This window comes from Anaeromassilibacillus sp. D41t1_190614_C2 (assembly GCF_015558525.1).
GTDB classification, from domain to species: domain Bacteria; phylum Bacillota; class Clostridia; order Oscillospirales; family Acutalibacteraceae; genus Anaeromassilibacillus; species Anaeromassilibacillus stercoravium.
In genome coordinates this window covers 2,930-45,843 of record NZ_JADMOD010000021.1, presented here as the reverse complement: position 1 = coordinate 45,843, position 42,914 = coordinate 2,930, and the positions used below count along the sequence as shown (strand labels likewise).

At 58.0% G+C, this 42,914-nt stretch carries 27 protein-coding genes and 1 tRNA gene; 20 read left to right on the top strand and 8 right to left on the bottom strand.

What is annotated here, in order from left to right; genetic code table 11:
• On the top strand, positions 1–630 hold a 630-nt coding region (locus I2G69_RS13315), incomplete at its 5' end, for a hypothetical protein (RefSeq protein WP_207740599.1).
• A 479-nt stretch (positions 631–1,109) separates the two neighbouring features.
• Here the strand turns inward: I2G69_RS13315 and I2G69_RS13310 are convergent.
• The 4 genes from I2G69_RS13310 to I2G69_RS13295 form a co-directional block, all read right to left on the bottom strand.
• The gene (locus I2G69_RS13310; RefSeq protein WP_087235087.1) at positions 1,110–1,526 is read right to left on the bottom strand and encodes a winged helix-turn-helix transcriptional regulator; all 417 of its coding nucleotides are present in this window, start codon (positions 1,524–1,526) and stop codon (positions 1,110–1,112) included.
• A gap of 60 nt (positions 1,527–1,586) precedes the next feature.
• The gene (locus I2G69_RS13305) at positions 1,587–2,750 is read right to left on the bottom strand and encodes an MFS transporter (RefSeq protein WP_195560932.1); all 1,164 of its coding nucleotides are present in this window, start codon (positions 2,748–2,750) and stop codon (positions 1,587–1,589) included.
• A gap of 135 nt (positions 2,751–2,885) precedes the next feature.
• Positions 2,886–3,518 carry an epoxyqueuosine reductase QueH gene (locus I2G69_RS13300; protein ID WP_195560931.1) on the bottom strand — a complete coding sequence of 211 codons (633 nt, stop codon included), beginning with the start codon at positions 3,516–3,518 and terminating at the stop codon, positions 2,886–2,888.
• Positions 3,515–4,243, bottom strand: a complete 729-nt coding sequence (locus I2G69_RS13295) for a metallophosphoesterase (protein WP_087235089.1) — start codon at positions 4,241–4,243, stop codon at positions 3,515–3,517. Before I2G69_RS13295 ends, I2G69_RS13300 begins: the two co-directional genes overlap by 4 nt.
• 149 nt (positions 4,244–4,392) lie before the next feature.
• Between I2G69_RS13295 and I2G69_RS13290 the strand changes: the two genes are divergently transcribed.
• From I2G69_RS13290 to I2G69_RS13280, 3 genes are all read left to right on the top strand, one after another.
• Positions 4,393–4,917 (top strand): hypothetical protein, encoded by a 525-nt coding sequence (locus I2G69_RS13290; protein WP_195560930.1) that lies wholly within the window; start codon positions 4,393–4,395, stop codon positions 4,915–4,917.
• A 323-nt stretch (positions 4,918–5,240) separates the two neighbouring features.
• Complete coding sequence (locus I2G69_RS13285; protein WP_195560929.1) at positions 5,241–6,578, top strand: MATE family efflux transporter; 1,338 nt, start codon at positions 5,241–5,243, stop codon at positions 6,576–6,578.
• Positions 6,579–6,648: 70 nt separating this feature from the next.
• The gene (locus I2G69_RS13280; protein WP_195560928.1) at positions 6,649–6,939 is read left to right on the top strand and encodes a hypothetical protein; all 291 of its coding nucleotides are present in this window, start codon (positions 6,649–6,651) and stop codon (positions 6,937–6,939) included.
• A gap of 166 nt (positions 6,940–7,105) precedes the next feature.
• On the opposite strand, the gene I2G69_RS13275 is transcribed toward I2G69_RS13280, so the two are convergent.
• From I2G69_RS13275 to I2G69_RS13260, 4 genes are all read right to left on the bottom strand, one after another.
• On the bottom strand, positions 7,106–14,818 hold the full coding sequence (locus tag I2G69_RS13275; protein ID WP_195560927.1) for a glycoside hydrolase family 2 TIM barrel-domain containing protein: 7,713 nt from the start codon (positions 14,816–14,818) through the stop codon (positions 7,106–7,108).
• An 822-nt stretch (positions 14,819–15,640) separates the two neighbouring features.
• Positions 15,641–15,717, bottom strand: a tRNA-Arg gene (locus tag I2G69_RS13270).
• 103 nt (positions 15,718–15,820) lie between these two features.
• A complete protein-coding gene (locus tag I2G69_RS13265; RefSeq protein ID WP_195560926.1) occupies positions 15,821–17,728 on the bottom strand; it encodes a glycoside hydrolase family 13 protein in 1,908 nt (635 codons plus the stop codon).
• Between the two features lie 341 nt (positions 17,729–18,069).
• Positions 18,070–20,541: a glycogen/starch/alpha-glucan phosphorylase gene (locus I2G69_RS13260; protein WP_195560925.1), complete on the bottom strand. Its 2,472-nt coding sequence runs from the start codon at positions 20,539–20,541 to the stop codon at positions 18,070–18,072.
• A 407-nt stretch (positions 20,542–20,948) separates the two neighbouring features.
• Between I2G69_RS13260 and zapA the strand changes: the two genes are divergently transcribed.
• The 16 genes from zapA to I2G69_RS13180 form a co-directional block, all read left to right on the top strand.
• Positions 20,949–21,506: a cell division protein ZapA gene (gene zapA, locus I2G69_RS13255; protein ID WP_195560924.1), complete on the top strand. Its 558-nt coding sequence runs from the start codon at positions 20,949–20,951 to the stop codon at positions 21,504–21,506.
• Positions 21,496–23,598, top strand: a complete 2,103-nt coding sequence (locus I2G69_RS13250) for a peptidase U32 family protein (RefSeq protein ID WP_195560923.1) — start codon at positions 21,496–21,498, stop codon at positions 23,596–23,598. The genes zapA and I2G69_RS13250 overlap by 11 nt, the downstream gene beginning before the upstream one ends.
• A 99-nt stretch (positions 23,599–23,697) precedes the next feature.
• Positions 23,698–24,138, top strand: a complete 441-nt coding sequence (dut, locus tag I2G69_RS13245; protein WP_087235099.1) for a dUTP diphosphatase — start codon at positions 23,698–23,700, stop codon at positions 24,136–24,138.
• Between the two features lie 12 nt (positions 24,139–24,150).
• Entirely contained in the window at positions 24,151–24,417 is a 267-nt protein-coding gene (locus I2G69_RS13240; protein ID WP_087235100.1) for a DUF4321 domain-containing protein, read from the top strand.
• 4 nt (positions 24,418–24,421) lie between these two features.
• A complete protein-coding gene (locus tag I2G69_RS13235; RefSeq protein ID WP_087235101.1) occupies positions 24,422–24,976 on the top strand; it encodes a Maf family protein in 555 nt (184 codons plus the stop codon).
• A gap of 221 nt (positions 24,977–25,197) precedes the next feature.
• A complete protein-coding gene (locus I2G69_RS13230; RefSeq protein WP_087235102.1) occupies positions 25,198–26,211 on the top strand; it encodes a rod shape-determining protein in 1,014 nt (337 codons plus the stop codon).
• Between the two features lie 257 nt (positions 26,212–26,468).
• Entirely contained in the window at positions 26,469–27,425 is a 957-nt protein-coding gene (gene mreC, locus I2G69_RS13225) for a rod shape-determining protein MreC (RefSeq protein ID WP_087235103.1), read from the top strand.
• Entirely contained in the window at positions 27,425–27,937 is a 513-nt protein-coding gene (gene mreD, locus I2G69_RS13220; protein WP_207738232.1) for a rod shape-determining protein MreD, read from the top strand. Before mreC ends, mreD begins: the two co-directional genes overlap by 1 nt.
• A 269-nt stretch (positions 27,938–28,206) precedes the next feature.
• Positions 28,207–30,372, top strand: coding sequence for a penicillin-binding transpeptidase domain-containing protein (locus tag I2G69_RS13215; RefSeq protein ID WP_087235105.1), 2,166 nt, complete (start codon positions 28,207–28,209; stop codon positions 30,370–30,372).
• Between the two features lie 132 nt (positions 30,373–30,504).
• On the top strand, positions 30,505–31,245 hold the full coding sequence (locus I2G69_RS13210; RefSeq protein WP_087235106.1) for a P-loop NTPase: 741 nt from the start codon (positions 30,505–30,507) through the stop codon (positions 31,243–31,245).
• Positions 31,246–31,280: 35 nt separating this feature from the next.
• Complete coding sequence (locus tag I2G69_RS13205; protein WP_054324610.1) at positions 31,281–31,685, top strand: methylglyoxal synthase; 405 nt, start codon at positions 31,281–31,283, stop codon at positions 31,683–31,685.
• Positions 31,686–32,143: 458 nt separating this feature from the next.
• Positions 32,144–33,433, top strand: coding sequence for a histidine--tRNA ligase (gene hisS, locus I2G69_RS13200; protein ID WP_191521515.1), 1,290 nt, complete (start codon positions 32,144–32,146; stop codon positions 33,431–33,433).
• Between the two features lie 134 nt (positions 33,434–33,567).
• Positions 33,568–35,358, top strand: coding sequence for an aspartate--tRNA ligase (aspS, locus tag I2G69_RS13195; RefSeq protein WP_195560922.1), 1,791 nt, complete (start codon positions 33,568–33,570; stop codon positions 35,356–35,358).
• A gap of 83 nt (positions 35,359–35,441) precedes the next feature.
• Positions 35,442–35,612 carry a hypothetical protein gene (locus tag I2G69_RS13190; RefSeq protein ID WP_195560921.1) on the top strand — a complete coding sequence of 57 codons (171 nt, stop codon included), beginning with the start codon at positions 35,442–35,444 and terminating at the stop codon, positions 35,610–35,612.
• Between the two features lie 433 nt (positions 35,613–36,045).
• Positions 36,046–39,306 (top strand): lectin like domain-containing protein, encoded by a 3,261-nt coding sequence (locus I2G69_RS13185; RefSeq protein ID WP_195560920.1) that lies wholly within the window; start codon positions 36,046–36,048, stop codon positions 39,304–39,306.
• A 412-nt stretch (positions 39,307–39,718) separates the two neighbouring features.
• The coding region (locus I2G69_RS13180; protein ID WP_243254971.1) for a lectin like domain-containing protein at positions 39,719–42,914 on the top strand (3,196 nt) is incomplete at its 3' end.

The following is a 42,914-nucleotide window of genomic DNA, read 5'->3' as shown; positions in this document are numbered from 1 at the left end:
AAGGCAGTGGAGCTGTCCAATGCAATGGCAGCCCTGCGGAAGATCCCGAACAAGGATGAGCTGAACAAGCTGATCGCCGAGATGGAGCAGAAGGATCTGGACGGCTACACCGACCGCAGCGTGGCAGCCTTTAAGGCGGCATTGAGCGTTGCGAAGACGGTTGCTGCGGATGCAAATGCAGACGAGCAGGCGGTCGCAAAGGCATATACCAACCTGGAAGCTGCCGCGAATAACCTGGTCAAGGCGGAGAAGCCGAGCACGGGTAACAACAGCGGCAAGGGCAGCACGTCTGCCAACGTTGGCAACGCATATGGCGCAGCGGGCGTTGTATCCGCAGCCCAGGGCGTGGCCAGCCAGAAGGCGTATGTGGTTTCCGACACGACGGTCAACTTCAATCTGAAGAGAGGCAGCGCATACTGCTTCAAGATGACGGTGGTCAACGGCAACGCCATGACGCCGAGCTTCACGGTCGGCAACGGCGATGTGCTGAAGACGCAGTTCGTGGCGAAGATCGGCAACGACTATTATTACAGAGTCTATGCCACCGGCACGCCGGGCCAGAGCACGGGCGTTTACACCACCCTGCCGGGCCAGAACGCGGTCAAGCATTGCACAGTTACGATTGCGTAATCGTGGACGAGACATCGAGATAAGAGGGAAGGCTTTTCCCTAATAAACAGCAAGGACCCAATCCTGAGAATCCTCAGGATTGGGGCCTTCTGTGTTTTATTCGTCTATTTTTTGCATGTGGTGGGATGGTGATTTTTGCTTGCTTCCATAGAGCTTCCAATATGGAGCAGAAAGCAAACTCTTTTCCGTTTGCTTTCGTAGGGGACGCCGTAGGCGCGGAAGGCACTGTGTGCCCGCCGTAGGCGCGGAAGGCACTGTGTGCCCGCCGTAGGCGCGGAAGGCACTGTGTGCCCGCGTCCCGACCGGAGGTCAGCCGTAGGCGAGAGAGGCACTGTGTGCCCGCGAAAAGACGCTGTGCGTCCCCTGTAAACAGCAAGGTCCCTGTCCTGAGAAAATTTCCGGGACAGGGACCTTCCTGTTTTCGTATTTTTCTTACGTATATGCCAAGAGGAGCAGTATTGGTACGTTCATTTTCCTAGTTATGAATGGTTGGAAAGTTCCATTTGGCGTTCCCACTCGCACAAAGCGTTCAACGCGGGCAAAAGTGTTTTCCCAGAGGGGGTCAGGCTGTATTCCACCTTTGGGGGAATCTCCTGATACTGCTGCCGGTGCAGCAACCCGTCCGCGCAGAGGTCCTTGAGGCTTTGGCTGAGCATCATATCCGTGATGCCGGATACCGCACTTTTGATCTCCCCATAGCGGTGGCATTTCCCATCCTGTAACGCCCATAAAATCCGGGTTTTCCATTTGCCGCCCGCCACGCGCAGAAAATAGACGAGGGGCGCTTCCGGCGCAGCCAGTTGGACGCTTTCCCCGGCAGACACAACCTCCACGGGCGCGGGGGAGGGGGAAGCCCGCTTTAACCGCTTCTTCTTTTTTTCCTTATCCTTTTTCATACCGCCGCTCCTTTCTATATTCACTCATGAATATAGAGTCAATCTATAAAACCGATGATATCATATTCCCGGATGTTTGGCAAGCACTTTTCCCCGGAAACATAGAAATAGACCGAAAAAACAAAACGCGGCCCCCAGGAAAAGGGCAGGAATCACCGAATGATCGGCCAGGGCGCCAAAGGCCAAATTTGTGCCGGTGGCCGTCAGGTTCATCACAAAGGAATGCACGGACAACGCTGTCGCGCGGTTGGCGACGGAGATATGCCGGTTTTGAATGTCCATACGCAAAGGGATAAATAGGGCGCCCGCCGCGCTCAACGCCATCATCCCGGCAACTGAAAGGATGGGTTGCGCAAAGAGCGCCATGAGGATGCAGGCCATCCCTCCCGTGCCAAACAGCAGGATAGCCGAACAGCGCTCCCCGAGGCGGCCAGCCAAGCGGTGCGATTGCGCGGCCAAAAGGCTCGACAAGGTCACCAGGATGGTGCAAATGCCCATTGCAACGGGCGGGATGCCGCTGCGCAGATATTGGAGTTGATTTAAGAACACCGTGATGGTCTGTTTGCTTTCCGCCAAGAGCGCGGCGCCTAGGAGAAAGAGCAGGAACCGCCGGTCTTGGAAGAGCGTGGCCCAAAATGCGCGCAGTTTGGGCCGGGCGGCGGCAGCTTCCAAGGGGACGGATGGCAAAAACAGGGAGAGCAGAAAGGCCGCCCCGTATGTATAGGCGGAAAACAGCGCCGCCAAGCGGTAGTTCTCCCCGATGAAGAGGGAAAAGGCCATGCAGGCGAGCACCAGCCCCGCGGTGTTCAGCGCTTCCCACAGGCCAAAGATGCGGCGGGACTCCCGCTCCGGGCAGTTGTTCCCGCCCATGGAGAGGAAGAGATAGGCGCTGTCACATCCGGATAGGCCGGACAAAACAATGGAGAGCAGCAGCCGTTCCGTGAGAAACCAGCCGAACCCTTCCGCGCGCCAAAAGACGATTTTGGAGATAAAATAGAGAAAATGGCAGATCACCAGCGTGTTGCGGTAGCCGATACGGTCGGCGATCCAGCCCCAGGGGAGCTCCATCGCGAGGCTGGCCGCCAGGGAGATGCTTTCGATCACCGTGATTTGAAAAACGCCCACGCCGTTCGCCTGCCGGTACAGCGTGGCGACCGGCGCATAAAAGATAAGGCCCTGCAAAAATGCGATCGCATAGCAGAGCCGAATGTTTCGTTTCTGCATCGTGAATTTCCTTTCCGTGAAAAATGGCAACACAAATCAAAGCCCGCCGGGCATTATCCTACGGGCCTGTTTTGTCGAAACAGGAAAAGACAAATCAATGCAGAGGATTCATAGAGAACGTCCCTTTCGTCCGTTTTATTTGGCGTCCAGCGCCAGGGCTGCCGCGCGGGAATAGACGCATCCGCAATAGTTCTGGCGGTAAAGGTGGTATTCCCGGCTCAACTCGATGGAGCGCTTGTATCCGTTCCGCTTTTTGAAGTCGGAGAATAGATAGGGGACGCCGTACTCTTTCGCCAGCTCCGCGCCGATGGTATTCAATTTCTCGGCGTTTTTGTAGGGGCTGATGGAAAGGGTGGTGGTAAAATAGTCGCATGCCAGATCCTTTGCAGCCTGTGCTGCTTCCGTCAGGCGCAGGCGGTAACAGAGGGTGCAGCGGTCTCCCCCCTCGGGTTCCGCTTCGTGGCCCTTTGCCAGGTCGAAAAAGCGCTCGGGTTCGTAATCGCCCAGCGTCAATGTAACGGGGCCCGCAAGCGGCATTTCCTGCAAGAGGCGGCGTACCTCCGCCACGCGCTTTTCGTATTCCTCCTGCGGGGAGATGTTTGGATTATAGTAAAACAGGACGATGGAAAAATAGCGGGAGAGGTATTCCAGTACATAGCTGCTGCAAGGCGCGCAGCAGGCGTGCAGCAGCAGCTTGGGCCGCAGCGTTTCCTGCTCCAAATGCGCCAAAACCACATCCAGTTCTTTCTGATAGTTTCGCTTGTTCATATTTTCCACCATCCGTCCTCTTTCGGTTGAAAATCCACCTGGCCTTGCCCCAGGGGGAGAAGGTTTTGGTACACCGCCGTGTGGCGTTCATCCACGTCGAGATCCTTATGCACATGGCCGAAATACCAGCGCTTATAGTGAAGCCGCGCGTCAATCCCCTCTAAAAAACGGTTGAAGGGTTCTTCTCTCGGCCGCTTGCGGAATTGGTTGACGATCTGAAGCGGCGCCGTATGCGTGACGACGTAATCTACCGCAAACTGTGCGTCCATCAGGGTGCGCATCGCCTCCCCGTATTCGACCGCATTCGGCATTTCCTCCGGCCACCAGGAGACGCCCTCGGTCCGGAATTCCACATCCCCGGAGGCGCCGCCGCCCATGGTGAAGATTTTGCAGCCATCCAGCGTGAAAAGCTGGCCGCGCATCAGGTGGATGACGTGGTCCGTCACGCGGTGTACCTTGCCGCCGTTCCACAGCTCCACCGGATATTGGTTCAACAGGCTGAAATTCTCGTGGTTGCCATCGACAAACAGCGTGGTGAACCGTTTGCGTTTAAACCAGCGGAGCCAGAAGTCGTCCGAACCGCCTGGCCCGGTCCACACGCCGCCGAAGTCGCCGCAGATCAGCACATAATCGTTTTTGGTCAGCTTTTTCTGTTCGGGGAACGCCTTGGTCGTCAGTTTTGTCACGTCATAAGGAATATGCGTGTCGCCTGTGATATAGATCATGCGGTATCCCCCCTTTTGCATCTATTGTAACAAGCCGGTTTGGAAAAAGCAAATCCGGGGTGAAAAATCTGCCCCTTTTCTTGCATCGCCTATCCGGTTATGCTAAAATGGAATCAACGAAACCGGATGTACGCAGGAGGGGAACTGGTATGTTGGAGGAGAAGGACATCCAAGCGATTGCGCAGCTCATCTTGGCGAGTGAAGAGCGTTTGCGTGGAGAAATTGGCCAAGTCGAAGAGCGTTTGCGCGTGGAATTTCATTCGAAATTGGAAACCGAGATTCATGCCAGTGAAGAGCGGACGCGCACCGGAATACAGGAAGAAATTCGTGCCAGCGAAGACCGTTTGCGTGGGGAAATGGGCCAGGTAGAAGACCGTTTGCGCACGGAATTCCAATCGAAGCTGGAAACGGAGATCCGCGCGAGCGAGGAACGCCTGCGCACAGAATTCCATTCACAGATGAAAGAGGAAATCCACGCCAGCGAAACCCGCACCCATGCCTACATAGAGAGCGGCGTGATGAAGCCGATCCGCCTGTTGGCCGAAGGCCATGCCCAGATTTTGGAACGTCTGCCGGAGGCGGACGAATTGGATTCCCTGCGCGGACGTGTGCGCAATTTGGAGCGAATCGTCACAGAGCAGGGCCGCGAGATCGACGCCCTGAAGCGCGCATAAGCCCTTCCTAGCGCGGGAAAAGCTCCCGTTTTACATTCCTTCCGAATCCTTCATGGGATATCCATCCTGTTGAAAAACGATACCTGTGCCGGAGAACGTGTTCTCCGGCTTTTTTATGAAAGCGCAAGCTTTTGTATGGTAAGTCGCCTGCGGAACTATAGAGCTATTTTTCGGCATTATACTATTAATAATCAAATGATTTTGGGCGCGCGTTGTTTGGACGCGGGCCCACTTTTGACCTCAAAAGGGGAAGATCGCCGCCTGGTGGGGGAAAGGGGAGAATCCACACGAAAGACGCACAGAACGATTTTACCAAGGGAAGCATGGCTGGAAATATCATGAATATGGCCATGCCGATGATGCTGGCGCAGCTCATCAACCTGCTGTACAGCGTGGTGGACCGCGTCTATATCGGGCGCATCCCGGACGTGGGCACGTTGGCGCTGACGGGCCTGGGCGTGACCTTTCCCATCATCAATATTTTGAACGCCTTTGCGAACCTCTTTGGAATGGGCGGCGCGCCGCTCTGTTCCATTGCACGCGGGCGCGGGGAAAAGGAAGAGGCCGGGCGCATCATGCACTGTTCCTATACGCTGCTGCTCATCAGCGGGGTGGTGCTGACCGCCCTCGGCTATCTCTTTTTAAAGCCGCTTTTGTATCTGTTCGGTGCCAGCGACGCGACGTATCCCTACGCGCGGGACTACATGCTGATCTATCTGGCCGGCACCCTCTTTGTGATGGTCAGCCTGGGGATGAACAATTTCATCAATTCGCAGGGCTTCGGGCGCGTCGGCATGCTCAGCGTGTTGAGCGGTGCCGTGGCGAATTTGGTGCTCGACCCAATCTTTATCTTTGCCTTTGGGATGGGCGTCCGCGGCGCGGCGATTGCGACGGTGCTCTCGCAGGGGTTGTCCGCGGCATGGGTGCTCTGCTTTTTGAGCGGGAAAAAGGCGATCCTGCGCCTGAAGCCAACGAAATTCTTTTTGCAGGGCGGGATGTCCAAACAGATCACAGCCATGGGCTTTTCGGGTTTTACGATGTCGGCCACCAACAGCGCTGTGCAGATCCTCTGCAACGCGCAGATGCAGGCCTACGGCGGTGACCTCTATGTGGGTGTTATGACCATCCTCAACTCGGTGCGCGACATCCTCACCATGCCGGTCAACGGATTGACCAGCGGGGCGCAGCCGGTGCTGGGCTTTAACTACGGCGCGCAGGCATACCGGCGGGTGAAAAAGGGCATTGTGTTCATGACGCTGAGCTGCATGGCGTATACGCTGGTGGCGTGGCTGTTGGTGTTCCTGTTCCCGCAGTTCTTCATACAGATCTTTAATACCGACGATACCGCCCTGTTGCAGGCGAGCATTCCGGCGCTGCACATGTATTTCTTCGGGTTCTTCATGATGACCTTCCAATTTGCCGGGCAATCCACGTTTGTGGCGCTGGGCAAGGCAAAACATGCGATCTTTTTCTCGATCTTCCGCAAGGTGATTATCGTCATCCCGCTGACCATCCTGCTGCCGGGCCTATTCCAGATGGGCGTGAACGGCGTCTTCTGGGCGGAACCGATTTCCAACTTTGTGGGCGGCGCGGCAAGCTTTATCACCATGCTGTGTACGGTATGGCCCGCATTGAAAGAAGAAAAAGTGCTTGCGCATTAGGTCAAAATCCCCCTGACACGCCTTTAAAATCCTGTTATGATGAAAACAAGGATTTTAAGGGGGAAGAAACATGCAGGACAAAGTAACACGCGATTTGCTTCGAATGTGCCAGAATTTCCGGCGGCTCCGACAGGAAAGGGGAATCTCCCTTGAAGGGCTTTCGAAAAATACGTTGGTAGAGGAGTGCCTTTTACAGTGTTTAGAGGCGGATGACGTCCCCGATGCGTTTGATGTGGAGCAGTTTTGCCGGATGTGTGAATATTTCCAAATCCGGCCCTCGGAGGCTTTTCAGGAGCCGAAGGAGCAAAAAGTGATCAGAATGGATAATGATTGCTTGGGAATCCATGGCCGGCATGGATAGAAATGAATCGGAACGAAGTTTCTTACAAAAGAGAGAGCTCCCGCTCTGGAGAAATCCAGAGCGGGAGCTCTCTTGTTTACAGGGAAGAGTCTTCCCCTTTTCTGCTATTTCCGATTAGCCAATGGCTACCGTGCAATGGACGCGTAGCGTCCGTCTACGAAAGCACTTAGCCAATCGTCACGGTGCAATGCTTCACAGCGTTCTGGCCCGGCAGGGTCGTATAAACGCCCGTGCTCTGGCCCGGCGTGCCGGTCGCCCAAACCCTGTAATAATAATCGTTGCCGATCTGGGTCAGGAACTGCGTCTTGAGCACGCTGCCATTGCCAACCGTAAAGCTCGGCGCCATGCCGTTGCCATTGACGACGGTCATCTTAAAGCAATATGCCTGGCCGTGCAGCAGGGTGAAGTCCACGGTCGTGTCGCTGCGCACGCTCGCCGGTGTAGCGACGTTCTGTGCAGCTGTCACGACGGAGACGCCCGCCGCGCCGTATGCGTTGGACGCATTCGCCGAGGTGGAACCGCTGGAACCCTTCTGCGGCTGCTGGTTTTCGGCCTTCACAAGGCCGTCCCGCGCCGTCTGCACCGCGTTGTAGGCGGAGGCAAGCTCTTCCTTGCTCGCGTTGGCGTCTGCAACGACCGCCTTTGCGATGCGCAGGGCTGCTTGCAGGCTTGCCGCGCTCCGGCCGGTGTATTCGTCCAGGTCGATCTGCTCTGTCTCGTCGATGAGCTTTTGCAGCTCTTCGCGGGACGGGATCTTCCGCAGGGCGGCCATTGCGCGGTTCAGGGTTTCCGCCGCCTCGTCAACCTCTGCCTGCGTAGCGTCCAGGTTTTCCAGGACGTCCTTGGCCGCATCGAGGGCTTCCAGGAACGCATCCTGTCCATCCTCCAAATAGTCGGCCAGGTCGATGCTTTCCGCCTGGTTTACGACGGCCTGCAATTTGCTGGTATCCGCCACGAGGTCCAAATTGGTCAGGGCATCATAGAGGGCATCATATGCCTCTTCTACGTCCGCCTGGAGAGGCTCTTCGTCCGCAAGCACTTCCTGCGCCGCGTCCATTGCCTCTTGGAGCACGGACCAGCTGGAGGGGGTGTAGCCCGCTTCGTCGAGCATGCCTGCAATGGCGAGCAGCTCTTCCAGCTCGGTGGTGTCGCCCTCTGCAAAGCCCAGCAGATGGATGGCGTCGAGCAGGTCGCTCCATGCGCCGTTGATCGCGTCCTGCGTGGCCGCATGGTCCGCTTCAACGTCCTTCGCCGCCTGCAAAGCATTGTCAAAGATCTTTTGTACCGTCGGGATGGCTGCGTTGTATTCGTCGCCGCCGGCCAAGCCCTCTGCCGTTGCGATCACATTGCGGAGGATCTGCTTGTCCACGACGGTGAAGGTGAATTCCAGCGTCTGCGCCGCAGCCGCCATGCTGCCCTCATAGGTAAAGGTCGTGGTGTTGGTTTCTTCGTCGTAAACGATCTGATCGCTGCAATCCTCGCCGTTGGCCAGGACTGCGGAGAACTCCCTGCCGTCCACTCTGGGGGTAAAGACGAGCGTGTATGCGTCACCCGCCTTCAGGGAGGAGGTGTACTTGCCAATCAGGTTTGCGATGGCATTGTCTTCACCGTTGACGGAAATTTCCGCATTCGTGGTGAAGTTCACGGTGAATCCATATTCCTGGTCGGGGTCCGTGGACTCGCCAACCGTCACCGTACATTGTGCCTGTGCGCCGAAGCCGGCTGCATAGCCGTAGACGGTGAAGCTGCCTTCCTGCTGGTAGGCATCCTCTGGGATGGTATCCCAAACGATCGGAAGCGTCCCCTGCGTCCCGTCCACATAGGTGACGGAAGCGGTCTCCGGAAGGACCGGTGCAACGCCTACCGTAGTCTCTGCGGCGCTGGATGCGATGGCGGAGACCAGGTTGATCTCGCTGTACACATACAGGCGGCAGACCGCTGGACGCTCAGTGCCCTCCACGGTGCCGGTGAGGACGTGTTGGCCCAAAACGCTGGAAGCGCCACTGAGGTCACCCCAGGTGACATTCCGGACTTCCTGCGAACCGTCCGCTATGGTGACGTTCACCTGCTGCGGCAGGGAAACATCCCCTTCATACGGGACAGATGTGTGGATCTCTTCTACGGTGGAGACGGTGTTGGTCCTGCTGACTTCTACCGTGCAAATCGCCTTGATGGAGGTGCCTTCGACCGTGCCTTCGACCGTGAAGGAACCCTCCTGCGCATAGTCGCTAGCGTCGATGTCCGCCCACTTCAGGCCGATCATGCCGCTGGTGTTGTCCGAATAGAAGACCCGGACTTCTTCCGGCATATTTGGCGCATGCCCCACCAGCGTGGAAAGGGCTTCTTCCTGGATCGCGACGATGGCCGGTTCTTCTGCATAAATGCTGACTGGGATGGAGAGATACTGGGTTTCAAAGCCCTCTTTGGTGAGGGAAACCAGCATCTCGGAATGTCCGGCCTGCTCGCCGGTGATCTGGTTGTTCTGAATGGAGAGCGCGCCGTCCGTGGACGCTACGCCATAGGCGATGGATACATCCGCGGGGTCGGTCTCGAGGTTCAGCGTATAGGTGGAACCCTCTTTGAGCTGAATCTGCTCCGGAATGCCGGTGACTTCGATCTGCTCAAAGTCGCCCTCGCCCCTCGGCAGGAAGCGGGCGTTTGCCCAGTCGCTGTGGTCGTGCGCGTTGGTTCCCATGGAATCGACGACCAGCTTGAGCTCCTTCGCGCCGATGATGTTCAGGCGGACGTGTTCCGCCTCGGTATCCTGGGTCATGACCGGGGAGGTGTAGACCTGCTCGTTGTCCACCCAGATCTCAAACCGGGCTTCGCCGCGGGATTCGGAACCGTCGCTGGCGATGCTGCCCAGCCAGTCGAGGCCGAGATACGTCTCAAAGATGTCGTAGCCGAGGCCCTCGATGTCATAGACGATTTCGGAGGAAGCATGGACGCCCAGGCCGCTGTTGAACTGCGTGCGTTCGCCGTTGACCGTCAGCTCCATCGGGCCGCCTTCGAGGTTGGTGCCGAAGCAAATGTCTTCCCAGCCCGTGGTGGCGGACTTCCATGTCACGTCCTCCAGCGGGATTTCATCCATCTGGGTGAAGTGGATGGTATACACCTGCGGGTTGCCGTCCAGGTCGTCGATGCGGATCTCCGCCGTGTCGTCAAAGGACGTGGGCTGTTTCACTTCGGCCTGGATGGAGGAATGCGCGGTGATCGCTTCCACATGCGGGAGTTCCGTGCGGGTGCTCAGATAGGGGATGGTGTACTCGTGCTTGTCCAGCGAGAAATCGGGCAGGGCGCGGCCGTCCACCTCGATGCCGTTGAGCGTCTGGGTGATGATCGCCTTTTGTGCCTGCTCCATCTTCTGTTCGACGGTGTTCGTCTCACTGGTGACCGGACGCATCCGGTAGGTGAAGGAATACTGCCGGTTGGACAGGACCTTGTATTTTTCCAACATGGTCGGGCCGCAGCTGCCGTTGCCAAGGCCGGTCTGCATGTAGTCCAGGGTCAGATAGACCTGGTCTGCCCGGGTGAGCTGGTATGGATGCGCCTTGCTGTTCAGCTCGGAAGCGGAATAGTGCAGCGCGCCGAACTCCATCGGGGTGTCGGTGGAGAACAGGATGCCGTCGCCCGCCTCGTCCGTCAGGGAGACCCAGCGGACGTCCGTGCGGTTGCCGTTCTCCTGCGGCTTGAGGTACGGCACAAACATGCCGTCCACGGTGTTGTCATACACGCCGATCGGGGAACCGGTCTTGCGGTCCACATAGTTTTCTTCCGGCCCTCTGCCGTAGTAGGTGATGTTCTCATAGCCTGCGGGCAATTCCATCTTCATACCCACGCGGCCCAGCATTTCGGACGCCTTGGAGTCGAATTCGCTGTTGACCACGATGTCGCCCGAGGGGTACACGGTGTAGGTGATGACATTGGTGGAATTGTTCAGGGTGGAATAGGAGAGCGGCACGGTGATGACGATCTTATGCTCGTCCTTCTCCACTGTTACCTCGCCGACGGTGGTTGCCGGGTCGCGGTACTTGGTGTTGATGGTGCCGTTGTCGATCCTTGCGCGCCAGTAGTTCGGCTCCGGCGCATTGTGGATCAGTTCCTTGCCGTTGTTCTTAAAGGAGGTCAGCTCGCCCTTGGCGGTGTCGAAGGTGACCTCAAAGCCCTCGCCCTTGGCCGTCAGCGTGTCGCCGCTTTCGGTGACCTCGGTGAACGTCGCGGAGGTGTCCAGTATGAGACCGGGCTCGTTTGCGTCAAAGCTCAGTTCGAACTGCTCGAACGCCATGGTGGTTCCCTTGTCCGCCCAGAGGGTATCCTCTTTCAGGCGGAACTCGATGTTGAGCAGGAATTCGCTGCCTTCGCGCACGGTTTCGGGCGTGTGATAGCCGATGGTCACCACTTTGGTCTCGCCGCCCGGGATGTCGAGCTGCTCGTCCGTCAGAACGCCGGACTGGATGACCTCATTGTTGTTGTACAGTGTCCAAACGCCCTCGTACTCGTTCAAATTGGTGAAGTCGAGGAGGTTTTCGATCTGGATCTCGCCGGTTTCGAGGTCTTTCGCCGTGAGCTTGACGCCCTGATAGGCCTTTTTGACCTCCTGATAGGCGGGATGCAGGGAGCGGTCGGGGAATACAACGCCGTTTCCGCAGAAGTTGCCGTCGTTGGTGTTGTCGCCCCAGTCGCCGCCGTAGCCGAAATACCACTGCTGGTTTTCGCCGGTATCGATCTCCTTGACAGAATCAAAGTCCATCCAGAGGACGACGCCGTCGTCTTCCGGCGTGCGGTTTTCGTTGTTGATCTCTTCGAGCGAGAGCGCACGGTCATAGATGCGCACATTGTCGATCTTTCCCTGGAATTCGCGGCCGGTACGCTCCGTATCGGTGCCGATGGCGACCGCGTAATCGTTGGAGGTGACCGTCTTCTGGGTGACCTCTTTGCTGGCGCAGAGCTCGCCGTCGATGTAGATGTTGATGGTGCCCGCGTCTGCGTCAAATGTAGAGACGACCTGATGCCAGTTCTCGAACCAGTCGTCCGGGACGGTCGCTTCAAGGCTGATCCAGGTGGCGCTGGTGCTGCCGGTCGCGTTTGCGTCGTAGATGAAGAATTCCACCACGCTCTTGCCGGTCGATGTGTTGCCGATGTACTTCATCGCATACTGGCTGTTGCCCTTTGTGACGATGGCGCCGTTGGTGCTGCCGGAGACCTTGTCCGGATAGACAAGCGCTTCCAGGGTCAGGCTGCCGGTCAGGTCCAGGGCCTCGCTCACGGGCAAGGTTGCGGTGCCTTCCAAAGCGGTGCCGTTGCCAATGCCGTCGCGGGCTTCCAACGAGCCTTCATAGGCGGCGTTCAGCCCCAAGGGCCCGTTGTCAACCAGCTTGTTTTCGGTATCCACTGCGCCGAAATCACACCAGAACAGGACGGATTCGTCGTTGGAAGGAACGCTCGCATCCGCGACCTCCTGCGCCGTCAGTGCGCGGTCATAAATGCGCACTTCGTCGATCAGGCCGGTGAATTCACGGCCGGGGCGCTCCAGGTTTTCACCCACCGTGACGGCATAGGTGTTGGTATTGCGCACATTCTTGCCGCCGGTGGATACGGATTTCAGTTCCACGCCGTCCACATAGATCTTCAAGGTGCCGTCCTCTGCGCTGAAGACGCCGGTGATCCGGTGCCAGTTGTCCAGCCAGTCCGCAGGTGCGGCGACCGTCGCAGAGACCCAGGAATTGCCGCTCTTGTAGCAGAATTCCAGGTTGCCCTTGGTGTATTGCAGCGTAAGCTGCTCGTTGCCCTTGGCAACGATGGTGTCGTAGCCTTCCGTATTTTTGCCCGTCTGACAGACAAGCGCTTCCACGGAGAAGCTGCCGGTTGTGTCGAAGGCCGGGTCGGCGGGCAGCTCTGCGGTGCCCTTGAGCGCGTTGTCCGCGTCCTTGCCTGCAACCAGGGAGCCGGTGAATTCGGCCTGGAATTGGTTGTGGCTGCTGTCGGTCAGGACGTTCTTCTTATCGCCGCCCAGATCGACGCGGATGGACTGGTCTACCCAGTCCCAAATGCAGCCGCCAATCAGCTTGTCGTATTTTTCAAAGACATCCACATATTCCTGGAGGTTGCCGGTGCTGTTGCCCATGGAGTGTGCATATTCATGCGCAAAGTAGGGCTTGGGGTTGTCGTCCGTCCCGACGGCCGGCAGGCTGATGCGCCCGGAGAAGGAGCCGTCCACGGACGGATAGGTGGAGGAACGGGTGTCCGAATAGGTGGAATCGCCGTCGCCTCTGGAATTGAAGTAGTGGACCGGGCGCGTGTTGTCGCGCGCTTTGATCCAGTCGTACAAGATCTGGAACACCGAACCCGCGCCGGACTCATTGCCCATGGACCACATGATCACGCTGGGGTGGTTCTTGTCGCGCTCGACCATGCTCTTCACGCGGTCGAGATGGACGTCCGCCCATTTTTCCGCGTCGTCGCCGGGGATCTTATGCATGGCGCCGTGCGCCTCGATGTTGGCTTCGTCGACGACGTACATGCCGTATTCGTCGCACAATTCATACCAATAGGTGTTGTTCGGATAGTGCGCTGTGCGGACGGTGTTGACATTGGCCTGCTTCATCAGGATGATGTCCTGCTCCATCAGTTCGCGGCTGACGGTGCGGCCCGTGTCCGGCGAAGTCTCGTGGCGGTTAAAGCCCTTCATGATGACATTTTTGCCATTGACAAACAGGCCGGTGTTGTCGCGCAGCTCCACCTCGCGGAAGCCGATCCGGGAGCTGGCAAATTCCACGCTGGCGCCCGTCTCGTCGCACAATTCCAGAACCAGTGTGTATAGGTTCGGTTTTTCTGCGCTCCAGAGCTTGGGGGAGAGGATGGTCTGCTCATAGTCCATGGTGCAGACCGCATGCCCCTTCTCATCGACGTCGCTGCCGAACGTTACCGGGAATTCCTGCTCCACGATGGCATTCTGCTGGCCGTCCAGCAGGCGGGCGTGGACCGTATATCCCTCCGGCGCATCCTGCGTCAGCTGGCGCGCCTTGATGGAAAGCTCGAACTGCGCATTTTCATAGGCGTCGTCGAGGTCGGTGACCACCTCATAGTCGAAGATTTCGACTTCGTCTTTGGAATAGAGGTATACGTCTCGGAAAATACCGCTCAGACGGATGAAGTCCTGGTCCTCCATGTAACTGCCGTCCGACCAGCGGTATACCTGGACGGAGACGGAGTTTTCACCCTCGTGGAGATAGGGGGTGATGTTAAAGTCCGCTGGGGTGTAGCTGTCCTCGCTGTAGCCCACCTGCTGGCCATTGATCCAGAGATAGAATGCGGATTCCACGCCCTGGAACGAGATGAAGATCTGGCGTCCGCCTTCCAGCATCTCGGGCTTCACAGTAAAGCTCCGGCGGTAGGAACCGACCGGGTTGTACGAGGTCGGCGCAGTGGCGTTGGTGGTATCGGCCGAACCGCCGCCGTTCATCGTCCACGGGTAAGTCGAGTTGGAGTAAATCGGCTTATCATACCCCTGGGTCTGCCAGTTGCCGGGGACCTGGATGGTATCCCAGTCGCTGACGTCGTAGTCCTCTTTGAAAAATTCCGTGTTGCGGTCCGCTGGTTTGTCCGCATACTGGAATGCCCAGTCCCCGTTCAAGAGCTGGTAGTACGCGGAGTCCTCTTCGGACCGTGCGAGCGCTTTTTCTTCCGTATCGTACGGGACAAATGCGGTGTGGGCAGGTTCGCGGTTCACTTGATACTGCGTGGGCTGCCCAGTCCATTCGCTGCCTGTCCATTGGACGCCCGGTTCCGCGGTTACAGCCATGGAAACCACATTCCCAAGGCCCGTCCCGCTGAACAGCATGGTGAGCGCCAACAGCCAAGCAATCCTTCGCTGTTTCATACGCTTTCTCCTTTTCTTTTCAATCTCTCCCAAAAGAATTTAGGCCATCCAAATTTATCCCATCACCTCCGTTTTGATCGTATTGCCTAATACTTTTTAACTTTATCACGGTTTTCTTTCTGTATTTTTCTGGATTGATTATAATAGTTTTATCCAGTTAATATTTTTACAGTTCAAAGAGATCTTCTAACAGATGAAACCAATTTTTGAAAGAAAATCCAGAAGTTTTCCAGAAAATAAAGCATATCTATCAGGGTGTATTTGTATTCCTCCCAAGGATACACGACCCTTCGGGCGAAGTGCGATTGGAGGATGAGCGGCGAAAGAAAAAGAAAAAAGCCAACTCAGCGACAAGCGCTAAGTTGACTTTTGTGGCGCGCCCTGCGTTTCTTCCCAAGAACACGAGCCCCTAGGGCGAAGTGCGATTGGAGGATGAGCAGTGAAAGAAAAAGAAAAAGTCAACTCAGCGACAAGCACTAAGTTGACTTTTTGTGGCGCGCCCGAAGTTGAGACGCAAAAAAGCTCCTGTGGAGCGTTTTTGTTGCCGAGGTCCCTTCCCAAGAACACGAGCCCCCTAGGGCGAAGTGCGATTGGAGGATGAGCAGTGAAAGAAAAAGAAAAAGTCAACTCAGCGACAAGCACTAAGTTGACTTTTTGTGGCGCGCCCGAAGTTGAGACGCAAAAAAGCTCCTGTGGAGCGTTTTTGTTGCCGAGGTCCCTTCCCAAGAACACGAGCCCCCTAGGGCGAAGTGCGATTGGAGGATGAGCAGTGAAAGAAAAAGAAAAAGTCAACTCAGCGACAAGCACTAAGTTGACTTTTTGTGGCGCGCCCGAAGGGACTCGAACCCCTGACCTTCTGATTCGTAGTCAGACACTCTATCCAGCTGAGCTACGAGCGCATAGACAGCTTACTTAAAGCTGCCATAGTATAATAGCATGTTTGTCCGAAAAATACAAGGGGTTTTTCAAAAAATATTCCATAATTTGCAGGAAATTCTTTTATTACAGGTCCTTTGGACCGGGTGCGGGCTGTGCAGGTTTCTCTTTGGGGGCCGGATAGGACCATTTCAAGACAACGCAATCGAGCGGCGGGAGGAAAAGCGCGCTGCGCTCGTCGGGAAGCTTCCCAATCAACGCTTCTGCGTCGTGCCACTCCGGGGGCAGATAGATGCAGTGGTCCTGTTCCCCCGCGTTGATCGCCACCAGGAGACGCTGTTCGCCGTCGTCGCGGATATAGGCCATGCAGTGATCCCCTGCCATCAAGGGATAGATAATGCCCTCGTTTAGGCACGGGCAGGATTTGCGGAGTCTTGCAAGGCGGCGGTACCATTCAACCAGCCCTTCGTTCTCGTGGCCCCAGGGGTAGCAGCCGCGGTTAAACGGGTCGCGGTACCCTTCCAGGCCCGCCTCGTCCCCGTAATAGATACAGGGGACCCCCGGCAGGGTGTATTGCATCAACGCCGCCAGACGCATGAGACGAAGACCCTTTTGCCTGCGCTCGCGCGAAAGATGCGTGCTGCTCTGCCAGTCGCGGCCGTGATTGCCCATGGGTTCCCCCGCAAGGACCGTGATGGCGCGTTCGGTGTCGTGCGTACCGATGTGGTTCATCAGAAGGCGCAACACCTGCGGCGGATAGTTCTCCACAATATTCATGATGATCTCCATCATATTGGCCGCGTCCGCGCCGGTTAAGAATCCCAAGATGGCGTTGCGGAACGGGTAGTTCATCACGCTGTCGAGCTGATGTCCCTGGAAATATTTGCGGCGCTGCCCATAGGCTTCTTTGTTGGAGGCATCCTCCCAGACTTCGCCCAAAATAACCGCGTCGGGCTTTTCCGCTTTTGCCGCATCGCGCAGGTTTTCCAGGAATTCGTCCGGCAATTCGTCGGCAACATCCAGGCGCCAGCCGTCCGCGCCCAGCGCCAGCCATTTGCGGATGATCCCATGGGTGCCATTGATGTAGTCATTGTAGGAGGGGGCGCATTCATTGACGTCCGGCAGGGTGTCGAAATTCCACCAGCAGTCGTATTGGTTGGGCCATGGATGGAAGTTGTACCAGGAGGAGTAGGGCGACTGCTGGGAATTATATGCGCCTTCCACCGGGTAGCGCTTTTCGCGGTTGAAATAGATGCTGTCGCTGCCCGTGTGGTTGAAGACGCCGTCCACGATCACATGCATCCCGCGCTTTTTTGCTGCGGCGCACAGATGCTGGAAGTCGGCCTCCGTGCCGAGCAAGGGGTCGATTTTGGAGTAATCCGCCGTATTGTACCGGTGGTTGGAGTGCGCTTCAAAGATGGGGTTCAGGTAGATGCAGGTCACGCCGAGGGACTCCAAATAGGGGAGCTTTTCTTCGATGCCCTTCAGGTCCCCGCCAAAGTAGTCCGAATTGGTGATGATCCCCCGCTCATCCGGCTTCCAATCGGGCTGTTCCCCCCAGTGCTCGTGCAATTTGCGGTCCTGGGGGACATTGGCCTTGGGCGTCCCGGAATTGTAAAAACGGTCCGGGAAGATCTGGTACATAATCCCGCCGGTCATCCAGTGGGGCGTGTCAAAGCTGGGGTCGTAGACGGTGAGCTGCCACGGCCCATTGTGCGCTTCGGTCGAGCCTTCCCCGCCAAAGCCCTTCTTCAATTCCAACGTACCCCGCCATGTATCGATATAAAACCGATAGAAATAGAGGCCGGGCGCTTTGGGCGTAAAGTGGCATTCCCACCATTCGTGGTTTTCTCCATCCATCCCGCACCAAAACATGCCGAAATTCTCCGTCTGCCCCCAGTTGTCGTCCTGCACCACCAGTCTGGCGGCGGAACATTTCAGGTCGCGCGAGACGTTGATGCGGAAATGGACCGGCGACTTTGCGGGTACTGCGCCCGTTGGATTCCGGTAAGCCGGGTTGCGTGAATTGAACATGGTGTTTCCCCTCTTTTATGACGAAATATAAGGCTTTGATCGAATGGCGCCTTTTCTATGTTTCTATATGATATTACAGGAAGCAAGGCCAAGGATAGGCGCTATACAAACCGGGCCCGCCATGGAACAGGAACTGTTCCATTCCAAAAGCTGCACGCAGCTTTTGTGCCGGACGCCCTGCGGCGCCCGGCGGCGGGCCCGGGAAAACGGTTCTGCACAAAAGGACAGGAAGATCGAACGGATTGGGAAGAGCACCCCTGAAAGGGCACGGAGTGTGCCACCCACTGTGCCGGTCGCCCGATCCTCCGGTCCCTTACGATCCGAAAATGGAAATCTCCGAATTAGCGCATCTTTTTAAAGATCGGCTTTTTCACGGTCGCCTTGACCGTCTTATCCGCGGCCGGAGCCGGCGGCACAGGCGTTGCATGCCAGATGTTGTCGGCATATTCGCGGATGGCGCGGTCTGCCGCAAAGCGGCCCGCTTTTGCGATGTTGACCAGGCCCATCTGGTTCCAGCGCGCATGATCGTTATAGAGGGCCTCCGCGCGCTTTTGTGCCTGCGAGTAGGATTCGAAGTCGGCAAGGACCATGTACGGGTCTTCGTTCAGGAGGGAGTCCGTGATGTTGCGGAACGAAACCCCGCAGAAGCCCTTGTTCATCTCATCGATGGCGTTGCGGATGATGGGATTGTTCTCATAGAATACACGCGGACGGTAGCCGGAGCGCTTCAATGCCGAAACCTCGGGCGTCGTCATGCCGAACAGGATGATGTTGTCGTCGCCGACCGCCTCGTGGATCTCCACATTTGCGCCGTCGAGCGTGCCCAGGGTCACCGCGCCGTTGATCATGAACTTCATGTTGCTGGTGCCGGAGGCCTCTGTGCCGGCCTGGGAGATCTGCTCGCTGATGTCCGCCGCCGGGGTGAGGAGCTCGGCCAGCGTCACGCGGTAATCCTCCACGTAGACCACCTTGAGCTTCTGGTTGACGCGCGGGTCGTTGTTGATGGTCTCCGCCAGGTTGACGATGAAGCGGATCATCTGCTTTGCAAAGTAATAGCCCGCAGCGGCTTTCGCGCCGAAGATATAGGTGTGGGGCGTGAAATCGGCGTTCGGGTTGTCGCGCAGCCACTGATACAGGGTGAGGATGTGCAGGGCGTTCAGGTGCTGGCGTTTATATTCGTGCATGCGCTTGATCTGGATGTCGAAGATGGAATCCGGATCGAGCACGATGTTGTTCGCCTTCTTGATATATTCGGCCAGACGGATTTTGTTGTTGCGCTTGATCTTGCCAAGCTGCTCCAATACGGAGGCGTCGTCCTTGAATTCCAGGAATTTCTCCAGCTGTGCGGCGTCGTGGATATAGCCGTCGCCGATTTTTTCCGTCAGCAGGGAAGCCAGCTCCGGATTGGACTGGTTCAGCCAGCGGCGGTGTGCGATGCCGTTGGTCACGTTCTGGAACTTCTCCGGCATCTCGGTGTAGAAATCGTTGAAGACGGTTTCTTTGAGAATATCGGTGTGCAGCGCGGAAACGCCGTTAACAGAGTGGGCGCTGATGACCGCCAGATTCGCCATCTTGACGTAGCCGTCGTTCAGCGGGGCCATACGGCCCACCTTGTAGCCGTCCACATGGCGCTGGTGCATGGATTCGCAGAAGCGGCGGTTGATCTCCTGGACGATCTGATAGATGCGCGGCAGGCGGAATTTGAAGAGCTCTTCGTTCCAGCATTCGAGCGCCTCCGACATGACGGTGTGGTTGGTGTATGCGGTTGTCCGGGTGACGATGTCCCAGGCCGCTTCCCAGGTATAGCCGCATTCGTCCAGCATCACGCGCATCATCTCGGGGATGGCGAGCACGGGATGCGTGTCGTTCAGATGGATGGCTACGCAATCCGGCAGGTTGTCGAGCGTGCTGTACTTAAACAGGTGGCGGCGGATGATGTCCTGGATCGTTGCGGACACCAGGAAATACTGCTGCGACAGGCGCAGGCTCTTGCCCTCCAGGTGATTGTCCTCCGGATAGAGCACCTTTGTGATGACCTCCGCCATGGCGTTCTGCTCCATTGCGCGCAGGTAGTCGCCGCTGTTGAAGCGGGACATGTCGAAGGCTTCGCCGCGCGCGGACCAGATGCGCAGCACGTTGATGCCCCGGCCGTCCATGCCGGATACATACATGTCGTACGGCACCGCCATCACTTTTTCGTAGTCCTTATGGTTTACAATATGGTATTGGTTATTCCAGTATTCTTCGATGTGGCCGCCAAAGTGGACCTCTACGCGCTTCTCCGGCACCTCTTGCAGCCAAACTTTTCCACCCGGCAGCCAGAAGTCCGGCAGCTCCGTCTGCCAGCCGTCGACCAATTTCTGGCGGAAGATGCCATATTCATAGCAGAGCGAATACCCCATCGCGGGATACCCCTGTGTGGACAGGCCGTCCAGGAAACACGCCGCCAAACGGCCAAGGCCGCCGTTGCCCAAGCCCGCGTCCGGCTCCTTCTCATACAGATTGTCGAGCTTCAGGCCCATTTCGGAAAGCGCCTTGCGGAAATCTTCTTCAATCCCGAGGTTGTACAGGTTGTTCTTCAGGGAGCGTCCCATCAGGAACTCCATGCAGAGGTAATAGACGCGCTTGGTGTGCGTCTCTTCGGCACGCTTCTTAAATTCGAGGTACCCTTTTACCATGAGGTCGCGCACGACAAGAACAACAGCCTTATAACATTGATCGTCGGTTGCGTTTTCCAGCGTCAGGCCAAAGTTATGCTGCAGCTTTGCTTCAATTTGTTCTTTGATCGTATTGATCGGCAGCCGGTAGTTCATAAGAAATCCTCCAAATGTCCAAGAAGTATATATATGTGAGAGAATGACCGGTTGGTCATACATACTTATTATATACCAATTATTACTAATTTACAACAAAATCATTCTTTTGTCCGCGAATTTCCATTTTTATCCGGGAACATCCAATTTCCGCATGGACAAGCCAAAAACAGCCTTTCCGATAGGGCGGAAGAAATGCGTCCCTTGCAAATGATTTTCGGCTTAAATTTATGCATTTTTACTAAATTTCAAGTTTATGGCCGTTTTGAAGAGCTTTTCTGTTTTTAGAAAAGAAACGCTTCCTTATTTGACCAAAATAGACTATAATAAAAACTGCTATAGAGATAGAAAAACCGGTGCGGCCGCATTCCCGCGCCGTGCCGGCAGGAAATAGGGGGTATGTTTTCATGAGCAGAAACCGCATCCGGCTGAATATCTGCGGGGCTGAATTCGCCCTCACCTCGGACGACAGCGAGTCGTACATCCACGCGATTGCGGAGGAGGTAGAGGTCGGGATCACCGAGATGGTGGAAAAAAATCCGCATATTTCGATCGCCACGGCCGGGATTATCTCGGCGCTGAATTATTGCGACGCCCAGCATAAGGCCGAGGACGCGGCGGACAACCTGCGCTCCCAGATCAAGGACTATCTGGAGGATTCCTCCCGCGCCCGCACAGAGGCGGACGAGGCGCGCAGGGAAGTGGAGCGCCTGAAAAAGGAGATGCAGACCTTGCGGGCGCGCCTCTCCGAACAGACGGAGCAGATGGCCAAGGCAACGCACGGGCCGCAGAGCGCCCAGGAACCGGAGCGGCCCGCCCAGCAAAAGCCCGCAAAGGCAGCCCCCCGGCAGCAGGGCTATGCGCGCCCCTCGCGGGAACACATCCCCGGGGAACGCGCGCAGACCGTTGTGGAAGACCCGGAAGGGTTCATGAGCTTCTTTGAGAAAAAAGACGATGAACTGTAACGAAACGAATATAGCCCCGGAGGTTTTGGCCCCTGCGGGAGGGCCGGAGAGCTTGCAGGCAGCGGTGCGCGCCGGTGCGGACGCGGTGTATTTGGGGGCTTCCGCGTTCAGCGCCCGCGCCAATGCGCAGAATTTTGACGGGCAGGCGCTCAAGGAGGCGGTCAGCTACTGCCATGCGCGCGGGGTGAAGGTCTATCTCGCTCTGAATACGCTCTTGCAGGAGAACGAGCTGCTGCCCGCGCTGGAACTGCTGCAATACGCCTGCACCCTGCCGGTGGATGCCGTCCTTGTGCAGGATATGGGCCTCTTTTTGCTGGCGCGCGCGTGCGCGCCGGGGATGCCCATGCATGCGTCTACCCAGATGTCGCTCCATACGCCCGCCGGGGTGCGCGCGGCATACGAGGCGGGGATGGCCCGCGTGGTGCTGTCCAGGGAGATGTCCCTGAACGAGATTGCCGGGGTACACGCCGCCTGCCCGGTGGAGCTGGAGGCGTTTGTCCACGGCGCGCTCTGCATGTCCGTTTCCGGCCAGTGCTATTTCAGCTCCATTCTGGGAGCGCGCAGCGGCAACCGGGGGCTGTGCGCCCAGCCGTGCCGCCTGCCGTTTTCCGCCCCTGGGGGGACGGGGCACGACCTGAGCCTGAAGGACCTGTCCATGATCGAACGCATCGGCGAGCTGGCACAGGCGGGCGTGGTGAGCGCAAAGATCGAGGGCCGCATGAAACGGCCGGAATATGTGGCTGCGGCGACACACGCCTGCCGGCTGGCGGCGGACGGCCAACCCCTTCCGCCGGACCTGATGCGCAACCTGGGCGCGGTGTTCTCCCGCTCCGGGTTCACCACCGGGTATCTCGACGGGCGGTTGGGCCGGGAGATGTTCGGCACGCGGACCAAGGAGGACGTCACCGGCGCGACCGAGGAGGTATTCTCCGAGCTGCGGAACCTGTACCGCCAGGAATGCCAGCGGGTGCCGGTCTCGTTCCGGCTGACCGTGCACGCGGGGGAACCGGTGTGCCTGTCCGTCCGGGACGGCGACGGGCGCGAGGCGTTTGCCCAGTCGCCGCCGCCCGAGGCGGCGCGGAACAAGCCGGTCACCGAGGAGCGGTGTGTGGAGCAGCTGCGCAAAACGGGCGGGACGCCGTTTTTGGCGCAGGAGGTTTCCTGCGATCTGGAGGACGGCCTGAGCGTCCCGGTGTCCCTATTGAACCGGCTGCGCCGCGAGGCGTTGGAAAAGCTGGAATGGCTGCGCGCGGTGCATGAACCGGTGGCGTTTTCCATGAAACCATTCTCTCCCACGCCGCACCGGGTATACCTCCCGGATGGAAAATTGCCGCTGCGGGCGCGGTTTGCCAACGCCAGCCTGCCGGAGGCGGCAAAGCAGTGCGAACGGGTCTACCTCCCCTATACGACTGTGCCGGAGAAGCTGGCGGCCCTCCAGGAAGAGGGCTTCCGCGTGGCGCTGGACCTGCCGCGCGGACTGTTCGGCATGGAGCAGGCGCTCAAACAGCGCTTGGCTGAAGCCCGGGACGCGGGCGTCACGCACGTCTGGGCAGGAAACCTGGGCGCGGCGGCGCTTGCCAAAGAGCTGGGGATGACGGTACACGGCGGCTTTTCTTTAAATGTGACAAATTCCGCGGCGATCGAGTGGTATGCTGCGTTTGGCCTGGCGGATACGGAGCTGAGCTTCGAATTGGCGCTGTCCGCGGCTGCAGCGCTGGGCGGGGAGCTGCCCCGCGGGTTGGTGCTCTATGGGCGGCTGCCGCTGATGTTGACCCGGAACTGTCCCGCGGCCAATTCTGCGAAGGGCTGCCTGCATTGCACGGCAGCCCCGGAGCTGACAGACCGCAAGGGTGTCCATTTCCCGGTGCAGTGCTATGGCGCGTGCAGCGAAGTGCTCAACTCCGTGCCGCTTTGGATGGCGGACCGCCTGGCGGAAGTCAAACAGATGGATTTCGGCGTGCTGCGGTTTACCACGGAGACGCGGGAAGAGCAGCAGCGCATCCTGGAAGCCTATCTCCGCGCGGACGGCACGCCGCCCGCACAGGGGACGTTTACGCGCGGCCTCTATTATAAGGGATGGGTGATGGGCTGACCGATCCTCCCCGGCGTGCGGCCGGGGGCTTCCCGCGGCGCTGGGGTTTTTACGAGAACGTGATAGAAGGCAACGCAATACAAACGAAGGACGTTGGTTATGAAATCTTTGAAAATCAAACGCTTGAATGAAAATGCAATCCTGCCGGAGCGCGCCAGCGCGGGCGCGGCGGGGATGGATTTGCACGCCTGCATCCCGTCCCCGGTGACCATCGCGCCGCGCGAGCTGGTGCGTATCCCGACGGGCCTGGCGATCGCCCTGCCCGACGAAAACATGGTCGCTCTGATCTTTGCCCGCAGCGGGCTGGGGATTAAGCACGGCGTGTCGCTCTCCAACGCGGTCGGCGTGATCGACAGCGACTACCGCGGCGAAATCTGCGTCGGCCTGTGCAATGTGGGCGGGGAGCCGTACACCATCGAGCCGAACGAGCGGATTGCGCAGATGGTGCTGATGCCGGTGTTGAACCTCCCTCTGGAGGAGACGGACGACCTGGGCGAGACGGAGCGCGGTGCAGGCGGCTTCGGTTCCACCGGCCGGTAAAGGGGCGCGGCGATGAAAAAGACATTGATTCGCGGCCTGCTGCTCATTGTGCTGCTATTGTTGGCCATTGTGTTGGGCAGCGTGATCGGTTCGGCGGTACAGGGCGTTTCGTTCCTCTCCTGGCTGGGCATGAGCACCGGCTTTGGCCTGGAACCCGTCACGCTGGACCTCGCCATCTTGAAATTGACCTTTGGGCTGTCCATCCAGGTCAACGTGGCGCAGGCGATTTTGCTGCTGGCCGCGATCCTGGGGTACACGAGAATCCATATAAAGGAGTGATCCCATGCTGTACCTTGCATCCGCTTCCCCGCGCAGGCGCGAGCTTTTGGACCTGGCGGGGATTCCTTATACAACCGCGCCGGCCAATGCGGACGAACGCTTTGCGGACGGCACCCCGCCTGAGGAGGCGGTGCGCCTGTTGGCCCGGCGCAAGGCGGAGGCGTGCTTTGCGCAGCACCCGGGCGCGGTCGTGCTGGGGGCGGATACCGTGGTCGCGCTGGGCGGCGCCATCCTCGGGAAGCCCAAGACCCCCGCACACGCGGCGGACATGCTCCGGCTGCTCTCCGGCAAGACGCACGAGGTGTTCACCGGCTTTTGCGTGCTCGCGGACGGGCGCTGCGAGGTGGGGGCGGAGCGGACCGAAGTGACGTTCTACCCGCTCGCGGAGGAGGAAATCCAGGCCTATGTCGCCACCGGGGAACCCATGGACAAGGCGGGCGCGTACGGCATCCAGGGCAAAGGCGCCCTGCTGGTGCAGGGGATCCGCGGCGATTACTACAATGTGGTGGGCCTGCCGGTCGCGCGCGTGGCGCGAATTCTGCGGACTTTTGCCGTTTAAAGGCGGTTTTCTTCATGGCAAAATGTGGAATTTGCCAAAGTTTATTTGTTCACAATTTTTCTGTTGAGAATTGGCATACCAGCGGGTATAATAAAGTTTATGTAAAATACCCGTGCCCTGCATAAGCGCGGAGCGGATGGGTTTACTCATAGAAAAACCGTACAGCGCGCCGCTGGATGAAAACCCGGTTGTGGGTGTTGTTTGAAAGGGGAATGTTGGCCATGTTTTCTAAGGATATCGGAATTGATCTCGGCACCGCCAATACGCTTGTATATATGAAGGGGAAGGGCATCGTGATGCGCGAGCCCTCTGTTGTCGCTGTGGACGTCCGTACTGACACGGTGTTGGCGGTCGGGTCCCATGCAAAGGATATGATTGGCCGCACGCCCGGCTCCATTGTCGCCGTGCGCCCGCTCAAGGACGGCGTGATTGCGGACTTCGACATCACCGCGACCATGCTCAAGCACTTTATCAAAAAAGCGGTGAAATCCACCGCGTTCAGCCGCCCGCACATCGTGGTGTGCATCCCCTCCGGCGTCACGGAGGTGGAGCGCCGCGCCGTTGAGGACGCAGCGCGCCAGGCCGGCGCCAGCCAGGTGGAGCTGATCGAAGAGCCCATGGCCGCGGCGATCGGCGCGGGCCTGCCCGTGGCGGACCCGACCGGCAGCATGGTGGTGGATATCGGCGGCGGCACAGCGGAAGTCGCTGTGATCTCCCTGGGGGATATCGTCACCTCCTGCTCCGTGCGCGTGGCGGGCGATAAATTCGACGAGGCTATTATTTCCTATGTCAAGAAGAAATACAACCTCCTGATCGGCGAGCGCACCGCGGAGGAGATCAAGATCGCCATCGGTTCGGCGTTCCCGACCGGCAGCGAAGAGGACCGCGCGTCCGTCGAGATCAAGGGGCGCAACCTGGTGGACGGCCTGCCCAAGAACGTGACGATCAGCGCGGAGGAAGTGCGCGAAGCGCTCTCCGACCCGCTCGCGACCATCGTGGACGCGATCAAGAGCACGCTGGAAAAGACCCCGCCGGAGCTTTCGGCGGACATCATCGACCACGGCATCATGCTGACCGGCGGCGGCGCGCTGCTGCGCGGCCTGGACCAGCTGGTGGAGCAGGAGACGGGCATGCCCGTCCATGTGGCGGATAGCCCGCTGGACTGTGTGGTGGACGGCACCGGCAAGCGCCTGGAGGTCACCATGCCGTCGTCCTATTACAAGGCCCGCAGATAAGCGGCTGCGAAGCCTTGGCGCTTCCCGGCGTGGAAGCGCAGAGAGAACAGAATTTTGATCCGGCCATCGAAGGGTGGGGACGGCGTTTCGTTTCTGCCGCCGGATTGGACCGGATTTTTGAGGGAAGGCCCCGGGATTTGTGAGGGACTTTCCATACACGGAGAGGGACCAAACGATCGATCACGGGCGTGCTTTGTGCGCCCGTGATTTTTGCAACGGCCTTTTTCTTTCAAAAAACAACGGGAGGTGTTCGCAAGATGAGAGACTTTATGCACGGCACAAGTGCAAAAGTGCTGCTGGCGGTGGTATTTGTCATGCTGGCGCTGATGCTGTTCACGGCCACCCAGGGAGGGTCGGTCGTGGCGAATGCGCTGGGTCTGGTGGCGACCCCGATGCAGCGCGTGAGTACGATTATCACCAACAATGCCGCGGTTGCGGCAGAACCCCTTACTTACTCGAAAGAAGAGCTCCTGGAGGAAAACGCCGCCCTCAAAAAGGAGATCGAAGAGTTGCAGGCAAAGCTGGTCAACTATGACCAGTACCGGATTGAGAACGCACAGCTGCGGAAATACCTGGAATTGAAGGATGAAAACCGCGACTTCAAGCCCGTACCGGCGGCGGTCATCGGGCGGGACCCCAATGTGCTGTATAAATTTACCATCGACAAGGGCACAAACGACGGCATCTCGAAGAACGACCCGGTCATTACGGACGCGGGCGTGGTGGGCTTTATTTCCGCGGTAAACGCAAACTACAGCCAGGTGACCACCCTGCTCTCACCGGATACCAAAATCGCCGCGCTTGTGACGACGGAAGAGGAAAGCGGGACCCCCGTGAAGGATTCCGTCGGGGCGTTGCCTTCCATCGATGAGACGGAGCCCACCCTGCGCCGGGACAGCGGCGTGGTGAGCACCGATATCAAGCTGGCCGAGGAAGGGTTGGTCAAGTTGGGCTACCTGGCGGCGGATACCCCGGCAAAGGCGGGCGACATTGTCACCACCAGCGGGCTGGGCGGCGTCTATCCGAGCGGCCTTGCCATCGGCGAGGTGGTTTCCGTGCAGAACGAGGAGTATGATGTCTCGCTCTATGCGGAGGTCCGGCCGTTTGTAGACGTCAATTCCGTGCGCGACGTGATGGTGATCACCGAATTCGAGGGGCAAGGGCAGGCGCTGGACGAAGCCTTTGGCACCAGCTCCGCTTCGGAGGGCCAGTGATGGACCGTTATAAGATCATCCGGTATTTTGCCTATACGATCGAAATCTTAATTTTGTACATGGTGCAGGAGACCCCCGGCCTTCTGCCGGAAATCGGCGGGGCGCGGCCGGTGCTGCTGATCCCTGCGGCGATTTCCATCGCGATGTTTGAGAGCGAGCTGGCGGGGATCGCCTTTGGCCTTCTGTGCGGCCTGTTCCTGGACATCGGCATGGGGGGCGTTTTGGGTTTCCACGGCCTGCTGCTGGCGGCCGCCTGTTACGGGGTGGGGCTGCTCACGGCGGATCTGATCCAGACGAATTTCCTGACGTCCCTGCTCTTGGCGGCCGGGGCGGTCGCTGGGATTTTGTTCCTCCAATGGGTATTTTTCTATTTGCTCTACGGCTACGAGTACAGCGGATATGCGCTGGTCACACGGTACTTGCCGCGCATGGCGTATTCCTTCTGTACAATGCCGCTCTGTTACGCATTCAACCGCGCTTTGGCCCAGCAGATCCGCTCAAAAACGGAATAGCCGCAGGGCTGGCGTGTAAAATGGAGAGGGGCCGGTCCGCCAGTAGGCATGGGCCCGGCCCCTTTGGTATGAAAAATCGCGGCGGTTTGGAAGAAAACGGCCTGGGAAATGGTATTCTTAAAAGAGGGTTTCTGTCCTCGGGGACCGTGCCCTTTCCGGGGCGTTGCCTATATGCGGCCCTTTTGAAGAAGGCGCCGGGAGGGCGGCTGCCCGTTTGAAACAGTAGGATCAAAGGATCCTGTTTCGATACCTGTGTGGAGGTGAAATACATGAAGTCGAAAACATCGCTGCGCAGTTTTGCGCTGGTGGGGATCATCGTAGGAATCCTCGCGATTTATACGCTGCGCCTGGTGGATTGGCAGATTTTGAACGGCGCCGATACACGCCAACAGGCGGATTCGACCAGCGCGTCCATTGTCACGATGGATGCTGCGCGCGGCGAGATCGTCGACGCCGCGGGGAACCCCCTGGCGGCCAATAAGACGGGGTATGCCATCCAGTTTGAGCGCCCGTACATGACCTATGGCACGGAGAACGAGACCATCCGCCTGCTGACCAATCTGCTGAACAGCCGCGGCGAGGAATGGACGGACGAGCTGCCGATTTTGATCGACAGCGAGGGCAACTATGCGTTCATGCCGGACTCTGAGAGCGAAGTGGAGCGCTTAAAGGGCAAGGATTTTGCCGCTTTGAATTCGTACGCGACGGCGGACGACTGCATGAATGCGCTGATCGAGAAATATGAAATCGACGCCACCCTCCCCAAGGAGGAGATCCGGAACATCGCCTCCGTGCGCTACGGGATGACAAAGGCGGGCTTCAACTCTTCGACGCCGTACATCTTTGCGCCGGACGTCTCCGGGGACACGGTGGGCATTGTCAGCGAAAACACCCAGCTCCTCCCCGGCGCGAGCATCAAGATCACCACGGCGCGCACCTACCCGGGAGGGGATCTCGCGGCGCAGCTGATCGGCACCATGGGCCCGCTCTCCCAGGAGCAGTACGACGAGCGCAAGGACGAGGGCTATGCCTTTAACGACCGGATGGGGCAGAGCGGCATCGAGTACGCCTTTGAGGACGAGCTGCGCGGCGAAGCGGGCGAAAAGCAGGTGGAGACCACCAGCCGTGGCGGCGTTGCCTCTGAGACGGTCATCAAAGCGCCGAAGTCCGGCAATACCGTGTTCCTCACCCTGGACAGCAACCTCCAGCGGGTGGCGCAGGTTTCGCTGGAACAGAATGTGCAGGCCGCGCGGGAAAACGGCGAACGGCTGACCAGCACCAAGGGCGGCTGGAACGGCCAGGATTGTACGATTGGCGCGGCGGTGGTTTTGCGGGTCAAGGACAACGCGGTGTTGGCAGCCGCCGGCAATGAGAATTACGACCTGGAGAAATATACGTACGACAACGACTATAAAAACCAGGTTTTGACAAACGAGAACCATCCCCTGGTGAACCAGGCCTTTACAGGCATCTTTACGCCCGGCTCCTGCTTCAAGCCGGCGGTGGCCTGCGCAGCCCTGCAGGAGGGCGTGATCACCAACAATACGACGTTCCGCTGCACGCACACGTACCAGCGCTTTGCAGACGTCGGCTTTACGCCGCGCTGCTTGGGCACGCACGGGACCCTTTCGCTGCGCCGCGCGCTGGCCGAATCGTGCAACATCTTCTTCTTTGAAACCGGCTATTACACCGGCATCGAAACGATGAACCTCTATTGCCGCCGGTTTGGCCTGGGCGAAAAGACCGGGGTTGAGCTCAATGAGAGCGAAGGCATTTTGGCAGGCCCCGAAGAGTACGCCGAACGCGGGAAGACCTGGGTGGGCGGCGACGTGGTGCAGGCGGCGATCGGCCAGAGCGACAACCAGTTTACCCCGCTCCAGTTGGCGACCTATGCATCGACCATCGCGAACAACGGCGTGCGCTACCAGACCCACCTCGTCAGCAAGATCACAGACTATGCGCGCAAGGAAGTTGTGATGGAAAACGACCCGGACAACCCGACCGTTGTGGCGGAGACCGGCGTTTCCGAGCAGAACTTCGAATATGTCAAAGAGGGGATGCGCGCCGTCATCACGGATTCGCGCGGCTCCGCACACCGGAACCTCGGCAACTATCCCGTGCCGATCGCCGGCAAGACCGGCACCGCGCAGGGCCCCGGCTCGGACAACGTGGCGTTTATCGGCTTTGCGCCGTACGACGACCCGGAGATCGCCGTGGCCGTCATCCTGCAGCACGGCTCCACCGGCACCTATTGCCAGAACGTGGTGCGTGACATCCTGGACGCCTATTTCTACGGGAAAACCGTAGATGACGAGGGAAACCTGGTCATGCCGGAAGAGCTGGCGGCGTCCAGCGCTGTTTCGGACGAAGAGGGGGATGCTTCCTCAAATGCATCCGGGGAAACCTCCTCCCAGGGGACCGCCTCCGCCGAATGAGGCCGTTTGTTGGCGCAAGGCCCCGGTTTCCGGGATAAAACATGATTTCGTGTTTTAAATAGATAAAATGAACAATAAAAATCTTTTGACACCTGCAAAATTTTGTGTTAATATAAAAATGAGGTTTTGTACATGGGAGTTGTGACGGTTATCACATCAGGAAAGGGAGGCGTGGGAAAATCTACGCTGACCACCGGCTTAGGGCTGGCGTTGGTTCGGCGCGGCAGGCGTGTCCTGTTGATCGACGGCGACGCGGGCCTGTCTTCATTGGATCATATGCTCGGCGTTTCCGAGCGCCAGGTATTCAATATCGCGGACATGGCTGCTGGCGAGGCGGACCCCAGTCAGGCGATTTATCCATGCGAGTGGGCCGAAGGGCTCTTTCTGCTGCCTGCCCCCGGGCGCGAAGAGGATATTGTGAGCCCGGAGATCATGAAGCGGATGGTATCCGTTCTTTCCCGGTATTACGACCACGTGCTGATCGACTGCCCCGCCGGCGTCGGCAGCGGTTTTATGAGTGCAGTTGCGTCTGCGCAGCGGGCGTTGGTGGTTTCCACCCCGGACCCCGTATGCCTGCGGGATTGCAATAAAACGCGCATTGCGCTGGAATATGCGGGAGTCCGCAGCCAGCGTTTGGTGGTCAACCGTTTCAGTGGCAAAAGTTTCCGCAATCTTGGCGCGTATCGGGATTTAGACGCCGTCATCGACGCATCCGGGATCCGTTTGATCGCGATTGTCCCGGAGGATGCGGCGCTTGCTGTTGCGGGAGCCTCGGGTTCGCCCGCGCCGCTGAAAAGTGCGGGAACAATGGCGCTTGGCCGCCTTGCGGCCAGACTAGAGGGGGAGCAGGTGCCCTTGGCGGTACGCGTTTAAGGAGCCTGTGCGTTTTATTGAAAGGAATGATACACATGAACATCGCACTCATCGCCCACGACGCCAAAAAAGAATTGATGGTCCAATTTTGTATTGCCTATTGCGGCGTGCTCAGCCGCCACTTCCTGTGCGCCACGGGAACGACGGGCAAAATGGTAGCGGAGGCTACCGGTTTGGAGATCCAGCGCTTTTTGAGCGGTTCCCAAGGCGGCGACCAGCAGATCGCCGCGCGCATCGCCTGCAACGAGGTGGACTTGCTGTTGTTTTTCCGGGACCCGCTGAATCCAAAGCCGCATGAGCCCAACGATATGAATCTGCTCCGCCTTTGCGATATGCACAACATCCCCGTTGCAACCAATATCGCCACTGCGGAAGTGTTGATCCACGGTTTAGAGCGCGGAGACCTCGATTGGCGCAATATCCTGAACCCAAAGGGCTGATCCAGTTCTGCTTTTCGCTTGCCCCAACCATGTGGTGGGACAAGCATGGAAAAGCCCTCAAAGGGCAAAGGAATTGGGATTTTTAAAAGAATTTTATAATTTAGAATTATAAAACAAACAGAACCGTGTAAAATCACGTTGAGTATACACGGTTTCTTTTGTTTGCGTGCATATGCAAACGATTGGCGACGACACGGGAAGAGTACCCGGATGCCTCCTGCCACAGAGAGGCGCGCAGAGCTGAGAGCGCGCTGCAAATGGAGGGCCGGCGAAAGACACCCGCGAGCTGCGCGCAAGCCCCACGCGCAACCGGGTTTGGGGTACTTTGAGGGAGGCGCCGGAGGGCGCTTCTGAAAAAGGGTGGCACCGCGAGGAATTTCCCCTCGTCCCTTTCACTGGGACGGGGGTTTTCTTTTTATACCGCCAGAAAATCGAACAGAGCGATAGGAGGCAATCAGATGGAATTGATTAAGGCACAAAAGGGAACCCAGGACATCCTGCCAGGCCAGAGCGAAAATTGGCAGGTGGTGGAGGACGTGATGCGCAGCGAGGCCGCCCTGCACGGCTTCGGGGAGATCCGCACGCCCGTCTTTGAGGATACGCGCCTGTTCCAGCGTTCCGTAGGGGAAACCACCGACGTTGTGCAAAAGGAGATGTACACCTTCCAGGATAAGGGCGGGCGCTCGATCACCCTCCGGCCGGAGGGGACGGCGGGCGTTGTGCGCGCCCTGCTGGAGCACGCGCTCTATAACAACGGCCTGCCGGTCAAACTGCACTACTTCACCACATGTTACCGCTATGAAAACACCCAGGCCGGCCGCCTGCGCGAATTCCACCAGTTCGGCGTGGAGATGTTTGGCTCCAACAGCCCCAGCGCGGACGCCGAGGTCATCGGCCTGGCGAAGAGCGTGTTTGACCGCCTGGGGATCAAGAACCTGCGCCTGGAGATCAATTCCATCGGCTGCCCGACCTGCCGCGCAGAGTTCCACAAGGCGCTCAAGGCGTATTTCACGCAGTACAAGGTCCAGCTCTGCGAAACATGCCAGGGCCGCCTGGAGCGCAACCCCATGCGCATCCTGGATTGCAAAAGCCCGATCTGCTCCAAAATCGCAGAGGGCGCGCCGAAGATTTTGGACTATCTCTGCGACGACTGCAAGGCGCATTTCGAGGCGGTGCAGAAGTATTTGACCGCCGTGGGGACCGAATTCACGGTCAACCCCACCATTGTGCGCGGCCTGGATTATTATACGAACACGGTCTTTGAGTTCATCAGCGGGGACCTCGGCGCCCAGAGCACGCTCTGCGGCGGCGGCCGCTACAACGGCCTCGTGGAAGAGATGGGCGGCCAGCCCATGCCCGGCCTGGGATTCGCCATGGGCATCGAGCGCCTGATGATGGTGATGGACAAGCAAAACATCGAGATGCCGGCCCCGGACCGCTGTGAGATCTTTATTGCGTCGCTGGGTGAGGCGGCGCACCTGGAAGCGTTCAAGCTGGCCGACAGCCTGCGCAAGTATTCGATCATCGCGGCGTGCGATGAGAACGACCGCGGCCTCAAAGCGCAGATGAAATATGCGGATAAGATCGGCGCAAAATACAGCATGGTGCTGGGCGACGATGAAATCGCAAGCCAGAAGGCGGTCCTCAAGAATATGAAGACCGGCGAAAAGAAGACGATCGACCTGTCCAAGGACTTCGTGGAGCAGTACGTCTGCCTGTCCACGGAGCAGGAGGACTTGGCGTTTTAACCGGCATCGGACCGGAACGGACGATTTTGGTAGGGGCCCTGCCGGACAGCAGCGCTTCCTCCCAAAACGGATCAACCCCGCTGCGGGGAACGGCGGGTACCCATTGGAATTGACTATCTTTTTGGAGGTGCCATATGGCAGAGTTTATGACGGGCCTGAAACGGACCCACTACTGCGGCGAGCTCCGCAGCACGGATATTGGAAAAGAAGTGGTCGTCTGCGGCTGGGTGCAGCGCCAGCGCGACCTGGGACAGCTGATCTTTATCGACCTGCGCGACCGCACCGGCATTGTGCAGCTGGCGTTTGACGAAAGCACGGACCGCGCCATCTTCGAAAAGGCGTTTGCGGCGCGCGCCGAGTTTGTGCTGTTGGCGCGCGGGACGGTGCGCGAGCGCACGTCCAAGAACCCGGACCTGCCCACCGGCGACATCGAGCTGGAGGTCCTGGAACTGCGCGTGTTGGCAAAGTCGGAGACCCCGCCGTTTGAAATCGTGGAGGACTCCAACGTCAAGGAGGATACCCGCCTGAAATACCGCTATCTCGACCTGCGCAGGCCCGACATGCAGCGCAAAATCATCGGCCGCCATAAGATCGTCAAGGTGGCGCACGACTATTTTGACCAGAACGGCTTTATCGAGATCGAGACGCCGGACCTCATCAAATCCACGCCGGAGGGCGCGCGCGACTACCTGGTACCGTCCCGCGTGTTCCCGGGCAGCTTCTTCGCGCTGCCGCAGTCCCCGCAGCTCTATAAGCAGCTGCTGATGCTCTCCGGTTTTGACCGCTATATGCAGATCGCCCGCTGCTTCCGCGACGAGGACCTGCGCGCCGACCGCCAGCCGGAGTTCACCCAGATCGACCTGGAGATGAGCTTTGTGGACCAGGACGACGTCATGGCCATCGGCGAGGGCTTTATGAAGCGCGTCTATAAGGAAGTTTTGGGCATCGACATCGAGACCCCGTTCCGCCGCATGACCTGGCACGAGGCGATGGACCGCTTTGGTTCGGATAAGCCGGATCTGCGCTTTGGCATGGAGTTAATCAATTTGAGCGATTTGCTCCGGAATACAGAGTTTAAGGTGTTTGCAGGCGCCCTGGCGGGCGGCGGTTCTGTGCGCGGCATCAACCTCAAGGGTAAGGCCGAGGCGCTCAGCCGCAAAGAGATCGACAAATTGACCGAATGGATCAAGGCCTATGGCGCGAAGGGGCTTGCCTGGACGCGCCTCGCGGAGAAGGAGACCTCCTCCTATGAGAAATTCCTCTCCCCGGAGGAAGTGGCCGCCATCCGCAGCGCGATGGGCGCGGAGCCGGGCGACGTGCTCCTGTTGGTCGCCAGCGACGAAAACAAGGTCGTTTGGGATTCCCTGGGCGCGCTGCGCTGCAACCTGGCCGCGCGCTTTGGCCTGATCGACAAGAGCAAGCCCTGCCTGCTCTGGATCACGGACTTCCCCATGTTTGAATACAGCAAGGAGGAGCAGCGCTGGGTCGCGATGCACCATCCCTTTACCATGCCGCGCCCGGAGGACATCGACAAGCTGGCGACGGACCCCGGCGCTGTGTGCGCGGTGGCCTACGATATGGTGCTCGACGGCAACGAAGTCGGCGGCGGTTCCCTGCGTATCAACGACTCGGAATTGCAGGCGAAGATGTTTGAAGCGCTCGGCTTTACGCCCGAGGAGGCGCAGCACCGCTTTGGCTTCCTGATCGACGCGTTCAAATACGGCGCGCCGCCGCACGGCGGCATGGCCTTTGGCCTCGACCGTTTGGTCATGCTGATGCTCGGCTGCGACAGCATCCGCGAGGTAATCGCCTTCCCGAAGGTGGCTTCCTCCAGCGACCTGATGACGGAAGCGCCCACCGATGTGGACGCGAAACAGTTGGAAGAGCTGGGCATTGCCGTTGTAGCAACACAACCGCAAAAATAGAACAGCAAGATTTTCCACTGGATTTTTCCTGCGGTTCCTTCTTATAATAGAGCTAAGCGAAAAGAAAGAGCGGAGGTGGCGCATTGCATCTGACAGATGAAGAGTTGGAGAGGATTCTCCGGGAAATTGCGCGTGCCGCCGTGGAAGAGATGGAGCGCGGTGCGGACCGCCCGCCGCAAGGGATGGGGGCCGGGCGCGTCCTTCCCCAGCAACCGCAAGAAGAACCGGAAGTGGATCATTCCGAACAGACATAAGTGCATACGATTTGAGGGCCGGAGTGGGTTTTCCCGCTTCGGCCTTTTTGGATTTGTTGGGGCAGCCAGTGAGGGAGGGCCGGGTCAGGAAGGCGGGATATCGGGAGGGGGAGGACCCTTATTGGCAGCTGAAATTGACAGTAAGAAATATTGTTTTAATATAATAAATCGATAAATAAATAAAGGAAAAGAAGGAAATAAAATTTCACATGCAACACACCATCGAATTTCCCAAATAAAACTACAGTATTATGGGAATTTCGACAATAAAATGCAGGATAAAAGAAAGAAACATGCAAAAAGATTGCGATTTTGCTTGACAGGGAAATGTTTCCGGAGTATGATCATTCCTATGAACAAAATGTGAATGCGGATGTATATATCCTCTGCGATTCCGGCTTGTTCAAATCAATTGTAAAGCGAGGTAGAGTTTATGAAGACAGGAAACAAGATCGTATCCCTGCTGTTGGCCTGTTCTATGCTGGCGACGTCCTTTGCCGGGACTACCGCCTTTGCAGCATCGGACAAGCCCAAACCGGTGGAGGGAGAGATCGAGACCGGTGCGGTCATGGGCTATTCCCATTCCGGCATGGATACGTCCTACATGTTGGACGCTGCCGCGAAGCCGAGGATGCTTTCCAGAGCGGCCAGATCTGCGCAGGAGGAATTGCCCGCCGCCTATAACACGATCGATGCGGGGCGCGTGACCACACAGGTGCGCGACCAGGCAGGGTGGGGCACCTGCTGGGCCTTCGCCGCGACGGGTTCGATCGCTTCGAGCCTGTACGATGAACTCCAGGAGAATACGCCCGTCCTTTCCCCGGCGCATCTGGCCTATTTTGCCTTCCATGGCAAGGCCAACCCGGAGGACCCGGCGGACAAGACGGACGGGGACACCTACCTGCCATATGAATACGACGAGAGCATGATCAATGATGATTACCGGGAGTATGTCGGCGGCGGCAACACCTTCTGCAGCACCGCCACCTTTACCAGAGGTGTAGGTCCGGTTTTGGACGAGGTCGCACCGTATCCGGACCCCTTCTATGAGGTGGATAAGACGCCGTGGCTGGATCTCGACCCCAGCATCCAGTTTGAGCAGGAATACCGTCTGGACGACAGCATCTATTTGCCGACCAAGAACGCGGACGGCGAATTGGATACCACGGCCATTAAAAAGGCTTTGCTGGAAAACGGCGGCAGCCTGGTGGTTGCCTATGACTCCAGCGGCACCAGGGCATTCTACTATGAAGAGGAATACCAGCCGGCAATGATCGGGGACGACGGCAATGGCAACAAGGTCATCATGACCCATTACACCGGTTCCGATTTCGGCGACTGCAACCATGCGGTGCAGATCGTCGGCTGGGATGACAACATCCCGAAGGAGTATTTCCAGGACGCACAGGGCAATTCGCCGGAGCACGACGGCGGCTGGCTGATCCGCAACAGCTGGGGCGATTGGTCCTATATGCACGGTTATTTCTATATGTCCTATGACGAAGGGACCATCACCGAGGTTTCCCAGTACCAGGTAGGGGATGCGGATGAGTTCGACCACACCTACCAGTACGATGGAACCGGTTGGTCCATGTCCGCCGGCGCGGAAGACAAGGCCACGGCGGTCCCGATGGCCAACATTTTCACCGCAACGAGCGATGAAACCCTGCGGGCCGTCTCCTTCTACACCACCGATGCGAATGCGGAATATTCCATCCAGGTGTATACGGATACCAACAATTACAACCCCACCAGTGGCAACAAGGCCTATGCGGAGCCGCAGACGGGCACGGAGCAGTATCCGGGTTACCACACCGTCTATCTGGACGAGCCGGTCAACCTGAAGGAAGGCGAGAACTATGCGGTTGTCGTCACCATGCAGAACCCGCTCGGCCGGGCATACCCGGTCGCCTGCGAGATGAATGCAACGCTGGATAACTTCCGCGTGCAGGCAGCAATCGACAACCATCAAAGCTTTATCAGCATCGATGGCGGCAAGAGCTGGATCGACCTGGCGGATGTGGGCGAAAACTACACGGCGCACTCCAAGCGGGTGGACCCCAACTCCCAGAACCAGGAAGACTGGACCGGAAATATCGAACCGGGCACCAGCGGCGTGAACATCGAAGTCGCCGGCGACTTCGACGGCGATGTGTGGGATAATCTGGCAAATGTCTGCCTGAAGGCGTTCACCACCGAGGGGAACGACGAAGACGCGGTTACCCCGGCAGAGGCGAAGCTGCTCACCATCACCTATGACCCGACGGTCACGATGCAGGTCAGCGGGGCAGCGGATGACGTAGTCAACACGGCTGGCACGTACATCGGCAAGGTGGTTCCCGGCGAAGAACTGACCCTGTCCTTCGCACCCGTTGTTCCCGGCAGGGAGATCACCGGCGTTACGGTCAACGGCGAAGCGGTCGAGGACTTTGATAAGAACCTGTTCACCTATAGCCTGACCATGGGCGAAGAGAACATGGCGGTGGACATCGAATTCAGCGTGGTCAACAAGATCACTTTGAACGCGGCATTGCAGCTGGCAAAAGAAGCCCAGAAGAGCGATGAATACGAAGCAGCGTTGAGCGACGTGCAGGAGGCGCTCGATAAGGCGATCGCCAACGGCGAAGAGGTCGCAGCGAGCACAACCGCGACCCAGGAGGAAATCGACGATGCTTGGAACCTCCTGTTTGATGCCGTACAGGCATTGCAGTTCCAGAATGGAAACATGGCTGGCCTGCAGGCCGTCCTGGATCTGGCCAATTCGTTGCAGAAGGAAGACTTCACGCAGGCTTCCTGGGATGCAATGGTCGCCGTGAGGGACGAGGCCCAGGCAATGGTCGATGCGCAGGATTCCCTGCAGCAGGACATCGACGAGATGACGCAGGCTTTGGCGGATGCGCTGAATGCATTGGAGCCGGCCACCGCGTTGGATCAGCTCCAGGCGTTGGTCGATACGGCCAATGGCTATGCGGCGGACGATTATATCCAAAACGATGCATGGGATACCTTTGAGGCAGCTTTGGAGAAGGCAGAGGCGTTGCTTGCCTCCACCGATCCTTCCCAGGAAGACGTCACCGCGATGATCGTCGAGCTGAGCACGGCAATGGCGGAGATCCGCTTGGTGCCGGATAAGAGCAAGCTGGAAGACCTGATTGCAGAGACGGCGGGCAGCACGGATGCCACCGTTAAGGCGCTCAGGACGCAGGCAATCGCATTGCTCGCGAACGATCTGGCCACGCAGGAAGAGGTTGACGCACTCGTCGAAGAGCTTGAAGTTGCCATCGAGAACGCAGGCAAGCCCTCCGGCGGCAATTCCTCCAGTGGGAACAAGGGCTCCAGCTCTTCGAATACTTCTGGCGGAAATGTCTATGCGGGCGAAGGCACAGCGGTTGTGACCTCCTCCGCATCCGTAGTGACGGCGGCGAAATCCGTGGTTTCCGATACAACAGCGCCGTTTGTTTTGAAGAGAGGCAGCGCATACTGTTTCAAGATGACAGTCGTCAACGGCAGCACGGCAACGCCGAGCTTCACAGTTGGCAACGGCAGCGTGCTCAAGACGCAGTATGTGGCGAAGGTTGGCAACGACTACTACTTCCGCGTCTATGCGATCGGAACGCCGGGCCAGAGCACGGGCGTCTACACGCAGATGCCGGGCGAAGCGCCGGTTCTCCAGTGTGCAGTTACCATTGGATAAGCTCGTTTCGGGATACAATAGAACGGTCTAGCAATATTTTTGAGGCAATGGGGTCTCCGGGTATCCCGGGGACCTCCCTCTTTCTTTAGATGATTTACATAGTTTTTTTAAAAAAAACACTTGTGTTTTTGCATGAAGTTTATTGCATTAAATCGGCAAAATGACAGAAAAATGCAAGAGGGAAAAAGATACTTTTAAAATATAAGAAAAAATTGGAAAATTCTCGCAGAATTCGCAAGATAATCGAACCTGTGATGCAAGGTCTGTTTTGGTTAGATGCAAAATGAGGATGGTTCAATCTTGACATCCTTTTTTTACAGTAGTATCATCAATTTTATAGACAAATCAGGAACTGAAAAAACGTATTTTGACACGTTTTTCTCAAATTTTTTATTGAAGAGAGGTTGAGTTTATGAAGTCAGCGAACAAAGTCCTATCTGTGTTGTTGGCATGTTCCATGCTGGGAGCCTCCTTTGCTGGGACTACGGCAGCCGCCGCCAGCAAGGGGCCGGAGGAAGGGGCGGTCATGGGGAAAACCATGTCGTCGTATGTCTCGCCCAATATGGACCTGTCGTACATGCAGAACGCTGCGCCGTCGGCAAGGACGATGCTGCGCGCACGTGCGGCCACCGACGAACTGCCTGCCGCGTATAACGCAGTAGAAGCGGGCACGGTTACCGCGGAGGTGCGCAACCAGGGCGGCTGGGGCACCTGCTGGGCCTTCAGCGGCACCGGCGCGATGGCGTCCAACCTGTTTGACGAAATGGGTGAGGATGCGCCTGTATTCTCGCCGATCCATCTGGCATACTTTGCTTACCATGGCCGCGCCAACCCGGACGATCCGGCCGACGGAACGGACGGGGATAGCTACCGCCCGTTTGAGTACAATGAGTCGGACGTGGATGTGAAATTCCAGGAGTACCGCTTGGGCGGAAACACCTTTATCGCAACGTCGACCCTCGCAAGAGGCGTAGGCCCGGTGCTGGAGGAAACGCTCCCCTATCCGGAATCGACCGGTTCTGCGGAAGCGGACAAATACGAGGATCTGGACCCGTCCATCCAGTTTGACCAGGAGTACCGCTTGGAGGAGACCAACTATCTGCCGACCCGCGACGCCGACGGCAACCTGGACGGCACAGCGGTGAAAAAGGCATTGCTGGCAGGCGGAAGCCTGGGAATCTCCTATAATTCCAGAGCTTACAACTATGTGGACTATAATGGGACGCCTGTGAAGACCCAGTTTGGCGGCCCCAATTTTGGCGACTGCAACCATGCGGTGCAGATCGTCGGCTGGGACGATAATATCCCGAAGGAGCTGTTCTCCAGCGGCTACGGCACGCCGGAGCACGATGGCGCTTGGCTGATCCGGAACAGCTGGGGCAGAGACCAGTATGACGGCCTGTTCTATATGTCCTATGACGAGGGCAGCATCACCGAGGTCATGCAGTATGTTTTGGACACGACTCCGGACAGCGCGGAGGCTTACGACCATCTGTATCAGTATGACGGCACCGGTTGGAGCATGTCCGTTGGCGGGGAAGAGATGAATGCGCCGGTTTCCATGGCGAACGTCTTTACAGCGACCAGCGACGAGACCTTGAAGGCGGTTTCCTTCTACACCACGGATGCAAATGCACAGTATTCTATCCAGGTTTATACGCAGCTTCCGGAGGATGGCGGCTCCCCGATCGGCGAGGCAAAGGCTTATAAGGAACCCATCACGGGCACGGAAGCATATCCGGGCTACCACACCATCTATCTGGACGAAGACCAGTGGGTCAACCTCGCAGAGGGTGAAAAGTACTCGATTGTTGTCACCATGGAAAACCCGCTCGGCAGAGCGTTCCCGGTTGCAACGGAAATGAACGGCAACTTCGACAACGTCCGTTGCGTTGCCAATATTGAGGAAGGCGAAAGCTTTGTCAATGTAAACGGCGAAGATTGGCTCGATCTGGAAGAGGTCGGCACCAACTATACCGCGCATGTCAAGAGAGTGGCGGGCAGCTCTTCCGCAGAAGACCTGCAGGATAAGCCCGGTACCAGCGGCGTAAACATCCAGGTCGCCGGCGACTTTGACGGCGATATGTGGGGCGCGCTCGGCAATGTTTGCCTCAAGGCGTTCACCACGGAAGGCAATGAAGAGGGCGCAATCACGCCGGCAGCGGGCAAGACCTTGTCGGTGGTTTACACGCCGGCTGTCACCATGGAAGTGGACGGCTATGCAGAGGCGATCCTGGACGCAACAGGCGCCTATATGGGCAGCGTTGTTCCTGGCGAAGAAATCACCCTGTCCTTTGCTCCGGCATACGACGGCCGTGAAATCGCGGGCGTTTCCGTCAATGGCGAGGCACAGGACGATTATGAAAAGGATCTTTACACCTATGCCGTAACCATGGGCGACGAAGACCAGATGCTCGATTTTGATTTTACCATCGTTAATAAGCTCACGTTGAACGCTACGCTGGAAATTGCGAAAGAATTGCAGGGCAGCGACGAATACAATGCCGCTTTGAGCGACGTCAGAGAAGCCATCGATGCAGCCATTGCCAATGCAGAAGAAGTTGCAGAAAGCGCAACGGCGGATCAGGCAACGATCGACAACGCTTGGAGCGAATTGTTGAACGCCATCCAGTACCTGCAGTTCAAGAACGGCGATATGACGTTCCTGAAGCTCCTGCTGGATACCTGTGACAGCCTTGACCAGGCCAGCTACACATCGGCTTCTTGGGAAGCGCTGATGGCGGTGAAGGAAGAGGCCCAGGCGATGTATGACGCGCAGGATTCCCTGCAGGAAGACATCGACGCAATGGCGGATGAGCTGGTTAATGCACTCAACAACCTGGAACTCGGCGCCGATCTGGGCAGCCTGCTGCATTTGATCGAAGTGGCAGATACCTATGAAGCAAGCGAATACATCCAGAACGATGCATGGGATACCTTTGTGGATGTCCTGGCAGAGGCCAAGGAATTGGTCGCGCAGGAAGATCCGTCCCAGGCGGATGTTGAGACAATGACCAGCCGACTTTCTGTCGCGATGGCAGAAATCCGCTTGATCCCGGATAAGAGCAAGCTGGAAGACCTGATTGCAGAGACGGCGGACAGCACGGATGCCACCGTTAAGGCGCTCAGAACGCAGGCAATCGCATTGCTCGCGAACGATCTGGCCACGCAGGAAGAGGTCGATGCACTCGTCGAAGAGCTTGAAGTTGCCATCGAGAACGCAGGCAAGCCTTCCGGCGGCAATTCCTCCAGCGGGAACAAGGGCTCCAGCTCTTCGAATACTTCTGCCGGAAATGTCTATGCGGGCGAAGGAACGGCGGTTGTGACCTCCTCCGCATCCGTAGTGACCGCGGCGAAATCCGTGGTTTCCGACACGACGGTCAACTTCACCCTGAAGAGAGGCAGTGCGTACTGCTTCAAGATGACGGTCGTCAACGGCAGCACGGCAACGCCGAGCTTCACAGTTGGCAACGGCAGCGTGCTCAAGACGCAGTATGTGGCGAAGGTTGGCAACGACTACTACTTCCGCGTCTATGCGATCGGAACGCCGGGCCAGAGCACGGGCGTCTACACGCAGATGCCGGGCGAAGCGCCGGTTCTCCAGTGCG

Excerpts from the sequence above, each read along its gene's own strand:
- I2G69_RS13310 (WP_087235087.1), bottom strand. The coding sequence starts at position 1,526 with ATGAAAAAGGATAAGGAAAAAAAGAAGAAGCGGTTAAAGCGGGCTTCC.
- I2G69_RS13305 (WP_195560932.1), bottom strand. The coding sequence starts at position 2,750 with ATGCAGAAACGAAACATTCGGCTCTGCTATGCGATCGCATTTTTGCAG.
- I2G69_RS13300 (WP_195560931.1), bottom strand. The coding sequence starts at position 3,518 with ATGAACAAGCGAAACTATCAGAAAGAACTGGATGTGGTTTTGGCGCAT.
- I2G69_RS13295 (WP_087235089.1), bottom strand. The coding sequence starts at position 4,243 with ATGATCTATATCACAGGCGACACGCATATTCCTTATGACGTGACAAAA.
- I2G69_RS13290 (WP_195560930.1), top strand. The coding sequence starts at position 4,393 with ATGTTGGAGGAGAAGGACATCCAAGCGATTGCGCAGCTCATCTTGGCG.
- I2G69_RS13285 (WP_195560929.1), top strand. The coding sequence starts at position 5,241 with ATGGCTGGAAATATCATGAATATGGCCATGCCGATGATGCTGGCGCAG.
- I2G69_RS13280 (WP_195560928.1), top strand. The coding sequence starts at position 6,649 with ATGCAGGACAAAGTAACACGCGATTTGCTTCGAATGTGCCAGAATTTC.
- I2G69_RS13275 (WP_195560927.1), bottom strand. The coding sequence starts at position 14,818 with ATGAAACAGCGAAGGATTGCTTGGCTGTTGGCGCTCACCATGCTGTTC.
- I2G69_RS13265 (WP_195560926.1), bottom strand. The coding sequence starts at position 17,728 with ATGTTCAATTCACGCAACCCGGCTTACCGGAATCCAACGGGCGCAGTA.
- I2G69_RS13260 (WP_195560925.1), bottom strand. The coding sequence starts at position 20,541 with ATGAACTACCGGCTGCCGATCAATACGATCAAAGAACAAATTGAAGCA.
- zapA (WP_195560924.1), top strand. The coding sequence starts at position 20,949 with ATGAGCAGAAACCGCATCCGGCTGAATATCTGCGGGGCTGAATTCGCC.
- I2G69_RS13250 (WP_195560923.1), top strand. The coding sequence starts at position 21,496 with ATGAACTGTAACGAAACGAATATAGCCCCGGAGGTTTTGGCCCCTGCG.
- dut (WP_087235099.1), top strand. The coding sequence starts at position 23,698 with ATGAAATCTTTGAAAATCAAACGCTTGAATGAAAATGCAATCCTGCCG.
- I2G69_RS13240 (WP_087235100.1), top strand. The coding sequence starts at position 24,151 with ATGAAAAAGACATTGATTCGCGGCCTGCTGCTCATTGTGCTGCTATTG.
- I2G69_RS13235 (WP_087235101.1), top strand. The coding sequence starts at position 24,422 with ATGCTGTACCTTGCATCCGCTTCCCCGCGCAGGCGCGAGCTTTTGGAC.
- I2G69_RS13230 (WP_087235102.1), top strand. The coding sequence starts at position 25,198 with ATGTTTTCTAAGGATATCGGAATTGATCTCGGCACCGCCAATACGCTT.
- mreC (WP_087235103.1), top strand. The coding sequence starts at position 26,469 with ATGAGAGACTTTATGCACGGCACAAGTGCAAAAGTGCTGCTGGCGGTG.
- mreD (WP_207738232.1), top strand. The coding sequence starts at position 27,425 with ATGGACCGTTATAAGATCATCCGGTATTTTGCCTATACGATCGAAATC.
- I2G69_RS13215 (WP_087235105.1), top strand. The coding sequence starts at position 28,207 with ATGAAGTCGAAAACATCGCTGCGCAGTTTTGCGCTGGTGGGGATCATC.
- I2G69_RS13210 (WP_087235106.1), top strand. The coding sequence starts at position 30,505 with ATGGGAGTTGTGACGGTTATCACATCAGGAAAGGGAGGCGTGGGAAAA.
- I2G69_RS13205 (WP_054324610.1), top strand. The coding sequence starts at position 31,281 with ATGAACATCGCACTCATCGCCCACGACGCCAAAAAAGAATTGATGGTC.
- hisS (WP_191521515.1), top strand. The coding sequence starts at position 32,144 with ATGGAATTGATTAAGGCACAAAAGGGAACCCAGGACATCCTGCCAGGC.
- aspS (WP_195560922.1), top strand. The coding sequence starts at position 33,568 with ATGGCAGAGTTTATGACGGGCCTGAAACGGACCCACTACTGCGGCGAG.
- I2G69_RS13185 (WP_195560920.1), top strand. The coding sequence starts at position 36,046 with ATGAAGACAGGAAACAAGATCGTATCCCTGCTGTTGGCCTGTTCTATG.